At 38.5% G+C, this 57,671-nt stretch carries 57 protein-coding genes and 1 pseudogene (2 of these 58 cut by a window edge); 38 read left to right on the top strand and 20 right to left on the bottom strand.

Features of this window, described 5'->3' with window-relative positions; translation table 11 throughout:
- The 8 genes from ACGLYD_RS15510 to ACGLYD_RS15475 all read left to right on the top strand — a co-directional run.
- Positions 1 to 525: the 3' portion of a hypothetical protein gene (locus ACGLYD_RS15510; protein WP_399628998.1), read on the top strand. 360 nt of this gene lie to the left of the window's left edge; only the last 525 of its 885 coding nucleotides appear in the window; its start codon lies off the left edge, out of view; the stop codon is at positions 523 to 525.
- A 464-nt stretch (positions 526 to 989) separates the two neighbouring features.
- Positions 990 to 4,472, top strand: coding sequence for a right-handed parallel beta-helix repeat-containing protein (locus ACGLYD_RS15505; protein ID WP_399628996.1), 3,483 nt, complete (start codon positions 990 to 992; stop codon positions 4,470 to 4,472).
- Positions 4,473 to 4,631: 159 nt separating this feature from the next.
- A complete protein-coding gene (locus ACGLYD_RS15500; RefSeq protein ID WP_340740795.1) occupies positions 4,632 to 4,889 on the top strand; it encodes an HNH/ENDO VII family nuclease in 258 nt (85 codons plus the stop codon).
- The gene (locus tag ACGLYD_RS15495; protein WP_399628993.1) at positions 4,886 to 5,329 is read left to right on the top strand and encodes an SMI1/KNR4 family protein; all 444 of its coding nucleotides are present in this window, start codon (positions 4,886 to 4,888) and stop codon (positions 5,327 to 5,329) included. Before ACGLYD_RS15500 ends, ACGLYD_RS15495 begins: the two co-directional genes overlap by 4 nt.
- Positions 5,330 to 5,914: 585 nt before the next feature.
- The gene (locus tag ACGLYD_RS15490) at positions 5,915 to 6,394 is read left to right on the top strand and encodes a DUF2247 family protein (protein WP_399628990.1); all 480 of its coding nucleotides are present in this window, start codon (positions 5,915 to 5,917) and stop codon (positions 6,392 to 6,394) included.
- Positions 6,395 to 6,782: 388 nt separating this feature from the next.
- A complete protein-coding gene (locus tag ACGLYD_RS15485; RefSeq protein ID WP_399628987.1) occupies positions 6,783 to 7,613 on the top strand; it encodes an AHH domain-containing protein in 831 nt (276 codons plus the stop codon).
- Between the two features lie 113 nt (positions 7,614 to 7,726).
- Positions 7,727 to 8,182 (top strand): DUF4274 domain-containing protein, encoded by a 456-nt coding sequence (locus ACGLYD_RS15480; RefSeq protein ID WP_399628985.1) that lies wholly within the window; start codon positions 7,727 to 7,729, stop codon positions 8,180 to 8,182.
- Between the two features lie 213 nt (positions 8,183 to 8,395).
- Positions 8,396 to 8,650: a GlsB/YeaQ/YmgE family stress response membrane protein gene (locus ACGLYD_RS15475; protein ID WP_340740791.1), complete on the top strand. Its 255-nt coding sequence runs from the start codon at positions 8,396 to 8,398 to the stop codon at positions 8,648 to 8,650.
- A 186-nt stretch (positions 8,651 to 8,836) separates the two neighbouring features.
- Here ACGLYD_RS15475 and ACGLYD_RS15470 read toward each other — a convergent pair whose 3' ends face one another.
- Complete coding sequence (locus ACGLYD_RS15470) at positions 8,837 to 9,394, bottom strand: transposase (protein WP_399628983.1); 558 nt, start codon at positions 9,392 to 9,394, stop codon at positions 8,837 to 8,839.
- A 266-nt stretch (positions 9,395 to 9,660) separates the two neighbouring features.
- Here ACGLYD_RS15470 and ACGLYD_RS15465 point away from each other — a divergent pair, with 266 nt between their 5' ends.
- From ACGLYD_RS15465 to ACGLYD_RS15455, 3 genes are all read left to right on the top strand, one after another.
- Entirely contained in the window at positions 9,661 to 10,743 is a 1,083-nt protein-coding gene (locus ACGLYD_RS15465) for an NAD/NADP octopine/nopaline dehydrogenase family protein (RefSeq protein ID WP_338655226.1), read from the top strand.
- Between the two features lie 337 nt (positions 10,744 to 11,080).
- Positions 11,081 to 11,590 carry a MepB family protein gene (locus ACGLYD_RS15460; protein WP_399628981.1) on the top strand — a complete coding sequence of 170 codons (510 nt, stop codon included), beginning with the start codon at positions 11,081 to 11,083 and terminating at the stop codon, positions 11,588 to 11,590.
- A 66-nt stretch (positions 11,591 to 11,656) separates the two neighbouring features.
- Positions 11,657 to 12,313, top strand: coding sequence for a Type 1 glutamine amidotransferase-like domain-containing protein (locus ACGLYD_RS15455; RefSeq protein WP_399628979.1), 657 nt, complete (start codon positions 11,657 to 11,659; stop codon positions 12,311 to 12,313).
- Between the two features lie 387 nt (positions 12,314 to 12,700).
- On the opposite strand, the gene ACGLYD_RS15450 is transcribed toward ACGLYD_RS15455, so the two are convergent.
- Positions 12,701 to 13,183, bottom strand: coding sequence for a sigma-70 family RNA polymerase sigma factor (locus tag ACGLYD_RS15450; RefSeq protein WP_354312112.1), 483 nt, complete (start codon positions 13,181 to 13,183; stop codon positions 12,701 to 12,703).
- Between the two features lie 195 nt (positions 13,184 to 13,378).
- On the opposite strand from ACGLYD_RS15450, the gene ACGLYD_RS15445 reads away from it, so the two are divergent.
- The gene (locus ACGLYD_RS15445) at positions 13,379 to 13,936 is read left to right on the top strand and encodes a competence protein ComK (RefSeq protein ID WP_399628976.1); all 558 of its coding nucleotides are present in this window, start codon (positions 13,379 to 13,381) and stop codon (positions 13,934 to 13,936) included.
- Positions 13,937 to 14,576: 640 nt separating this feature from the next.
- Here the strand turns inward: ACGLYD_RS15445 and ACGLYD_RS15440 are convergent.
- From ACGLYD_RS15440 to ACGLYD_RS15415, 6 genes are all read right to left on the bottom strand, one after another.
- A complete protein-coding gene (locus tag ACGLYD_RS15440) occupies positions 14,577 to 15,365 on the bottom strand; it encodes a helix-turn-helix domain-containing protein (RefSeq protein WP_399628973.1) in 789 nt (262 codons plus the stop codon).
- A 572-nt stretch (positions 15,366 to 15,937) separates the two neighbouring features.
- A complete protein-coding gene (locus tag ACGLYD_RS15435) occupies positions 15,938 to 16,555 on the bottom strand; it encodes a peptidoglycan DD-metalloendopeptidase family protein (protein ID WP_399628970.1) in 618 nt (205 codons plus the stop codon).
- Positions 16,556 to 16,656: 101 nt separating this feature from the next.
- Positions 16,657 to 16,785 (bottom strand): YvrJ family protein, encoded by a 129-nt coding sequence (locus tag ACGLYD_RS15430; protein WP_082786727.1) that lies wholly within the window; start codon positions 16,783 to 16,785, stop codon positions 16,657 to 16,659.
- A gap of 76 nt (positions 16,786 to 16,861) precedes the next feature.
- Positions 16,862 to 17,080 carry a DUF2922 domain-containing protein gene (locus ACGLYD_RS15425; RefSeq protein ID WP_187045791.1) on the bottom strand — a complete coding sequence of 73 codons (219 nt, stop codon included), beginning with the start codon at positions 17,078 to 17,080 and terminating at the stop codon, positions 16,862 to 16,864.
- 33 nt (positions 17,081 to 17,113) lie between these two features.
- Positions 17,114 to 17,335 (bottom strand): DUF1659 domain-containing protein, encoded by a 222-nt coding sequence (locus tag ACGLYD_RS15420; RefSeq protein ID WP_067212838.1) that lies wholly within the window; start codon positions 17,333 to 17,335, stop codon positions 17,114 to 17,116.
- Between the two features lie 158 nt (positions 17,336 to 17,493).
- Positions 17,494 to 17,709, bottom strand: coding sequence for a hypothetical protein (locus ACGLYD_RS15415; RefSeq protein WP_399628966.1), 216 nt, complete (start codon positions 17,707 to 17,709; stop codon positions 17,494 to 17,496).
- Positions 17,710 to 18,394: 685 nt separating this feature from the next.
- Here ACGLYD_RS15415 and ACGLYD_RS15410 point away from each other — a divergent pair.
- Together ACGLYD_RS15410 and ACGLYD_RS15405 are read left to right on the top strand one after the other, a co-directional pair.
- Positions 18,395 to 18,577, top strand: a complete 183-nt coding sequence (locus ACGLYD_RS15410; RefSeq protein ID WP_338655243.1) for a hypothetical protein — start codon at positions 18,395 to 18,397, stop codon at positions 18,575 to 18,577.
- A complete protein-coding gene (locus ACGLYD_RS15405; protein WP_399628963.1) occupies positions 18,570 to 19,997 on the top strand; it encodes an amidase in 1,428 nt (475 codons plus the stop codon). The genes ACGLYD_RS15410 and ACGLYD_RS15405 overlap by 8 nt, the downstream gene beginning before the upstream one ends.
- 73 nt (positions 19,998 to 20,070) lie before the next feature.
- Here the strand turns inward: ACGLYD_RS15405 and ACGLYD_RS15400 are convergent, their stop codons facing one another.
- On the bottom strand, positions 20,071 to 20,187 hold the full coding sequence (locus tag ACGLYD_RS15400) for a YvrJ family protein (RefSeq protein ID WP_370570012.1): 117 nt from the start codon (positions 20,185 to 20,187) through the stop codon (positions 20,071 to 20,073).
- 228 nt (positions 20,188 to 20,415) lie between these two features.
- Between ACGLYD_RS15400 and ACGLYD_RS15395 the strand changes: the two genes are divergently transcribed.
- The 5 genes from ACGLYD_RS15395 (at position 20,416) to ACGLYD_RS15375 (ending at position 26,390) form a co-directional block, all read left to right on the top strand.
- A complete protein-coding gene (locus ACGLYD_RS15395) occupies positions 20,416 to 20,886 on the top strand; it encodes a peptide-methionine (S)-S-oxide reductase (protein WP_342539042.1) in 471 nt (156 codons plus the stop codon).
- Between the two features lie 666 nt (positions 20,887 to 21,552).
- Complete coding sequence (locus ACGLYD_RS15390) at positions 21,553 to 21,822, top strand: hypothetical protein (protein WP_187045784.1); 270 nt, start codon at positions 21,553 to 21,555, stop codon at positions 21,820 to 21,822.
- A gap of 495 nt (positions 21,823 to 22,317) precedes the next feature.
- A complete protein-coding gene (locus ACGLYD_RS15385; RefSeq protein WP_399628959.1) occupies positions 22,318 to 23,619 on the top strand; it encodes an ArsR family transcriptional regulator in 1,302 nt (433 codons plus the stop codon).
- 147 nt (positions 23,620 to 23,766) lie between these two features.
- Complete coding sequence (locus ACGLYD_RS15380; protein ID WP_399628957.1) at positions 23,767 to 24,945, top strand: M20 family metallopeptidase; 1,179 nt, start codon at positions 23,767 to 23,769, stop codon at positions 24,943 to 24,945.
- A 32-nt stretch (positions 24,946 to 24,977) separates the two neighbouring features.
- Positions 24,978 to 26,390 (top strand): YfcC family protein, encoded by a 1,413-nt coding sequence (locus ACGLYD_RS15375; protein WP_399628955.1) that lies wholly within the window; start codon positions 24,978 to 24,980, stop codon positions 26,388 to 26,390.
- Between the two features lie 232 nt (positions 26,391 to 26,622).
- Here the strand turns inward: ACGLYD_RS15375 and ACGLYD_RS15370 are convergent, their stop codons facing one another.
- On the bottom strand, positions 26,623 to 27,063 hold the full coding sequence (locus ACGLYD_RS15370) for a hypothetical protein (protein WP_187045782.1): 441 nt from the start codon (positions 27,061 to 27,063) through the stop codon (positions 26,623 to 26,625).
- Positions 27,064 to 27,693: 630 nt separating this feature from the next.
- On the opposite strand from ACGLYD_RS15370, the pseudogene ACGLYD_RS15365 reads away from it, so the two are divergent.
- Positions 27,694 to 28,418 (top strand): annotated as a pseudogene (locus ACGLYD_RS15365) (DUF421 domain-containing protein).
- Positions 28,419 to 28,786: 368 nt separating this feature from the next.
- Here ACGLYD_RS15365 and ACGLYD_RS15360 read toward each other — a convergent pair.
- Positions 28,787 to 29,716, bottom strand: a complete 930-nt coding sequence (locus ACGLYD_RS15360; RefSeq protein ID WP_399628952.1) for a DMT family transporter — start codon at positions 29,714 to 29,716, stop codon at positions 28,787 to 28,789.
- A 144-nt stretch (positions 29,717 to 29,860) separates the two neighbouring features.
- On the opposite strand from ACGLYD_RS15360, the gene ACGLYD_RS15355 reads away from it, so the two are divergent.
- Genes ACGLYD_RS15355 through ACGLYD_RS15345 form a run of 3 tightly spaced genes read left to right on the top strand, consistent with a single transcriptional unit; the run spans position 29,861 to position 31,565 of the window.
- Positions 29,861 to 30,739, top strand: a complete 879-nt coding sequence (locus ACGLYD_RS15355; RefSeq protein WP_399628949.1) for a LysR family transcriptional regulator — start codon at positions 29,861 to 29,863, stop codon at positions 30,737 to 30,739.
- Complete coding sequence (locus ACGLYD_RS15350; RefSeq protein WP_399628948.1) at positions 30,715 to 31,218, top strand: hypothetical protein; 504 nt, start codon at positions 30,715 to 30,717, stop codon at positions 31,216 to 31,218. The genes ACGLYD_RS15355 and ACGLYD_RS15350 overlap by 25 nt, the downstream gene beginning before the upstream one ends.
- A complete protein-coding gene (locus ACGLYD_RS15345) occupies positions 31,215 to 31,565 on the top strand; it encodes a transposase (protein WP_399628945.1) in 351 nt (116 codons plus the stop codon). Before ACGLYD_RS15350 ends, ACGLYD_RS15345 begins: the two co-directional genes overlap by 4 nt.
- Positions 31,566 to 31,851: 286 nt before the next feature.
- Here ACGLYD_RS15345 and ACGLYD_RS15340 read toward each other — a convergent pair whose 3' ends face one another.
- Genes ACGLYD_RS15340 through ACGLYD_RS15325 form a run of 4 tightly spaced genes read right to left on the bottom strand, consistent with a single transcriptional unit; the run spans position 31,852 to position 35,511 of the window.
- The gene (locus ACGLYD_RS15340) at positions 31,852 to 32,292 is read right to left on the bottom strand and encodes a hypothetical protein (RefSeq protein ID WP_231885721.1); all 441 of its coding nucleotides are present in this window, start codon (positions 32,290 to 32,292) and stop codon (positions 31,852 to 31,854) included.
- Positions 32,289 to 33,098 (bottom strand): DUF3100 domain-containing protein, encoded by an 810-nt coding sequence (locus ACGLYD_RS15335; protein ID WP_231885720.1) that lies wholly within the window; start codon positions 33,096 to 33,098, stop codon positions 32,289 to 32,291. Before ACGLYD_RS15335 ends, ACGLYD_RS15340 begins: the two co-directional genes overlap by 4 nt.
- Positions 33,099 to 33,115: 17 nt before the next feature.
- A complete protein-coding gene (locus ACGLYD_RS15330; RefSeq protein ID WP_399628942.1) occupies positions 33,116 to 34,003 on the bottom strand; it encodes an NAD(P)-dependent oxidoreductase in 888 nt (295 codons plus the stop codon).
- Between the two features lie 14 nt (positions 34,004 to 34,017).
- Positions 34,018 to 35,511 carry an aldehyde dehydrogenase family protein gene (locus ACGLYD_RS15325; protein WP_399628939.1) on the bottom strand — a complete coding sequence of 498 codons (1,494 nt, stop codon included), beginning with the start codon at positions 35,509 to 35,511 and terminating at the stop codon, positions 34,018 to 34,020.
- A 763-nt stretch (positions 35,512 to 36,274) separates the two neighbouring features.
- Between ACGLYD_RS15325 and ACGLYD_RS15320 the strand changes: the two genes are divergently transcribed.
- Positions 36,275 to 36,982 (top strand): DNA alkylation repair protein, encoded by a 708-nt coding sequence (locus tag ACGLYD_RS15320; protein ID WP_399633265.1) that lies wholly within the window; start codon positions 36,275 to 36,277, stop codon positions 36,980 to 36,982.
- Between the two features lie 213 nt (positions 36,983 to 37,195).
- On the opposite strand, the gene ACGLYD_RS15315 is transcribed toward ACGLYD_RS15320, so the two are convergent.
- Positions 37,196 to 37,975 carry an acetoin reductase gene (locus tag ACGLYD_RS15315; RefSeq protein WP_187045765.1) on the bottom strand — a complete coding sequence of 260 codons (780 nt, stop codon included), beginning with the start codon at positions 37,973 to 37,975 and terminating at the stop codon, positions 37,196 to 37,198.
- Positions 37,976 to 38,261: 286 nt separating this feature from the next.
- On the opposite strand from ACGLYD_RS15315, the gene ACGLYD_RS15310 reads away from it, so the two are divergent.
- The 7 genes from ACGLYD_RS15310 to ACGLYD_RS15280 all read left to right on the top strand — a co-directional run bounded on the left by ACGLYD_RS15310 (position 38,262) and on the right by ACGLYD_RS15280 (position 44,959).
- The gene (locus ACGLYD_RS15310; RefSeq protein WP_399628935.1) at positions 38,262 to 38,858 is read left to right on the top strand and encodes a class I SAM-dependent DNA methyltransferase; all 597 of its coding nucleotides are present in this window, start codon (positions 38,262 to 38,264) and stop codon (positions 38,856 to 38,858) included.
- A gap of 686 nt (positions 38,859 to 39,544) precedes the next feature.
- Complete coding sequence (locus ACGLYD_RS15305) at positions 39,545 to 40,594, top strand: FecCD family ABC transporter permease (protein WP_399633262.1); 1,050 nt, start codon at positions 39,545 to 39,547, stop codon at positions 40,592 to 40,594.
- Positions 40,595 to 40,597: 3 nt separating this feature from the next.
- The gene (locus ACGLYD_RS15300; RefSeq protein WP_067212740.1) at positions 40,598 to 41,359 is read left to right on the top strand and encodes an ABC transporter ATP-binding protein; all 762 of its coding nucleotides are present in this window, start codon (positions 40,598 to 40,600) and stop codon (positions 41,357 to 41,359) included.
- Between the two features lie 10 nt (positions 41,360 to 41,369).
- The gene (locus tag ACGLYD_RS15295) at positions 41,370 to 42,380 is read left to right on the top strand and encodes an ABC transporter substrate-binding protein (protein ID WP_399628931.1); all 1,011 of its coding nucleotides are present in this window, start codon (positions 41,370 to 41,372) and stop codon (positions 42,378 to 42,380) included.
- A gap of 332 nt (positions 42,381 to 42,712) precedes the next feature.
- Positions 42,713 to 43,909 (top strand): hypothetical protein, encoded by a 1,197-nt coding sequence (locus ACGLYD_RS15290; RefSeq protein WP_399628928.1) that lies wholly within the window; start codon positions 42,713 to 42,715, stop codon positions 43,907 to 43,909.
- A 36-nt stretch (positions 43,910 to 43,945) separates the two neighbouring features.
- Positions 43,946 to 44,266 (top strand): histidine kinase dimerization/phospho-acceptor domain-containing protein, encoded by a 321-nt coding sequence (locus tag ACGLYD_RS15285; RefSeq protein WP_342539017.1) that lies wholly within the window; start codon positions 43,946 to 43,948, stop codon positions 44,264 to 44,266.
- A 252-nt stretch (positions 44,267 to 44,518) separates the two neighbouring features.
- A complete protein-coding gene (locus ACGLYD_RS15280) occupies positions 44,519 to 44,959 on the top strand; it encodes a cell wall hydrolase (RefSeq protein WP_067212729.1) in 441 nt (146 codons plus the stop codon).
- 815 nt (positions 44,960 to 45,774) lie between these two features.
- Here ACGLYD_RS15280 and ACGLYD_RS15275 read toward each other — a convergent pair.
- The gene (locus tag ACGLYD_RS15275; RefSeq protein ID WP_354312142.1) at positions 45,775 to 46,632 is read right to left on the bottom strand and encodes a LysR family transcriptional regulator; all 858 of its coding nucleotides are present in this window, start codon (positions 46,630 to 46,632) and stop codon (positions 45,775 to 45,777) included.
- Positions 46,633 to 46,996: 364 nt separating this feature from the next.
- Here ACGLYD_RS15275 and ACGLYD_RS15270 point away from each other — a divergent pair, with 364 nt between their 5' ends.
- The 4 genes from ACGLYD_RS15270 to ACGLYD_RS15255 all read left to right on the top strand — a co-directional run bounded on the left by ACGLYD_RS15270 (position 46,997) and on the right by ACGLYD_RS15255 (position 51,708).
- Complete coding sequence (locus ACGLYD_RS15270) at positions 46,997 to 48,337, top strand: CitMHS family transporter (RefSeq protein WP_399628925.1); 1,341 nt, start codon at positions 46,997 to 46,999, stop codon at positions 48,335 to 48,337.
- Positions 48,338 to 48,395: 58 nt separating this feature from the next.
- Entirely contained in the window at positions 48,396 to 49,724 is a 1,329-nt protein-coding gene (locus ACGLYD_RS15265; protein ID WP_354312144.1) for an acyclic terpene utilization AtuA family protein, read from the top strand.
- 13 nt (positions 49,725 to 49,737) lie between these two features.
- The gene (locus ACGLYD_RS15260) at positions 49,738 to 50,046 is read left to right on the top strand and encodes a hypothetical protein (protein ID WP_354312145.1); all 309 of its coding nucleotides are present in this window, start codon (positions 49,738 to 49,740) and stop codon (positions 50,044 to 50,046) included.
- Between the two features lie 318 nt (positions 50,047 to 50,364).
- Complete coding sequence (locus ACGLYD_RS15255) at positions 50,365 to 51,708, top strand: cyclic 2,3-diphosphoglycerate synthase (RefSeq protein WP_187045757.1); 1,344 nt, start codon at positions 50,365 to 50,367, stop codon at positions 51,706 to 51,708.
- Between the two features lie 202 nt (positions 51,709 to 51,910).
- Here the strand turns inward: ACGLYD_RS15255 and ACGLYD_RS15250 are convergent, their stop codons facing one another.
- A complete protein-coding gene (locus tag ACGLYD_RS15250) occupies positions 51,911 to 52,972 on the bottom strand; it encodes a permease (RefSeq protein WP_399628920.1) in 1,062 nt (353 codons plus the stop codon).
- A 546-nt stretch (positions 52,973 to 53,518) separates the two neighbouring features.
- On the opposite strand from ACGLYD_RS15250, the gene ACGLYD_RS15245 reads away from it, so the two are divergent.
- The 3 genes from ACGLYD_RS15245 to ACGLYD_RS15235 all read left to right on the top strand — a co-directional run bounded on the left by ACGLYD_RS15245 (position 53,519) and on the right by ACGLYD_RS15235 (position 55,622).
- Positions 53,519 to 54,229: a GDSL-type esterase/lipase family protein gene (locus ACGLYD_RS15245; protein WP_399628919.1), complete on the top strand. Its 711-nt coding sequence runs from the start codon at positions 53,519 to 53,521 to the stop codon at positions 54,227 to 54,229.
- Between the two features lie 245 nt (positions 54,230 to 54,474).
- Positions 54,475 to 54,615: an aldehyde dehydrogenase family protein gene (locus ACGLYD_RS15240; protein WP_354312148.1), complete on the top strand. Its 141-nt coding sequence runs from the start codon at positions 54,475 to 54,477 to the stop codon at positions 54,613 to 54,615.
- Between the two features lie 14 nt (positions 54,616 to 54,629).
- On the top strand, positions 54,630 to 55,622 hold the full coding sequence (locus ACGLYD_RS15235) for a bile acid:sodium symporter family protein (protein WP_399628916.1): 993 nt from the start codon (positions 54,630 to 54,632) through the stop codon (positions 55,620 to 55,622).
- 736 nt (positions 55,623 to 56,358) lie between these two features.
- Here the strand turns inward: ACGLYD_RS15235 and ACGLYD_RS15230 are convergent.
- Together ACGLYD_RS15230 and ACGLYD_RS15225 are read right to left on the bottom strand one after the other, a co-directional pair.
- Positions 56,359 to 56,733 carry a carboxymuconolactone decarboxylase family protein gene (locus tag ACGLYD_RS15230; RefSeq protein ID WP_067212447.1) on the bottom strand — a complete coding sequence of 125 codons (375 nt, stop codon included), beginning with the start codon at positions 56,731 to 56,733 and terminating at the stop codon, positions 56,359 to 56,361.
- A gap of 1 nt (position 56,734) precedes the next feature.
- Positions 56,735 to 57,671: the 3' portion of a thiamine pyrophosphate-binding protein gene (locus ACGLYD_RS15225; protein WP_399628913.1), read on the bottom strand. It continues 698 nt past the right edge of the window; only the last 937 of its 1,635 coding nucleotides appear in the window; its start codon lies off the right edge, out of view; it ends in the stop codon at positions 56,735 to 56,737.

Genomic DNA, 57,671 nt, shown 5'->3' with positions numbered 1-57,671 from the left:
ATAGTTATTATACTTTTATGCTTAACTATATATATTTGCGTAGTCATATTACTAATTCTTGCTTGGACTTTTAATGGTTTAAAGTTCCTGTTTTCCAAAATGTTTAATAGAAATTTCGCGTTTCGACCGTTAACAATAAATATTATCATTAGCCCGATTAAAGCAAGATTCCCAAAATTAATAGAAACGATAATCATGTTCTTTCTGGCCATTATTGGATCCTTTAATATGCATTTATTGTCTGATTCGGCTTACATGTTAGAATCGGTAGCGCTAAACATTATATTCACTGTTTTCTTAATCATACTTCAGGCATTATTTTTAATATATATTCTATTTCCAAAAAGCACAAAAAAATTTATTTTATTAGAGGTCTCTCCTACTTTACCCGAATTTGAACTTATACTTGATTACTACATAGATGATAAAACTTCTGTATTAAATAACCCAGATGGATCGAGAAAAGTTATTAAGAAGTTGATTGGGGAAACTTATATTTATGAGATATATCGAGTATCTGTGTAAGGGGAACTGCTCACTTGATTTTATTGTTTATATCCAGCAATTGAAGATGCCACAGAGTCGCATGGTTCTTTATACAAAGGGAAGAAAAGCGGTTAGTTTGGCCGATTTGGTATTTATTCATTAAATATCAGGTACCACTGTGGTTTGAACCCTTTATTTCGGACACAATTCATTACAATTACATATTTATAAGTCTTCGATTAGGTATTTACTATAATATCTAATCTTTTTTTGCGTTTTTATTCAATTGCGTGAATTGTTTGTTGTTTCTTCTTGCATAGGTACCGATTTTAAAGGGTACCTTAAAATTTTGCTATCTACTCTTGTTCACAAGCAGTTCTTTACTCTGTTCCTAGGCTTACTAGTATACTTAACGGATGATAGAACTCCCGCGTATAATTGTGTGTAGAAAAATACAAAGTATAGAAATTAATTGAATTTACTAATAGAAAGTGGGAAGATACGTGGCAATTATTCAAGTGTCTCAGCGTGAAGGATCCAACTACAAAACCATTCAGGTTGCAGTAGAGACAGCTCTACCAGGAGATACAGTGGAAGTTGATGAAGGTGTTTATGATGAACATGTGACAATCGATAAGCTGCTCGTTCTTCGAAGTTCAGAAGGTGAAGCGAGCTCAGTTCGTCTAACAGGAAGTGTTCGTATCGCGACAACGGAAGAAGTGCGTATCGAATCGATCGGTATTGGAGGAGGCACTGGTCCAGTGGACTATGGTTTACATATCGAAACAGGAGATGTAACGCTTCACCACTGTCTTTTCTCTGAGATTCAAGGAGTTGCAATGCGAGTTGATGCAGCTGCAAAAGTATCCGCAGAGCATTCGATCTTTCAAAAAAACATACAAGGGATTGAGGTATTAGGGCGTTTGGCTTTGTTCGAATGCATAGTAGAAGACACGATCAAGTCTGCACAAATTAGTGTGCGCGCAGGAGGAGAAGTCGCGGTAACGAATTCCGGAATTTTAAGTGGGCAAGAAGAAGGCCTTTGCTTGTATGAAACGAGTCGAGCAACAATCACCAAAAGTTCATTCATCGGGAATCGCGGGGTTCAACTTCGTTTGGAACAAGACAGTTCTATGGACGTAGAAAGTACGAATTTTTATTTTGGACATGTCCAAGGAATCTATTGTGATCAATCTAAGGGTGTCCTGAAAAATTGTGTCTTTAAAAACCAGAGTTTGGAGCATGTAGCATTTACGAATGGATCCCATATCGAAGTCGAGGCAAGTACGTTTGAAAATGGTGAGGCTGAAGGAATGAACGTCAGTGGTTCATCAGTTGAGCTATCCGACTCACAGTTTAAAAACCAAAAAGGAGACCAAATTTCCTGTAACGAACAAAGCAAACTCGCGATTACAAAAACCCAGATCCTTTCGGGTGCGTCTAGAGGAATTGTTTCCGAAAATTCCACGTGTACACTCATCGAATCTGAAGTAAAGTACAATCAGATGACGCAACTCTCTGCGTTTACTCAAAGCGTGTTCACGATTCTGGGTTGTGAAATTGAGAGTGGAACCAATAAAGGAGTTTACGTGACAAGTAGTCAAGTGACTATTTCGGATTCTCTTATTAGCCATCATAGTGGTGTACAGATTTTTGCTTCTGAACAATCGGAAGTAATTCTGTCGAATACCGCAGTAAAGAGTGGGGATAGTGCAGGGATAGTTGTGAAAGAATCCGAGTTGACGGCAGCCAATTGCATCATCTTCGGTCATAAGGGATCCAACGTTTTACTCAGTGCTGCGGCTAAAGCAGAAATTACCGATTGCAAAATATCGAGTGGCGATAAGAACGGCATACTTGCAGGTCCTGAAGTAGTTATTTCAGTAGAACGGTCAATTTTGTTCAATCATAAAAGGCCACAAATAAGAGCAACGGAATCTGCAGAAGTCTTTATAACGGAGTGTGAAATCTATGACGGTAAATCGTCAGGAATCGTCTTGAGTAAGGTGGAGCGTACTGAAGTGACGGTAACTCGAGTACATGGTCATCGTGATGATCAAATCATCTTGCAAGATTGTTCGGATGCTGTATTCACTGGGGTGCAAGTGATGAATGGAAAGAAGGCTGGACTGAGACTCGAGCGTTCGGTTCCGGTTCTTAACGACTGTTCTTTTGAGAACAACCAAGCAGGAGATTTAGTCCGCTTTGATGACAGTGTTCCTGTGCTCACCGATACGGACTTGCAGGTTCCACCAATCACTAGTAAATTAGGCGGCAGTGCTGGACATTCCTCTACTGTAGATTCATCACCTACTGATCAGGTGGATGTTTTCATGAATGGTTTGAACGGGTTTATTGGACTGGAAGATGTGAAAGACAAAATCCAGGAGTTTAAAAACGTAAGCGACATTAACCAATTCAAATTAGAGCGTGGAATGAAAGCTAATCCGATGGTAGCGCCTCATATGGTCTTTCAAGGTAATCCGGGCACTGGTAAAACGACAGTCGCTCGGCTTATAGGAAAGATTTTTAAGGAACTAGGTTTATTAAAGACAGGCCACGTAACTGAAGTGAAGCGGGAAGATCTTGTTGGAACGCATGTTGGTGAATCAGAAGAACGAACGAAAGTAATTATTAAGGAAGCTATGGGTGGCGTCCTCTTTATAGACGAAGCGTATACGCTTGTAGCAGGGGGCAATTCTAGTAAGGATTACGGAAAAAAAGTAATTGAAACGTTGCTGCCTGCAATGGAAAATTCTCGCGGTGAATTCATTGTCATCGCGGCAGGCTATACCGAAGAAATGAGCCGTTTCCTAGCGTCTAATCCGGGATTGAAAGATCGTTTTACTGAAAAGATTCACTTTCAAGACTATACACCAGATGAGTTGCTTCAAATCTTCCTTAGCCAGTGTGAAGGAAGCCATGTGCTTACTCCTGCTGCCAAACAAGCAGTTTATGAGGAGTTCGTGGAACGTTATCGTATGCGCGATGAAACATTTAGTAACGCTCGAATGGCACGTATACTATACGATCAAATCGGGCTTGCTCAGTCGATGAGAATTGCGAAACTTCCGCGTGAAGAGTGGACGGAGAAGGTATTGACGACGTTTGAAGAACAAGACGTTGTACAAGCGGTACAAGAGCGTGGAGTGAAGACGTACGAAGTTCCAATCGATGAAGTACTACTCGCCCATAAACGTGCAGAACTCCATCAGTTTATCGGCCTTGGTTCTGTAAAGGCTGAAATAGATAAAATGATTGAATTAATGAGATACTACAAACGAGAAAATCATTCTACAGAGAAATTGATGAACCACACGCTGTTGATTGGTAAACCAGGGACAGGTAAAACCGAGGTCGGTCGTGTGCTCGCTGGTATTTATCAAGCGCTTGGATTATTAGAACGAGGCGATCTGATTGAAGTAGATCGCAGCGATTTAGTCGGTAGTCATATTGGTGAAACGGAGAAGCTGACAGCCGGGCTGATTGAACGAGCGATGGGTAGTGCGTTGTTTATTGATGAAGCGTACACACTTGCGAGTGGTGGAGAGAATGACTTCGGGAAAAAAGCAGTGGACGTGTTGCTGAAAAAAATGTCCGATCGACAAGGAGAGTTCCTATTAATTGCCGCTGGGTACGAAAAAGAAATGAATCGTTTCTTAGACAGCAACCCCGGACTCCGTCGACGTTTCGGACTAACGCTCCATTTTGAAGATTATACACCAAAGGAATTAATGGAGATTACCGACCTTTATCGTAAAGGGTACGGCATAACAGATGAAGCAAAGCGTGCATTAGTTCGTCACTATGAAGAGATTTATGCGCGTAGAGATAGTCATTTCGGAAATGCCGGTCTTGCTAAAAAAATAGCGAAAGAAATAACGCGTAAAGTCGATTATCGAATGGCTGTGGCGAGCAATAAACAAAATAGGCTTGCTCTCGAAAAAGAAATTACGAAGGATGATTTAGTTTTGTTGGAGAGTTGAATGATTTGTTGTTTAATTTCAGGTACCTGATACTATTCCGACGATAATTTCAGGTGCCTGTGCAAGAAAATATTTTGACAATTCACTACAATTACATATTTATGAAAAGGAGATTAGATAGGTACCTAACTATCTAATCTTTATTGGGTTTTTATACTATTGGTTGAATTGTTTGTTGTATTTTGTTGCACAGGTACACAAACAATTATACTTCATCATCATGAACAAAGAGTTGAAGGACCAATAATTGAGATGCCTAGTAGATACCATGATCTAGGAAACAAAAGACAGCATCCATTTGGAAATAAGGGTGGAGTTGGCGGTGGAGAAGCGAGGCAGGAATTCAATAAATGGCGTAAAGAATATTGGAAAGCAAGATATGCCAATGAAATGATTAAAAGGGGGATAATTGAATGAAAATAGAATTGTTAAATGCAATTGATGAAGAGTTTGAAATGTGCCCTGAAGCCTTTGGAGGGCCTGTTAATATTGAGGAAGTAATACAAGCTGAAGATGAACTCAAAGTAAAATTACCAGAGGATTATAAAAATTTTCTTTTGAGGTATGGTTCGGGAGCAGTTGGTGAAGCAATTGTTTTAGGATTGAGAGAGGCGGAATTTTTTGCTACACCTTCATTTGTAGAGAAATCTCTACAGTTTAGAAATATTCTTCCTGAAGGGCATGAGAATTTTATTGTTATTGGACTAGACGGTGCAGGAAATCCAGTAGGTTTTAATTCTTCTAATACAGAAATCATTACATTTGACTTTGATTTTGGTGGAAAAGAAATAATAGCAGGAAGTTTTGAAGAATATTTAGAAAAAGCGATTCGAGAAGAATTGAATATACATTTTTAATCAAGAGCTTATAAAAATGTTACTATTAGAAAGTATTATGAACAAAATCAACTGTGCGGATGAAAGCAATAAGCTTAGCGAGATGACAACTTTAACATACGAATTATTATTACTGGTAACAAGACAATAACTTACGAAATTAAATAGGCTTGTTGGTTTAAAAATAGAATTAGTAATGAATTACTTTATATAAACATTTGATTACCTTTTAGGCAATCAAATGTTTTTGTTTTTTGTGAGAAATTTAAACATGGGACGACATGGATGATGCTTTACTGAAATTCATAACTCATGAAGGTTGTACCATCAAAACATTCGTGCTGAGCCAATGGGATGTCCTTAAGTTTAGAAGTGACATTAGAACAGAACTGTTCCCAAATTAGTGTCAGGTACCAGTTCGTGACACTATTCCGTCAACTCGCTACAATTACATATTTATAAGGCGTGGACTAGGTATTAACTGCAATTTCTAATTTCATTGGATTCTTTATGCAATTTCGTGAATCGTTCGTTGTTGTTTGTTGCACAGGTGCAAATTTTATGGGTAAGCCAAATCAAATTCCAAAAAAGTAGGAGATGAATAATATGAACTTAAAAGATTTAAAAAATAGACATATAGAGTATGACTGGAAAACTATTTTTGTAGGTGTCCAAGAAAATTATTTTAGTAAAGACGTTATTTCTGACTATGCGGTAGAGTTGATGGAGATTGGTGATGAAAGTGGGTTTGTTAGTGAACTTGCATGGGGAGTATCTAGTGAAGATTTAGGTAAAGTGATGTTAGAAATAAAAACTAATTATTTCCCTCAATTAAATGAAGAAAGCACAATATTAGTAGAGGCGAATAGAAAACTCAGATTTGTTTGTTTGTCTGTAATGAGAGAAAGATGTAAAGAAGATAATGAATTATTAAATAAAATTGCAGAGTTTTATGGAAATCATCACTACCCAGAAGATATGGTGAGTTTTGTTAATTATATGCCTCAAGAAGTCCCAACTACGAAAGAAAATATGGTAAATAGGTTAGATGAATTTTTAAAATTAGAGAGTGTGAGATTTAGTTAGCTATTTTACTTGATTCTATGGGTAGAGAAAGAAGAACTTAAAAGAACAAGAGAACAAGAGAAAAAGTAAACTATGGGCATTTTTAGCTGAAACAGTGGTCAAGGACTAAACAAAGTGTTAGCTAATTTACCAGTTTAGTAATCGTGTCTAATGGTTGTTACTACGACTTAAGACGCCGTTAATTGAAAAATTGGGACTGAGTTGTGTGAGTGGCACCGAAACTAGTCAAAGAGCATTGGTTGGCTCTAGGTAATTTACTTTCTGACGTTGAAATTGAAAATGCGTAATAGCGAGGGAAAAGGGCGCCACAACAGTATATTGTTGTGACGCTTTTTTTGTTTGTGAAAAGCATAAATATACAGATAACATAGTCCATCAGAACATCACGATGCTTGATCGTCTAGGCAATGAAATGGAAACCATCCAAGAAGGAGTTCAAGGACTCGTTGTGATGGAAGATTCGTTGAAAGGCGAAGGGGAAACGCAATTCGTGCATTTTACGTGGACTGCCACTCGCCATTCCTTCAGTGTTTCAAGCTATTTTAGAACCGTTTCACAGACGCTGCCACCTTATGATGGAGAAATTACATTTGAGGGTATGAGGAAAGTAGTAGGTGGAAATGGACCAGGAACTCCGGATGGCCTTGCGCCTTATGCCGTGGGTGCGTTTGACTTCTTTACGGAAGATATCGGTACTATGTTAAGCGCTGATGCGACGGAAAACGAACGATTTGAAGCCGCTCTATTCACGTTCATTAAGCCAGCTAAGATGTATGATACTGCACATGATGCTTTGAAAACTGGTGAAAAGGCTAAGGATGCTGGGAAGGGTATAGTTAATCCTAATAGACTAATTCCTGGTAAACCTGGTGTCGTAACTGGAGGAGACTCTACTAAGTTAGGGAAAAATATGATGGAAGAGATGGGACTTAAACGTTCAACTAAATGGAGTGGTTATCAAGCACAGCATATTATTCCTTCTGAAATGGCAAAGAATCCTGTTATTAAAAAAATTGGAATGAATTTTGATGACGTCTCAAATGGGATTTTTCTAAGAATACCTAATAATGATATAAGCACAATGTCTAGGCATAGAGGATATCATTCTGTTTATAACCAAATGGTAGAAAAAGCATTAAATAGAATGGATATTGATCAAAGTGTTGATAGTCTACAAAAACAAGTGTATGATTTACAACAAAATTTAAAGAAATTATAGGAGAAAGGATTACCGCTTTATCCTAGTCAAGGCGCAACAATAGAACTCTGGGAAAGAAAGCTAAAGCATTTGGAAAATTAGATTTCTAAAAGCATAGTGGGAGGGAAAATATCATGGATAAGAAAGATATTAATTTTCTTGAAGAGTTGCTATATAATACGGATAAAAATAATTTAATCAGTCAGTTAAGCAAGGTAGATAACCCACTAATACTCCATTTTTTTGTAGCAAATTATAATTGGAATAGTGGATTTGATGTACTAACAGTTATTTTAGAAAATGAGGCTTGTGATTTAGGGACGGGTTTACTAATGTTTCATTATGCAGACGGCTACAGTTTGTTAGATAATTCAGATGAATTTTCAAGTTCTTCATTAGAGAAATGGAAAGATTTCTTGAATAAGATTTATAACAAACTTATAAAATTAGAATTTAAATCGCAGAATATTTTCTTTGACCCTGGTTTAACAAAAATTCAAAAGTATAAGTTGAAAAAAAATAACCCAAACCTTCCTGATATACTTATTAGTAAATCCCCAGGCGAAATGGTTGATATTCCTAAAATATAATGTGGTTGCTTAAAAACCTTGATTGGCAAAGTGTCTTTCAAGGTTTTTCTGTGTGCTAGTCATGGGGAAACGCTGGTCCACTACAGGCTTGGCAGTAGGAACTGTCAGCAGAAAGCAAGGTTGATTTTTTCCTCATTAATGTTTGAAGGGATGTAATAAAGGTTAAAGAAGACTATAGCGGAATATTAAACTACAAAATAGGAGATGGACAGTATGAGTTTCATTTGGTTTTTAATAATTGGCGGGATTATCGGTTGGCTTGCAGGTATGATTTTGGGGAAAGATATCCCAGGTGGAATTATTGGTAATATTATCGCAGGTATTATCGGTGCATGGATTGGTGGTATGCTTCTTGGAAGTTGGGGGCCTAAAATTTCTGATTTCTACATCATCCCTGCTTTCATTGGAGCAATTATACTTGTGTTCATTGTAAGCTTAATTATGAGATCAATGCGTAAAGTTTCGTAATGGTAAATAGACCTTTCAGTTTATTTCTATACGGTTAAGTGAATCATGTGTAAGCGACAATTAATGGTGACTGTGTATATAATAAAAAGCGGCCTTCCACGATCTAATCTGTGGAGGACCGCTTTTTACTCATTCTATAAAACCAAAAAAGGAAACACGTCCGTAGATGACGAATTGTTTTCTTTTTTATACATTAGAGTTTTTTCTTGAAAAATGCTCTTTAGTAATCGGGCTAACAATCGCGAAATCTTCTCCAAAACGGATTTCTATCGGTTTGGAATCAGGCAACCTTTGCCTTCCTTTGCTTTTCTTTAACCGACGTTTACAGGTAGTTAAAAGTTGGCTGATTGGATTGAACATATAGAGACGAAATACCCTTAAAAATTCCCATACTGATTTTTCAGGTTGATGAATGAGTCGCAAGATTTCAATAAGGGCAAAGGTAATCAACGTAATAAACAGCTGATTCCAAATGCCTGCGGGCGAATGGCTGAACAAATGGCTAACCTTTAAATGCTGCTTAATCCATTTGAAGAAGAGCTCGATGTACCAGCGGTTCTTGTATGTCTCTAAGATTTCTGCTTCAGTTAAATCGAGACGTTTCGTGAGTAGATGGAAAGACGTGCCTTCGGAATCAAAAAATTCAATGTAGCGTAACGGTTCTTCACGTGTTCGTATGAATTGTTCGTTGTTATTTGTTGAACGGGTACCAAATTTCAAATAGAAATTGCGAAAGGCGATCATTCATGAAGAATGATCGCCTTTTTCTGATAACCTTTGACAGCATCAGAGTGCATTTTATTGGAAGTTAAGTATAACACTATTCGGTTTGTTCTGTCAATGACGAATTAATTTTAGGTACCGATTTTTAACCTTCACACATCTTCTTATTTTTGGAATAAATGAAAAATAATAAAAACAGTGGTATATTAATAGTCAAGGAGGAAACTTCTGGGAAATAAACATTTGAAGAGTTGCATAGAATTGATCAAATTACTGGAGGGGTTTTTATGAGAATCACAGTTGTAGGAGCAGGACATGGTGGAACAACAATCGCTGCTGATTTAAAACGTAAGGGTCATCTAGTCACTTTGTTAAAGACTTCAAAGAGTTTGCATAACGAAAATTTTGATTACCTAACGAATAATAAAGGTCAAATCACCATTGTGGATGGCAAGGAAGAAAATACCGTATATCTAGATGTAGTGACGACGGATGTTGAGGCGGCAATCAAAAATGCTGAAATAATTATCATTTATGTACAAACGAATTACCATGAACAAGTTATTAAACGTATATTACCTTTCATGAATGAAGACCAAATCGTGTTGCTAGAGCCGGGCTATTTATCGACAGCTTATTTCTTGAAACATGAAAAGAAAAAGCGCTTTACAATTGTTGAAGCACAAAGCTCGCCAATTGACTGTAGAATTATTGAACCTGGTAAAGTGAAGATATTGTTTAAAAATGTTAGAAATCCGATTGCGATCTATACGGAAAAAGATAAAGCAGTTATTCAAGAAAAGTTAAATACGCTACACTATCATTTTGTTTACCTCGAATCAGTCATCGAAGCTGCTCTCCACAACCCCAATTTAATTGTCCATACGATCGGAGGAATTATGAGTATTCCTCGAATTGAATATACTGAAGGCGACTATTGGATGTACAAAGAAGTGTTCACACCCCACGTCTGGAATATGGTAGAAAGCCTCGATAAAGAAAAAATGGATGTGCTGGAGAAAGTAGGATTGGAACGATTGTCTTACGTGGAAGCCTGCAAATTCCGTAACTTTGAAAACCAAACAATTGATGCGAAAGAAGCATTTTTAACATATGCTAAAAACAGTTCACCAGAAGGTCCATTTGTAGCGGATTCAAGATTTATAACAGAAGACGTTCCCGAAGGTCTCGTATTGCTGGAATCATTGGGGCTGATGTTAGACGTCGAAACGCCTACATGCACAGGTTTAATTAACATCGCGTCTGCTGCTCTTGCTACGGATTTTAGAGAGAATGCGAGGACTGTCGAATTACTTGGTAAAGAAAACTTGGAGAAGATAATCGGTACTCTTGCTGTTTCAGTAGATTGAAAAGCGATACCTGTGCACCAAAGGAGTCCTCTGGCCGAAACATGGCTGGAGTTTTTTTATTTTCAATCCAAATTTCCCACCACCTGTTGTTGTGTTGGCGATGTAATCGAACTTTTTTTCTGGGTCCGGCGTTGCACTTCAAGTCCTAGCAGCACTACTACAAACTCCTGAAAAAGTAGTTTCAGTGCTCAATGATTACGGTCTCATATTTTCTAGATGATTAATGTGAAAAACATACATTATTGATATACTTGTTGTACTAATTTAACTGATTTTCAATAAGAACTGTATTCAACAAACGAACCGCCGTTTAGGTAAAGGTTTTGGGAGTGAAGAAATGAACAACTTTTATACAGCATTAACCTATGTAAGTAAAATCATTTATGGGCCCAATCACTTAACTGTAAAGTCGATACAAGAAGAAAAGCAAAATTTCAAGTATGGTGCGGGTACATTTGAATTATCTTCTAGAACAGTTCGATTCAGAGTTGCGAATAGTACGCCTGCCAAAGTAGGGCAGTTTGTTGCATTTTGGGAAAAAGATGAAAATAATAAAAATCAAGCCTATTCATATGCAAAAGCACCGGATTTGTTAGTGATTACTACCTTTAAAAATGAAAATGAATTCGGGCAATTTATTTTTCTGAAAGAAATTCTTTTCAAGCAGAACATTCTCAGGTCCAGTTCAACAACGGGGAAAATGGCAATAAGAATTTATCCTAGCTGGGATAGTCCAACAAGTAAACAAGCGATGAAAACTCAAGAATGGCAGTTACCCTATTTTGTTGATATGAGTAACTCGAATAACTTAGCTATAGAGAAAATACTAGAACTATATTCTTTGTAATTCTCTGCAATCAGAATGAGTAACGCAGTAAATTAATATTATTTATACTTTGCTACGGGGGTACTTATGAAAACTCACTATTATTTAGGTTGGTTTAGCAACTTTTTCCCAGAGAATCTGGGTAGGGTGTTACAGGGGGATATAACTGATAGAAAATCGCTTGCTATGATTAGCTCGAATCCATCTATTTATGGAGATGATGGTGCTACAGAACGCTCGTGGCTTGACCAGGCTGACATTATGTTTGATGAATATCATTTAATCAATTACCGCGTACAGAAGGAAGATGCCCAAACGTTAATTCAAAATGCTTCAGTTATTTTCTTGTTGGGTGGGAATATTCTTAATCAAAATCGTTTTTTGATAGACTATGAGTTATCGGATTCGATTAAAAAAAGCAACGCTGTTGTGATGGGAGCAAGCGCTGGAGCAATCAACATGTCCGCTAAATGGTTATGCTCGAAAAACTTTGGAGATGAAGTTGAAATGAACTCTGTTTACGACGGAATCGGTCTTGACAATTTTTCCGTCCTGTCTCATTTTGATCTTGAAAATAACATGGCGCTGGTTCAAAGCGAACTATCTCCCTTATCGGAAGAAATGAATATTTATGCGTCTAACAAGGATTGCGCTCTACGTATAAAGGGAGACAAAATCGACATTTTTGGCAATGTATACTTAATTTCTCACTCAGAGATTCAGAAATTGGATGAGACGTTCTAGTTGAAAAGCGATGTCTGTGCACCAAAGGAGTCCTCTGGCCGAAATATGGCTGGAGGTTTTTTTATTTTCAATCCAATTTCCCACCAGCTTTTGTTGTGTAGGCGATGTAATCGAACTTATTTCTGGGTTCGGTGTTGCACTTCAAGTCCTAGCAGCACTGTAACAATATTGAATCTTTACTGCAAAATGTATGGAGTCGAGTTATCTGTTCTAATTTCATATCCGGGATTGAAGCATTAACACTTCAATCCCGGATAAATTGGGAAGCCGTTTTCCAAATGAAACAGCAGCCCCTCGAGTCGCTTCAGTCTTGCCGAAAAGGCAAAGTCTGCCTTTCTCGTCAAGCCTTCCAGCGCTTTTCGGAACTAAACGGCGCCTTCCGCTTTTCTAGGTCAATACACGTCTCAATTTCGCCAGCGATCGGTATCTTCGTTTCCTAACCCCTTCAACCGTAATTCCAATTCGTTCAGCACATTCTGTAAGCGTATACCCTTCGATGAATAGCCATTGCACAAGTTCCCGCTCGGCGGGGGATAACACGTCTAGTGCATCCGCAAGTCTATTTAGCGCTTCATGCTGGTCAGCGATTTCCGGCACCATTATATACGCCAAGGACTCGTCTTCCATCAACGTGATATTCTTTTCAAATACGTTTTCCTTTTTTAATTCATCGAGCATGCCACCTCGTATGCTTCGATAAGCAAATGGCGTGAAACTCCCTTTCGCTTCGTCAAAGCGGCTCCATGCTTGCCATAATGCGACTCTTCCTGCCTGCCTGAAACTGTCATGGTTGCGGTGAATATTCAATTTGCGAATAGATGCAGAAATCATCGGTTCATACTGCTCCAAAACATCTTCAAAAGTCATCATTTGTGCGGCCTTCCAGACCGTGCACGGTGCTTTGTATTCCCGGGTGACTACATCGTAGTGCATTTGAAATAGGGAATCCAATGGGCGTTCATGACGTTTGGCGCATCATACGTGATGAATGGGTAGCGAAAAGTGATATTTGACACATAGAAATTACAATATTCATCATATTTGGATAAAAGGGATTGAATATTTATGGGTAAATGGTATCATACATTTATAACTGGTTTAAAGGAGGATGTTCATTTGCGAATGTGTGATTCTTTTTTAATTAATCGAACAGTATTGGCAGTTAAAGCATTTTTCATGGGGGAAAATAAAAGTGAAATTATTACAACACGTGGTATTTATTACTCGGTGTTAACACCGCTGGAACTACTTAATAAGGCGTGCATTAATTATTCTTCAACTTGGCAGGGACGTACAGATGTTGCTACGGATTTGTTGAATTATTCAAAGAAACCGCCGTTCATTATAGAACCTAACAAAATTGGTGTATTTCCGACAAAATCATCAAAAAGTCCGGATTGTGTCTTTATTTTTAATCATCACATCAGCGTTCACGAAGTGGCGAAAGGCCAATCAGTGATAACGTTTATGGCAGGGATTTCCGTAACCGTAAAAGTCTCAAAAAACACCATACTAAAGCAATATCAACGCCTCCACACGCTGATGAGCGTAAGCAACTTGAGGCATCAGGAAAAGGAGTTATATGATAGGGAAAATGGTTTCGATGATAGAATTGTATGGTGATTGGTGAGGATCCATTATTTAGGTAGTTGTGCGTCAATTCACTACAATTGCATACTTATGAACTAGAGAATAGGTATGTATCTATTCTCTTTTATTTTATTAACAATGGATTGAACGGTCATCACCCGTGGATCCAACAAAAACTGGGAGTTGTCCAATCAACTTGGCCAAGTATCAACGAAAGCCTCGAAGTGTCCAACCAATAGGGAGGTTTCCAACAAACTCTTCGAAGTGTCCAACAAAAGCTCGGGGCTGTCCAACTAACATGGCCAAGTGTCTAACGAAAGTCGTAAAGTGTCCAACCAACAGGGAGGTCTCCAACGAACTCTTCAAAGTGTCCAACAAAAGCCCGTAGATACCAACTATCCGCATCCTGCTCTAACCAATCTCCTCAGATTTTCGACGGGCTATGATTTTGTTAGTGAAATTGACAGCAACGTAGAGAAAACTCGTTTTCGACTAGTATTTTTCTTTAAGTACTTGTAAGATGTTGGAAGACAGTTAGTCGCCAGTTGCTCGCCTGCCAATGTGCTTGTTACCGTATCATCTAACCCTCGCCAACCGTCTCATTTGGCAAAGGGTATGGGACTATTTTATGCTGCTAATCGGTCTGTTGGGAACGTGAATCTAGTACTTTATTTCATCGGCAGAAAAACCCCTCAACTGGCACGTCATAATCCATAAAAGCCTCGCTGAATAAAGCCTTGCCGATGAGTTCGCGCAAAACACCTGAATAATAGCCGGGCAGATTCCGAACTTTTTTCTGTTTGGTTGTTTGAACCGCAATACGAAGGGCATGCATGGCTAATTGCTCGAACAGTTCTCCTTTGTCTTCGTGAATACTAAATTTCAGCATTTGCAGGGACTGTTTCCGGTAGACGCCGTAAAAATTACGTGCTAATTTACTTTCTCCGATTGTTGAAGAAAGAAGAGATTTCATTTTACCGAAAAGTGTAGTAGGCACAATTTCCGTAGGAGACGTTCTTTTAAGGTCTTTAGGTTTTATCGCTTTAGAAAGAGAAGCTTCGGTTTGTAGATTAGCGGGTTCAACCTTACCGCTAGAAGGCTTTTCGTCATTCTCTGGGGTGTTCAATTTCGACTGGTCATTAGTAGGTTTAATGACGTAAATGTTTGCGCCTAGACCGCTCATGACTGGGCGGATATAGTGAATACGTTCGATGATTTCTAGCTTTTCTAATTTGCGGATGGCGCGTCGAACAGTTGCATTGGATTTCTTGATGGCCTTTTCGATTGTTTCGTGTTTCAAGTGTGCAGCGCCATATTTAACAGAGTAGCGACGGATCATATCAAGAACAGCCCGCTCTGTTTGATTCATGTCGTTCCAGTGCGTGAGTACATGTTGCCTAGTCGCTGCGTCTAAATCGTGTTTGTTTGTGAAGTGTGCGTATTCCGTTAGGTAAGTTGTCATAAAGAATATCCCCTTTATTCTTTATATAGAAGGGAATTGAGATTTAGGGGACAATGTTGTGAAAAAAGTTTTTGTGATTTTTTTAGAAGATGGCAAGCGCATTAAATGAAAAAATCCAGTGAGAGGGAATGGAGCATACTACCGCGTTGGCGGATACTACGTAGTACAATTTCTAAGAAGTTCGTACAAATTTAAAGTTCTATATGAAAGGGCTTTGTTCTTTTCGAAAACGCGTATATTAGAGTAGGACCAAACGGGGTAGTAAAGATACTTGAATAGTTTTTTAGGTACGTTGTACGTGAAGGTATTCAGAACATACAAGGAAGTCTCCAACAAAGACCGGCAACTGTCCAACCAACTTCGCAAAGTCTCCAACCAACTCGGAAAAGTGTCCAACAAACAGGGAGGTTTCCAACAAACTCTTCGAAGTGTCCAACGAAAGCCTAGAGTTGTCTAACGAACTCGGCCAAGAGTCCAACGAAAACCTCAAAGAGTCCAACAAACTAGTCCTAGACTCACTCGAAAAAGCCTAATTGCTCATAAAAATGAGCAATTGGGCTTTTTCATACTTATTATACCTCGGCACCCTTGACCACAATATCTTTCGCCACTTTAGCAAGTGCAGCTGTCGTCAACTTCCCTGGAATTCCGTCTACAACAAGTCCAAAAGCCTTTTGAAACGACTGAACCGCGGACTTTGTAGCAGGCCCGTTTAGTCCATCCACAGCAATCTTGTAACCAATTTTGACGAGCAAGCTTTGTATTTCTTTTACTTCATGATCGACAACATAATATAACGGATCAACCGCATTCGTAAACTTGTTGTTCCAACGACCAATGTGGACCTCGAAATGAAGATGGATCCCTGTGCTTTTTCCAGTCGTACCTTTCACGCCGATACGTTCGCCCTGTTTGACAATCTGCCCGACTTTCACACCGATAGAATGTAGATGTGCGTACACGGTTTCAAACGTCTTTCCACCGATTGCGTGCACAATCATAACCGTGTTGCCATAACCATTTGTAGACTTAGAAAAAGTTACTTTTCCAGCAGCTGCTGCAACGATCGTATTGTTTGATGAAGTATTTCCGTAATCCACACCCCAATGCATCGTTCGCAAATGCGTAATCGGATGGATGCGGTAACCGAAAGGAGACGTGACACGACCCTCGCATGGTTTAATAAACATTAATTTCCTCCTTTCTTCAAATTAAGTTCAACTAGTACCCAGCAACGAAACGCGAGCGAGTAGTCCTACTGAAATCTCCATTGATGGGAGATGATTAAAATTCACTGCATTTTTAATGAAACCAACACATCATGAATCGCAACGAGTTTTGTTTCGAGCCGGTGCAAAAGATAGAATGATACGAATATCGGGAAACCGACTTCCTGTATGAGACTCATCCATTGTTCCATCTCGTTTCCTCCTCTCTAAATACATAAAAAAACCGGTCCCCAGTCCGAAAACTGGTGAACCGGTCGTTGCTGCTTGTTAGCCGTTTACAAGTTCTGTTACATTGCGCTCTATAACCCGAGCGCTAACAACTGTTGCGAGTGGAGCGCCGTTTACTTCGAATACATTCGCAGCGATGATCTCCTGCATCGCCGCTTCGATGCTTTGCGGCGTCAAATCTGCACGGGGTTCATCCACCGTCAAACTCACCCTTTTCCCGCTTGCTGTGTTGAAGTTCAATTGTAGTGTTTTAGCCATTTTTCATCCCTCCTTTCCCCATTTGTTAATTGGTTAGTCAATCAAACTCGATGTTTCCACGAGATCCGCTCCGATGAACAACAAAGTTGAGAGCCGACCAAGTTGCTCCAGCGCTTTGTACAAGTCCTCAGCTGGTGCATTTTCTTTGATATAGCGGTACGTCTTCGATTTACGGATAATCTTTCCGTCCTCTGTCAAACCACCGTCGAAGAGAACGCGGCCCGCCGCGTGTTGAAATTCTATTGTTGCAGCCATGTAATCACCTCCTTTCACCCTCTATATAGAGTGATAGGGAAGGAAAGGGGACATTGTTTGTAAGTATTTTTACAGCTATGCAACGCTAGTGGGTACCGATTTTTTAGGAATGGAAAAGAACTCTATACTTAGAGTCCCTTTTCTTTCACCGGTTTACCTCAACGTATATTCAATTCATCCACAATTTTTTGTGCCATTTCACCATTATGCAGCTTCCCGAACACAGTACGCACAGGTAAATTGTAACCGATTTTTTTAGCTTCTCCATTGGTGACAGGGGGAGTCTTTAACGCTCCATTCCACTTCAATATGGTATTCATCGGGAAGTTGTTGTCCCGTCTCGTCGTCGAAGAAAATGCCCACCCCAGGTTCAACCTTTACATCCATAACTTTACCGACTGCCATTAATCCTTGTTGATTCACATATGCCAACATGATATCTCCACAGAACTGCCTTGCAGGTTACGCGGCCCGTTTTCATAACCATAAATGGCTACTACATTTCTGTTGAACATTTTCTCGTAGGACCCCTGGATGATGCTTTTCGTTCGTGTTGAAAATCCAGTGTCTTTTCCATGTGCTCGAGGAGACAACAGAATCGGGAGTATCTTGGAGGCCCTTAATTTCCAACGGAGGATAATTTGAATGCAATTTATGATTTAACTTTTGATTTTATCTTTTTATAATATACTCAAACGTAGCGTCGAATAGAAAGGTAGCTTTAGCCAGAGTTAACCGAAGAAAAATACAATTATAGGATACAGAAAATGAGTCTCAGCCATATGAGTAGGTCAATGGCTGAGATTTTTTATGTTTTCATTTCTATCCGAGAATCATAGTGCTAATACAGTTAATAATTTGAATAATTTGATATCTGAATTGGTTTAATGTACACTATATTTGCTATGTGAAATTTTGATTATATGTTGGTGGTGATAGTTTTCTAGTTGATGATCTTTTTGTTCGTTGTTGAACTGTAGGTATTCGTTCTAATTTTTGCGTTTAATTTTGTACCGATTGTAATAGTTTTAATAAAATACTAATTGGAGTGATTTATTAATGACAGTGTCAATTCGGGAACTATTTGCTGCAAAAGGGTTGGAAATACCAGAAGGTGACTACAAAGTGGTGGAGTCACGGTGGGAAGCGATTGAAAAACTGAAAGAACAACTAACAGATCTGCCACTAGAAAGCTATGACATTTCATTACGCAATATTGCAGGAGGTGACCAAGTTGAGTAAAGATCTCATCTCTCTTTCAATAGAAGAATTGGCACCACTTATTGAGAAAAAGGAAGTTTCTCCGGTTGAACTGACAGACGCAGTATTGAATCAAGCTGATGCGCTAAATGACAAGAACAATGCATATATCACCATTACACACGAAAGTGCGAAAGAGTCTGCTAAAAAAGCAGAGAGCGAGATTGCTAACGGAAATTACCGCGGCAAGCTTCACGGGATTCCGATGGGTATTAAAGATAATATTTACTTCAAAGATGAAGTGACGACGATGGCATCGAAAATCCACAGTGATTTCGTTTCGGATTACGATGCGACTGTCATCGAAAACCTTAGAGAGTCCGGTGTCATTTTTACCGGTAAGCTTAATATGCACGAATATGCTTGGGGCATCACCAATAATAACCCCCACTTCGGTCCGGCGCGTAATCCATGGGATTTGGATAGGATTCCAGGGGGATCGAGCGGAGGCTCGGGAGTGGCAATCGCCTCCAATATGAGTATTGGGACGTTAGGGACAGATACTGCCGGTTCAATTCGAATTCCATCATCGGCCTGTGGTATTGTCGGACTGAAACCGACTCATGGATTGGTGAGTAAATATGGATGTTGGCCGCTTGCCTGGTCTTTGGATCATATTGGTCCGATGACGAAGACAGTGACGGATGCGGCGGCAATGCTCGAAGTGCTCGCGGGGTATGATAGCAAAGATCCGACTTCCGTAAATGTCCCGATGATGAAATACACAGAAAAGTTAACGGGGGATGTCAAGGATTTGGTTATCGGTGTCAATGAGGATTATTTCTTCAAGGATGTCGATTCGAATGTGGAGAAATTGGTGCGTGAAGGTATCCAGGCATTGGTCGATCAAGGGGCCAAAGTGGAGGTCGTATCCATCCCTTCATTGAAATATGCTGAGTATGCGGAATTGATCACTTCGTTATCTGAAGCAAGTACGATCCATCATAAGAACTTGCAAAAACGCCCGAATGACTTTGGAGAGGATATCAGGTATCTATTTGAACTTGGTGAAATCCCTTCGGCAGTTGACTATTTACAAGCCCAACAAATCAGAAGGATGATTAAGCTCGACTTCCAAAAAGCGTTTGAAAAAGTGGATGTGCTTATCTCACCGACATTGCCATTAATCGTACCGAATATTGGCGATGACACAGTTGCGATTAACGGTAATCATGTTGATCTTATTGAAAATATTATTAGATTCACAGGTCCCGGCAACTTGACGGGCCTTCCAGCACTAACAATTCCATGTGGATTGGTTGGAGGAATGCCAGCTGGGATGCAAATTATGGGACCAGCATTCAGGGAGGATCTCGTCTTGAATGTTGCCTATGCATTTGAGAAGACGAATCCATTAAAAGGTGCCCGTCCTCAAACGCTTGTAACGGCAACTAGTAAGTAATTTATGAAGATAAGACATGTGCGCATGTCTTATCTTTTTTGTTGCGCATATACCTGTGAATGTTTTTTAAAATTCATTTCATTTTCAATGTTAGTAAAACATTATGTATCGCAACAAGTTTAGTTTCAAGCTGGTGCAAAAGATAGATTGATACGAATATCGGAAAACTGAGTTCCTGTATGAGACTCATCCATTATTTCATCCAGTTATTTCCTCTTTTCACATATGAAAAAAGGTCCCCATTTCGAAAACTGGTGAACCGCCTTCATTGATTAAAATGCTGAACGGTAAACTTTCTGCAATTAGGTGGTCACTTGGTGATGAATGGGATATGTTAGATACATGAAATAGTTCCAGATAAGCTAAGCTTGAAGAAAATCAAAAAGTACATTTTGATTTTAAGGAGAGGAGAGTCAATATGGAAGTAGTATATTTTGCAGGTGGATGTTTATGGGGAGTACAAGCTTTTATAAAAACGTTACCTGGAGTTACATTTACAGAAGCAGGAAGAGCTAATGGAACAAGTCATACACTTGAGGGGAATTATGATGGGTACGCCGAATGTGTAAAAATAGGATTTGATCCGACAGTTGTAACGATCAGGGAATTAATGGGGTATTTATTTGAAATCATTGATCCATACAGTTTGAATAAACAAGGACAGGATGTTGGAGAGAAATACAGAACAGGCGTATATAGTGAAAAGCCTGAACACTTAAATGAGGCGAAGGCGTTTCTTAGTGAGAGAAATGATTATGACCTCATCGTTGTTGAAGTATTACCTCTTACAAACTATGTGAGAAGTGCAGAAGAACATCAAGATAGGTTAGCTAGATATCCAAATGATTATTGTCATATTCCAGAAGAATTATTAAGTAGGTATAAGTAAGGGAGCATATTAATTTCAGGTACTGTGGCGACATTCTGACTACTCGCTACAATTACATATTTATCAGGCCTGGATTAGGTATTGACTACAATATCTAATCTTTTTTTGCGTGTTTATACAATTTCGCGAATTGTTTTTTGGTACACAGGTAGCATTCGCTACAAAAAAAGAACTCTTTATGGATCCATGACGTCTCTTGCTTAGACGAACGATGCTTTCATACTCTATATAAACAAACCATTCGAAAATGATACAACGTGATGACATTTACTTTTTCTTCACGATGGTAATGATTATGACCATAAGAACGAACCACTTCTGCCATGTTTTTTTCCAGCGATTGCCGCTAGACTTACCAATCAGTTTACTAATGGGGGAACGATAAGAAAGTGGGAATTTATAACGTTAATGATTTTGAAAGATAAAAAAGCCAAACCCCTCTAATCTTTGTGCAATTATGTGAATTGTACACTATTGTTTATTGCAACCACACAATTAGTAGGCAAATATAAGCAATAACTATTTATTTATTCTGAATTTATGATACTATAGACTTATAAGAAGCGCGTGCATTAGTTTCTGAAATATGTCCGAGTAATTCAACATAAGGCTAACTTGCTGCACTTGAATATGGTGTTTATTAAAATGGGAAGTGGGGTTATATGGATGAAGAGAGCTTTTATTATATTGGGTAACAATAAAGACACACAGGAATTGATTGATAATCTGAGAAAGAGGGATAGTGGGACGATTACGATCGTTGATGAAGAACTTGGGAATGGGCTATCTAGAAGAGGTGATCTTACCTATGTGAATTGGACTTATATAGAAAGCGTCAAGGACATGAATCTCCCATTCGTCTATTACCACCACATACCACCAACGCATCGTAGGGATGGACGAAAATGGAGACGGAGTTTAAGTAGTGTAGGGTGAATTTCGGATACCTGCGCGAAACCATTCCGACTACTCACTACGATTACATATTTATGACCGGGTGATTAGATAGGTAGCTGATAATGTAATCTCTATATGTTTTTTATACAATTGGGGGAATTAGTTGTTTTTTGTTGCACAGACACTATACTTCAGTACCAAGGACCTTTATTGATGACAGGCATTTGGAAATTGATTTCTTTAAATACTCAACATATAATAGAGTAAGAGATGAATAATATAAAAAAGTGGCCAAAGGTTCGGTAAAATAATGGCTGATCCTCCGCTTTAAATAAGAAGTAACTGTCAAATCTTACCACAGGGACGGTTTGACAGTTACTTCTTTTTTGTTTGGAAAAAGGTGCCTAACTAGCTTCCTGAGTATGTAATTACTATGCAATTCATCGGTTACTATAAGATATATTCATACTTATTGTATGAACATAGTGAAAAAAGCAAGTTCTCCTCACTCATCTAGAAAGGTGGTTCAGAACTTTGAAGAAAATTCGAATAGGCTTGTTTGGTGCGGAGGATTCCCTTGAAATTATGGAATCTGTCATTTCACAGTACCCTGAATTCAGTTGTATCTCTATTACCTACTGGCATGATGAAGAAATTCCAGAAAAACTGACTGCGAATATGTGGGATGTCGATATGTGGCTTTTTTCTGGGCAAATTCCTTATGGCTATGCCAAGAAATGGTCTGGATCCTCACAGCCGATGTTTTATGTCCCTTCTTCTGGATCTAGCTTGTATAAAACTTTGTTGCATATCGCATATCAACAAAACATCGCATTCAACCAACTAAGCTTCGATACGTTCGAACCTTCTGTGCTAGAACGAGTTTTCTTAGAATCTGAGATAGATTTTCAACCCGTATATTTAAAACACTATGAAGAAGAGATTCCTACGGATGAAGTGGTGAAGTATCACTATGATTTATGGAAAGAAGGAAAGACACTGGCTGCTGTCACTTGTCTGAAAAATGCTCAACATGAACTGATAAAGCTTGGCGTGCCTGCATTTCGGGTCCTTCCGGCACAATCCGCAATCGTTTCTACGTTGGCACTTATTCGCCAGACATATGAAACTATGCACTTTAAGGATTCTCAAATCGCAGTACAAATGATTGAGTTTGACTCCTTTTCCAGCTTAACAAAGGATACTTTTTCAACAGATGAAATCCATAAAATCGAAATCAAAATGACAGAAAAGCTACTCGTATATACTAAAAAAATAAATGGTTCACTTAAATCTGCCGGGCCAGGTCGTTATATAATATTTACAACGCGCGGACCGTTAGATGAAATTACTAAAGATTTCACAGTAATTCCAGATCCGACAGTTCTTCAGCTAACCGGGGATGATGCTGTCACTTGTGGGATTGGAATTGGACAAACTGCCTATGAAGCAGAGATCAATGCTGGGATTGCTTTACTACATGCAAATGATCATGACAAGGGATCATGGATGGTCGTTTTTGACGGCAAAACGATTACTGGCCCATTAGGACAACCTGAACAGATTATCTATGGGATTGCCCCGGAAAAATTACAATTATTAAGCCAGCAAACCTCACTTAGCGTCGTCACTTTAAGTAAACTAGAATCTATCTTAAGGAAAATCGGGAAATCGGAAATTAGCGCCCATGATCTTGCCCAATATATGAATATTTTGCCGCGCAGCGCACGCAGAATTTTGACAGAGTTAGAGGCAAAAGGATTGGCCCAAATAGTCGCTGAAGAAACTCTACACCCAAGAGGAAGACCGAGAAAAATTTATAAAATCATGTTATGACAAGATGCCTTTTATCTTGTCTTTTTTTATTTTTATTGAAGTTAGAAAATTAACGCTAGACTGAACTACCAAACTTAATATATAATAATGGCTACAACCGTTAATGGTCCGATATTATAAATTAAATGGATAGTAGGAGGTTATTAATTGAAAAATACTAAATTCAGTCATCTGATTGATGAAGTTCAGGATGAAGTAATTAGTTGGAGGAGATATCTTCATGAATATCCTGAGTTGTCCTTTCAGGAGGAAAAAACATCCCAGTTTATTTATGAAACCGTGCAGTCCTTCGGTAATCTAGAAATTTCACGTCCTACAAAAACTAGTGTAATGGCACGTCTAATTGGGGCTCGGCGTGGTAAAGTTTTAGCAATTCGAGCGGATATCGATGCCTTGCCAATCCAAGAAGAAAATTCACTGCCGTTTTCGTCCAAAAATGCTGGTGTCATGCATGCTTGTGGTCATGATGGTCATACAGCTATCCTACTAGGAACAGCTAAAATTCTATCCTCTCTGCAGGATCAAGTTAAAGGAGAAGTCCGTTTCTTATTTCAGCATGGCGAAGAACTAGCTCCGGGTGGTGCTCAAGAAATGGTACGTGAGGGTGTGATGGATGGGGTCGACATGGTTATTGGAACTCATCTTTGGTCCCCCCTCGAGACAGGACAAATTGGGGTTGCGTCTGGCCCAGTGATGGCATCACCAGATACATTTTCAATCACGATTACCGGTCGGGGAGGCCACGCCGGTCTTCCACATCAAACCGTCGATGTGATTGCCATTGGGGCTCAAGTCGTTAGCAACTTGCAGCATATTGTCTCTCGAAATATGGATCCGTTGGACAGCGTAGTCCTTTCTATCACCAAGTTCGCAAGTGGTTCAGCCATGAATATCATTCCAGATTCTGTTGAAATGGGGGGAACAGTTCGTCTTTTCAGCACTGAACATCGCATAATTATCCGTGAATTGATGGAACGAATAATAAAAGGAATAACTGAAGCGCATGGTGCCACCTATTTTCTTACCTACAATGATGGGGTTGATCCCGTCATAAACGATGAGAAAGTATCCCGTGTAATCGAAGAGACTGTGCGTGAATTATGGGGAACCCAAGCGCTAACACAGATGAAACCGAATATGGGCGGTGAGGATTTCTCCGCTTTTCTGAAGAAGGCACCAGGCACATTCTTCTTTACAGGATCGGGTAATAGCGGTTTAGCCACTGATTATCCACATCATCATCCTCGTTTTAATATTGATGAAAGCGCTTTATCTGACGGGATGAATATGTTTGTTCACGCAACGTTTAAGTTACTTGATTACTAGTTAGTACAGCACTACACAAATGGAGGGATAATATGACGGACTCAAGAACTACTGACAATAAGAAAGTAAAAAGAAAGTGGGAAATGCCTGACACTTACGTTATTCTTTTTTTAGTGTTGTTGCTTGCTGTTATCGCAACTTACATTACACCAGCGGGATCATTTGATCGTGAAGAAGTGAATGGCATTGAGAGGGTAATTCCGAACACCTATAGCGAAGTAGAAAACAATTCTGCTGGATTAATGGATATTTTTCTAGCATTGCAATCTGGAATGGTTCAATCCGGCAGCCTTATTTTTCTTGTTCTGTTTGCGGGAGGAGCATTTGAGGTAATTGAACGTTCCGGAGCAATTAAGGGTGGTATATTAAGGGCGGTCAATAAAACACAAGGCAAAGAATTTTGGCTCATCGCTATTATTTCCCTTTTGTTTGCACTAGGAGGAGCAGTTGGGGCAGTTGCCAATTCGGTCATTCCATTTGTGGCAATCGGTATTATTATCGCGAGAGCGCTTCGGCTTGATGCAATTGTTGCAGTCGCCATTACTTTTGGGGCTACATTTGCAGGTTTCAATGTGGGGTTTTTAAATCCCTATACGGTTGGAATTGCCCAATCTATTGCTGGCCTTCCTTTATTTTCAGGAATGACGCTTCGTATCATCACATTTATCGTTATTGTTGGCATAACCATTTTTTATACATGGAGATATGCAAAGAAAATTTTGGACGATCCATCAAAAAGCCTGATTGGAATACTGGAATATTCCGATGATTATAAAGGTGATTTGATAGCTCCCTTTACTGTCCGCCACAAACTTATTTTAAGTTTTGTAGGCTTGGCATTGCTATTCTTCGTCTTCGCAACCATTCAATTTAAATGGAGCATAGATCATATGGCAGCATTCTTTATTATTATCGGACTTGTTTCGGGAATAATTAGTGGCATGAATTATAATAAAGTTGCGCATGTATTTTTGGAAGGTTGTCAAAAGCTAGTGTATGGTGCTTTGATTATTGGTGTAGCAAGGGCAATCCTCATTATAATGGAGAATGCACAGATTTTGGATACAGCTGTATATGCTCTTGCCATTCCATTGGAAACGCTACCACCTGTATTAGCTGCCCTTGGCATGTTCGTGGCCAATGCTGCCCTTAATTTTCTAGTTCCTTCAGGTAGTGGTCAAGCAATGATTGCGATGCCTATTTTATCGCCATTGGCAGATATGGTTGGTGTCACTCGACAGGTTGCCGTACAAGCATTCCAATTTGGAGATGGTTTTACAAACAGTATCTTCCCTACATCTGGACCATTAATGGCCAGCCTAGCTGTGGCGGGAGTGTCATGGATTAAATGGGCGAAGTGGATGTTTCCCCTCTTTTTAATTTGGTGTGCAATAGCAGTAGTTATGCTAGTTGTAGGCGTACTCATTGGCTGGGGACCATTCTAAATTTGATAAATTCAGATACATATTCATTGGTAAGTTCAGAATATATACTGCGGTTTTATAATAATACAAACAAAATCAGCTTTATGGATGTCTGGCTATCTTGTAAATTTATTTAGTTGAATAAATATGAGTCATTGTTTGATGCAGGTATAGCCCTTCACGAACAATGATCATAATAAAAGGTCCAATCCAGAATTCGTATCTGGATTGGACCTTTATAATGTATATTCTTTCACGCTAGCAAAATATGAATTTCCTTCATCGAATGGCTGCTATCATGTTCAGACAGTTCATGAATAATCCAATTCTTCGACAGCATTTGTTTCAGGACAGGATAAATGTCTTCATCAATATTTAGGTATGAAACGCCTTTATCTGTAAGTTGAAAGTCCCGTTCTTTGATTTTATCGAACTTCATTTCCAACAAGTTTTGCAGCCCATTCATCGTAATAAACTTCACGGTATAGCCATCAAATAGTATAGAGGCGAAGGCCTTTGGATCCTGTTCATATAGATTGAGAAGTCCTGTGAAATCAAAGTTGGGTTTCACTTTTTCCCATGGGCTGATATCTTGTAGCCCAATCTGATTAAGCAATTCATCATTAGATACCCCATTGCTACGAAGCGTTTCAATCAGATAAGCATCCATCAATGTGATTTTGTTGATTTCCATTCGGAGCCCTCCTAATTAGGTGCAGATAATGTATAGGAAATATGTGGATGACTGAGCCACTCCCTTAATTATAGATGAGTGCCTGGTTTATTATCAACAGCGAATGTAAAGAAGAAAGGTATCCACAGGAGTTAATATTAGTAGATTCTATTTAATGATGTTTTGGAAATACCTTTCGCTTCGCTGGTAAGATGCCTATAGCCCGTCCAACATCAGGTTATATATACTTAATCACCATTCAATGCATTTCACTAGTTTTGCAGTTCTCGCTTACACCACTAGGCGGGACGGAAGGGGGGCGTAGTTGACTATACTTTAGAATAAACTATTTATTGGACTTTAAGACTTTGCCTTGGGATCAATGATCATTGCAAAGCCCTTAGAAAGTGTCCAACCAATCTCGAAAAATATTCAACCAATCCTAAAAGTAACTCTGGAGTTAAATCAGAGTTACTTATTTAAATAGAATAGTTGATGAAATTTCAGGTACCTATTTTCAATTCTAATAGAGGTTAACTTTCGGTAAAAATTGGGGAATGAGGTTATATTCAATAGCTGAATTGGAAAGAGTGATAGTGATCGTAATTTTTGCTTATCTGAACTAGAGAAACCAGGGAAAGTGGTGTCAAGATGTTGGAATTTATGAAGGATATGCTCCTTATATTAGGAAGAATAGTAACTATTATACCGTTGTTATTGTTTACCACCCTATTCATGGGGAAACGTGCCATTGGTGAATTGCCGGTATTTGACTTTTTAATCGTCATTATATTAGGGGCACTTGTTGGAGCTGATATTGCTGAACCTGATATTAAACATTTACCGACTGCTTTTGCTATCATTGCGATCGGCGTTTTTCAAAGGATTGTTACGAGATGGAAAATATCTAATCGTAAAATAGGCAGATTACTAACATTTGAACCAACCGTTGTTCTTCAAAATGGGAAATTTGTATATGAAAACTTAAAGAAAATTCGTTATTCTATTGATAATAACCTTCAAATGCTTAGAGAAAAAGATGTATTTGATATTAACGAAGTAGAAACAGCAATTATTGAAGCAAACGGGGCATTAAGTGTATTAAAAAACCACAAAAAAATTCGGTGACGCTAGAAGATATGAATATCATAAAACCAACGTCTACGATTTCCTTTCCAGTTATCGTAGAAGGAACACTTTACACAGACGTGTTAAGAGATGTTAATTTAGATGAAGCATGGCTACAACAAGAATTAGACAATCAAGGAGTTAATGATCTAAAGGATGTTTTTTTTGCCTCTATCAATCGCAATCGTGAACTGCATATTTCTTTAAAAAATGAAAAGAACTTAGCCATTCCGACTATAAAACACTGAGTGTCAGGTACCTGCGCACGAAACTAATCAGTTTGAATTTCAGGTACCTATTTATAAGGCGGTGATTAGTTATTTACTTCAATATCTAATCTTCTTTGCGTTTTTATACAATTGTATGGATTGTTAGTCGTTGTTTGTTGCACAGCGATTTTATAGAAAGCCGGTAGTGTCCAAGCAACTAGGTCCAGTGTCCAACGAAAGCCTGAAGGTGTCCAACAAACGGAGAGGTTTCCAACAAACATTTCGAAGTGTCCAACCAAAACCTGAAGGTGTTCAACCAACTTGGTCAAGTCTCCAACCAAAGCATCCAAGTGTCCAACAAACAGTGAGGTTTCCATTGAATTCTAACTAGTCTAGATACCTGGCACTTATAATACGCTCTCCCTAGACCGACTCATTGTATATAAAAAGTTTCTTCTCCCCAGTAATTTCTTTAAATTGATCTCCGCGGCAAGTACCCCGAGTAACACCAGGACAGCCCCTACATATCCTTTATTTGTAAGGATTTCACCTACGAAAATAAAAGCAAAGAATGCTGCAAATACAGGCTCTAATGAAAAAATCAGACCAGTACGTGTAGGTGTTGTATGTTTTTGGGCTACAGCTTGGCCAATAAATCCAACTGCACTGCACAGAATGCTTAGTGCCAAAATCGCACTCCATGACTCGATGTTGCTTGGAAGTTGTGGTTTTTCAAATAAGAGTGAAAAGAGAAGTCCCCATGCACCTGCAACCCCAAGTTGTATGATCCCAATGGAGATGGCATCCACATTTTTTGTTGCTTTCCCTGTAACGATGATGTGAAGGGCATAAAATAAGGCACCTAAGATGCACAAGAAATCGCCAGCATGGATGAGGAATGCCTGGTTTAACGTTAAAAGACCGATTCCTGTAATCGAGATACACAAGCTAATCATCACTCTTTTTTTAGGTTTCTTTCGAGAGAAGAGTGCTACTAACAAAGGAACAAAGATAACCGCGAGACTAAATAAAAATCCAGCATTTGAAACTGAAGTCGTTTTTAAACCGATTACTACAGCGGAAGTGCACAAGAATAACAGCGATCCGAGTAAAAATCCATATGTGATCGTTTTACCATCAATTTTGAGAAGGCGTCGATAAAATACGAGTGCAGCTACAAGAAAAGCAATCCCAAAACGTAATGCAATTAGGTTATACTCTTGAATCGAATGGAGGCCCATCTTCATAAACAAATAGGATGCACCCCATAACATTGTCACCATGACCATCATCAAGTCCGCTTTTATTTGTGTCCCCCTACTTATTGGATTATCCATCTTACACCTCCAGTTCCATTCATTGTGCCAAAATTCAACGAAAGCTATTGATTGTTTTTTAGTATACATGTAAAGTTTAGATAATAAAAACGAATGTTTTTAAGTTGTTAGATGAATAAAATTCATGTAAAGGGAGTGAGGAAGTTGTCACTGGTCAAGTTTGAAATATTTAGCACTGTTGTAGAATCAGGGAGTCTCAAACAAGCAGCAGAGATCCATGGGTTAACGCAATCCGCCGTGAGTCATGCAATTGCCAGCCTTGAATCCGAATGGGGATTTACAATCTTGATTAGAGGACGTGCGGGGATCAAGTTGACTAGTAATGGAGAACGCGTATTAAGGCATATCCATGAAATATTAAAGTGGAATGAACAAATGATGCAAGAAATAGCGAATATCAAGGGTCTTGAAATTGGCACCGTCCGCATTGGAACTTTTTCGAGTGTTTCCGTTCAATGGCTACCAGAAATCCTGAAAAGTTTTAATGCAGATCTACCTGCTATCGAAATCAAGTTGTTAGAGGGGGATTACGATACGCTTGAGCACTGGATCGCAACGGGTGCGGTTGATTTTGGGTTTGTCTCATTACCGACTTCGAAGTCATTTGAAGTGATTTTCTTAAAAAAAGACCGTATGCTGTGCATTCTTCCTGACGAGCATCGCCTCGCAAACCAACAGGAGGTCAGTTTTGCAGACATTAAAGAAGAGATGCTGATTATGTCGAAGAAAGGGAGCGATAATGATTTAAAGCGGATTTTTCAAGAAAACAATGTAACTCCTCATATTAAATTTGAACTTGCGGATGATCAAGCAATCATTTCGATGGTTCAAAATGGGATGGGAATTAGTATTCTTCCTGAAATGGTTTTGTACCGTGTTCCGCATAATGTTCGCATTCTGAGCTTGGAAGGAGAACATTATCGCTCCATCGGTATCGCAGCCCCATCCTTCAACACTATTTCTCCAGCAGCGCAAAAATTTATTGACTATATGAAAGCATGGTTGAACAACTCCCAGCGTTAAAACTTGCATTTGTGGATTTTCTAAACCCGAATGCGATTGTCCAAAAAGGTTTCAAGCTCGATTTCATCTCCGGAACCAAGCAATCTAAATATCAAGGGAATCTTTCTGTAAAGAAGGTTACCACGATTGAAAAAAAGTCTAAGGTGACGGGGAAATATCAAGTTGGAGCCTATAAAGATAGTAAAGGTGTAGAAGGACTTGATGCTTATCATGCAGGGCAGAAGGCAGTTATGAAGAAATTTGTGAATAATTATGATTCAAATACTGCTCTTGCAACAAATGCTCTAAAGGTCGGTCATACAATAAAAGGCCCTAATGGTATCGTTTCAAGAAGTACCAAAGGAATAGAGAATCCTAGACAGCTATTGGCAATGGATACTATGGAACTAAGAAGAGTCTATGATGACATACCATATTCTACCTTGAAAGAACTTGTTGAATTAAACAAAAATGTATCCAGAAAGGAGGAGAAAAAATGAATGAGATTTTTGTTAAATCACTTTACGAGTCTATAGCTGAAGAGAACCTTCAACTATACAAAAACTTGTATGAAACAACGAATGTAACTCCTAAAATAGATGATTATTGGAAAAATGCTATTGGTTTTTACGATAGTTTAACTGATGAAAATAAAGATACATTAATGACGATAATTGAACAGACCATGATTGATACTATTTCAAACGTACTAGGAGTAATTGATGGAAGTTCAACTTTAAAAGATTGTTTGTTTGAACCTAAATTACTACTAGATTCTATTGACACAGAAGGAGAACTCCAAGATTCGTTTTTAGAATTCATAGAAACAAGAGATAACAACAGCTAATTAATTTCAAATATCTGCGCTTAAAACTATCCTAATAATTCAAGCCTTATATATGTATAAAGCTTGAATTAGGTATTCACTTCAATATCTAATTTTCTTTGGGTTTTTACAGTTATTTGAATTGTTCGTTGTTGCACAGGCACCGATTTTTGTTTTGGGTGTCTCGCTTAATTATACAATCGGCGTAGATAGTAAAAAACCGTCCACAATGTTGCTGACCTTGGTCGCATGGCATTGTGGATGGTTTTATCCATTTAAGCTTATACGTCTGGTTGAATTACCACTATTAGAACCTGCCTTGAATTTTGAAAACAATTTCTGCGAATAATGTAGCGAATAGGAAAGTCCCTGTGTAAACAACTAAGGAGACTATAATAATTCGCCATCCCAATCTTTTAAAGCTTTCAATGTCTTTACCTAATGATAAACCGGCATATGCTAAAATCGGAGTAGCAAGTGCCATGAAGTTGATCTTTGCTGTTTGTTCAACTATCATTTCATTTCCGGGAAAAATGGGGGTTGTTGCGATTAATGCTAAGAATGATATCCATATAACTGCTGGCATTTTAATCGGTAAGTGAGCGTTAAGCGTCAAACCAATTACGGTTACGAGGATAATAAGAAGTATCCCCGGCAAGGCTTCAATTGGATTTACACCGTATCCTACCCAGTTACCCATAATCGCGATTAACCCAATAAGAGTTAAGACCTTTGCTTTATGAATCATTTTTCTCCCTCCTGTTTAACTGACAATTTATTACGACCAATTTTGGGTTCTAACCAATCGTAAAGACGGGCTGTGACAGGAAGTGAGAAAAACACACAAATATACGTACCTAGAATGGTCGTAATAAGGTTCGCAGCAGCGGCGAACAACACGATATCATCTGCTGCTTCAGGGAATGTTACAGCAAGTGCCCCGGATGCAGCGGCCATCATACTTCCGGAACCAACACCCGCTCCCATAGCTAGAGAAATTGGATGGAAAATACCGAGACTTCCCAGGAATCCTGCTAGTAAGGCTAAATAAATGGCACCGAAAACCGTTCCACAAACATATACGCCAAGTGCTCCTCTTCCTTCAGGAGAATCCGCTCCATATTTCTCAGAAATAATGGCTAAATTCGGCTCACGGTCAATTGAAAAGGTTGCTCCAATTGCTTCACGTTTCATCCCGAGAAGTATAGCTATCGGTAGCCCAATGATAATTGTTCCAATGATATGTCCAACTTCTTGGAAGGCCAATGATAGACCTGCATCAAAAATCTTTGGAAGTGAGGGTCCTAACATAGTTCCAAGTTTAGCAACAAATAACATGAAAGAGATACCAAGTATTCCTGCAGCATTTTTCATCTGAGCTTCATTCATCAACTTCAAGCGAGGCCAACTTACAATACCGCCCCAAATTAATACGTATAACATGGGGAATAGCGCAACGGTGCCTAGCCCAAGATTGAACTGTTTAGTACCAATTGCTTCACCTAGTACGACAAATACTAGGACAATTACATGGAGCTTCCAATCTTTCCACACATAAATCCCCCCTCAAGTCAGTTAGTAATCTTATGATTCCCCAGTAACTCGACGACTTGACCCACTGCACTCGTATCCAAACTACCCTTACCTTGTAACTTAGCAATCTCGAAAAGCTGCTCTACAATGGAGCTTAAGAAAGCCGGTGTTTCGGAACTTTTAGATAGCTTTTGATATAGGCCCACGTCCTTCGCCATGTGACTTAGTAAAAAATTCACGTTATGATGTGTATCCTGGACTAAATTTGGTCCGAAAACGGAAAGGACTTTGTTTTGGGCTGAACCGATCGACATAACTTCTACAATCTTTTTCGCATCGACGCCTGCTTTTACACCAGTGAGTAAAGTTTCGCTCAGTAAGACCATAATTCCAGCCACCATCATATTGTTGCACAACTTTACAACTTGCCCAGAACCCGCGGAACCGATATAGCGGATTTCATTTCCAATCGCTTGTAACACCGGAAGAATAGCGCTGTAATGTTCTTCTTCTCCTCCAACCATGATCGTTAATGTCCCAGCATCTGCTCCTAACGGCCCGTTACTCACCGGACAATCAAAGTAGTGAACACCCACATCTTTCGCTTGCTGAGCTAATTTTTTTGTTGAATCGACATCCGTCGTACTCATGTCCAAAATGAAAGCACCTTTTTTCAAGTCGTGGAGAAGTCCGTTTTCCCCGACAAGTGTATCTTCTATTAAGTTAGAAAGTGGTAATGATAAAACAATCACATCTAACATAGGTGCAACAATATTTATCACAGGAACTGGGATTGCTCCGAGCTCCTTCATTTGTTGTTGTTTCATCGGATCAGGATCATAAGTCCAAACCTCGTAATCACTTTTTAAAAAGTTTTTCACCATTCCCGCTCCCATAGCTCCGCAACCGATCATTCCTAATTTCATTACGAATTCCTCCTTTACGGTCTCATATAAACTGTTTTAAGATCTGTCCAGAAATCCAATGCAGTACTGCCTTGCTCTCTAGGTCCAATACTGGATTCTTTCTTACCACCGAAAGGATAATGGTTTTCGAAATATGTGGAGGGAAGATTGACATGCGTAACGCCGGATTGAATATTGCGGACAAAATGAAATGCTTTCTCTAGATCATTTGTGTAAATCGTTGAAGATAAGCCAAACTCAGTATCATTAGCCAACGCAATTGCATCTTCGTAGTTTTCCACTTCAAACACACCAATCACAGGTCCAAAAATTTCTTCTTTGGCAATTGTCATATTTGAATGCACATTACTAAATACAGTTGGAGCAACAAAAAAACCGTTTTTCAAATCACCTTGTACTAAACGTTTTCCCCCGGTTTCCAGTGTTGCACCTTCATCTAGTGCTGTTTGTACATATTTCAAGTAAGTATTTAACTGATTTTCATCTATGATTGCGCCATTCGTTGCTTCCTCGCTCAGTCCATTTTGAACGATGAATGATTCGGCTTTTTCTACAAGTCTATCTACTACCTGGCGATAAATCGTTTTTGGCACAATCAGCCTACTTGTTCCTGTACAACGTTGCCCGTTATCGAAAAAACCGCTTGTTACAACACTATCAATGGCAAGGTCTAGATCAGCATCTTCAAGAATAATCGCCGGGTTTTTCCCGCCCATTTCCGCCTGCATTTTACCACCATGTTGTGCAACGGCTTTCCCAAGGGCTGCTCCAACATCTGTCGAACCAGTAAATGAAACTGCTTTTAGTTCCTTATTTTCTCCAAATTCTTTTCCAATGACTGCGCCTGATCCAGTGACCATATTAACGACGCCGGCAGGAACACCAGCTTTTTCAAGTAGTTCAATAATTTTTATACTAATAAGTGAAGTGGTACTAGCAGGTTTGAATACAACTGTATTGCCGGCAATAATAGCAGGAGCGATTTTCCAAATACCGATACCTAGGGGGAAATTATAGGGAGCAATGATTCCTACTACACCCAAAGGTTCCCGCACTGTATAGGCAAAAATATTGTCATTGTAAGAAGGTAAAGTTTCCCCAGCAAGACGGGTGGCCTCACCACTGAATTGTTTCATCGCTTGAATTGTTTTTGTTACTTCTCCTCTTGACTCCCGAATTGCTTTACCAACTTCTTTTGTAATAATAACCGCTAACATTTCTTTATTTTCTTCCAATAAATTTATCAATCTAAAGATGACATCCCCACGTTCTGGGGCGGACACTTTCGACCATTTTTGAAAAGCCTTCTTCGCAACTGCAATGGCCTCTCGAACGTCTTCAACAGAGGACTTTTGGAATCGCCCCAACACTTCAGCACTATTTGCTGGATTTACGCTGTCATATAACTCGTTTGTCTTGGAGGACACCCACTCTCCATTAATGTAGTTTTTATAGACGGGAACCTTCGACGTTTGATTGTTCGCCTTACTGTTGTATGCAGATACCATATAAACCACTCCTTTTTTGATAAGATATTGCTTTGAAAATCATCATTGATAGAGATGAATAAAGTGAATATGTTTAAAGGGTGGGCGTTATAATTCGGACCATCCATTAGAACACATATAACTAAATTGTATTCAGGTTGTCCATGGAATATTTCGTGATCCAATAATTTATTTGATTTTGCCGAACGCTATTTAGATAATAAACTTAAAATGAATAGAAGAAAGTATGTGGGAGAGGGCTGACTTTTATCGCGTTAGTATCTGATTTTATGTATTGTGATTTTTCGTGGAGTTCTGCAGTGCGCGGTTGGTGGAAACTGAGTAGTATCCTTAATATGAAATTATTACGAATTTAGATTCTTTAATCGATGGATCGGGCAATCCAATGATGACACACTGTTCTGTATCGTTTCTCACACTCGCCTCAACTCGTTGGACAATAGGTGATAAGACATAAACGTGTTTGAGACTATTACTGTTCTTTTAGTTCTTAACGTTCTCAATTTCAGGTACGATATGTGCGTCGCTACCCAGAGAATTCAATACAATTGTATAATGAAAAAATGCAGACCAAGCAAGTTTGCAAATGTCTGGTTTGATATCTTACCACCAATTCGAGAACAAAGTGCCAACATGCATTAAGTGGATTCCTGCATAACACTCATGCGCTTATCCGGTTGTTTTGCTGTCAAACTGCGGGTGGTTATAAGATAATGGTGATATATGTGATAGGTAAACTCCAGAGAGAAGGAAGTGTTAAATGATGAATGTAGAGTTGGTTATGCAGGAGCTCGAAGCCCTTGGCAAGGAACGAATGAAGAAAATGTACATGTCCAATGGTGCGCATGAGCCGCTTTTTGGCGCAGCTACAGGTGCTATGAAACCAATTGTAAAGAAAATTAAAATGAATCAACCTTTAGCTGAAGAGCTGTATGCCACAGGGAACTATGATGCAATGTACTTTGCAGGTATTATTGCCGAACCCAATGTCATGACGGAGGCGGATTATGATCGTTGGATCGATGCGGCGTATTTTTATATGCTGTCTGATTATGTAGTGGCTGTAACTTTATCAGAGTCAGATATTGCACAAGAAGTTGCCGATAAATGGATCGCAAGCGGTGAAGAGCTGAGAATGTCGGCGGGCTGGAGTTGTTACTGTTGGCTTATAGGGAACCGACTAGACGTTGAATTTTCAGAAGCCAAAATTTCCGATATGCTTGACATGGTAAAAAATACGATTCATGATTCACCAGAACGAACGAAATCCGCAATGAATAATTTTATATACACCGTGGGGATTTCCTATTTGCCGCTCCATGAAAAGGCAATCGAGACCGCAAAGGCGATTGGAATAGTAGAAATCAAGCGGGACAAGAAAAAAAACAGTTTCCTAAATGCTTACGAAAGCATTCAAAAAGAAGTCGATAGAGGAAAGCTTGGTTTTAAACGCAAGCATGTAAGATGTTGAAATTAATTTCAGGTACCTGTTCTGAAAGTTTCAGGTGCATGATAATCTAATTTCTATTGGTTTTTTGGTGCACAGGCATCCACACAAATATGGGGAAACCTTACACTATTTTGAGGATCAAAAAAACCTGATTTCTCGATGTTAAATGAGAAATTAGGCTTTTAAAAAATGGGGATATCTTCATTTTTATAGGATATCTCTTGAGATAGTGAATTAATTGAACACCATACCACCATCTGATAAGATGTTTTGCCCAGTGATGTAATCAGAGTTTGGTGAAGCCAAGAAGGATACAAGATGAGCTACATCTTCAGGAGTTTGTGAACGACCAAGTGCAATTCCTTCAGTGAATTTCGCAAACGCTTCTCCTTTTTTCGTCCCCATGTGTTCCATCATTTTTTCATCTAGTCTGTCCCACATACCTGTTCCAACAATCCCAGGGCAATAAGAATTGACGGTGATTTTATCTTTCGCAAGTTCTTTTGCGGCAACTTGGGTCAACCCTTTAACCGCAAATTTACTTGCCGAATAAACACCTAACATTTCGAATCCTTCTTGACCAGCAATCGAACAAGCGTTAATGATTTTACCGCCAGTCCCTTGTTTCTTCATCTGATTTGCTGCCGCTTTAATGCCATAAATCGTCCCTTTAACGTTAACGTCAAGCGTAAAATCAACCGCTTTCGGATCAACATGTGTAAGCGGTGCAACTTGTCCTTCTACACCTGCATTGTTAATAAATACATCAACACTGCCGAACGTATTAACCGCATGTTGAACAAGTGCTTCTTGATCGTCGGGATTGGCTACGTTACCAACGAACGATGTAACTTCAAATCCATTATTTTTAAATTCTTTTTCGGTTTCAGTTAGAATTTGTTCGTTAACATCGCTTAACACAATTGAAAATTCTTCATTCGCTAAACGTTCAGCTAACGCTTTCCCTATACCTTGACCTGAACCTGTAATGACTGCTACTTTTTTCTTGCCCATTATAAATTCCTCCCTATTTTTTTCACGAACCATCAAAACGCTACATTCAATTGCATTCCCCAAAAACTAAAACCTCAAACGATATGGAATATAGTGTTTTTCGCAATAGAGGATTCTTTAGTTAGTAGGAAGTGAATTTATGTACTCTAATAAATAAGGCATGGACTAGGTATTTACTTCAACATGATTCAGAGCAATGAAAGGGAGAATTGTCCCTTTAGATTTTGATGTTTGTTATAATGACGAATATGTAGCTTGAATTATGTACTAAATAGGGGAGCGGAATATGGAAAATAACGTTTTTAAACAGATGGCAAAAAGATACGACACAGAGGAAAGAATTGAATTAGCTAAAATACTAGTTAAGGAAGTAAGACCAGAATTACGAAATAGTAAATCGAAATCTTTAATAGACTATGGGAGTGGTACTGGTCTAGTTAGTTTAGAATTATCAGATTTAGTGGATTCTATTTTACTGGTAGATTCATCAAAACAAATGTTGGAGGTTGCGAAAGCTAAAATTTCTCACAAAGGAATCCTCAACTCAAAAGTTCTTTATTCAGATTTCACGCAAGAAACTACTGAACTTAAGGCAGACATCGTTTTAATGTCGCTAGTCCTTCTTCATATTCCGGATACTAAAAAAATTCTACAAGGATTGTTCAACATTTTAAATAATGATGGCAAGCTAATTATTATTGATTTTGACAAAAACGATGAAATATATCATCCGAAAGTTCATAACGGTTTTTCGCATGAAGAATTGAAAAATAGATTATCCGAAGTTGGATTTAAATCAATTGAAATTAAGACGTTTCATCATGGAAATCGTATTTTTATGAATCAAGATGCCTCAATGTTTATATCCAGTAGTATAAAGTGATTTCTTGTCTTCTCTTGATGTACTGGCACATAATATTCATAAAGTAAAAGAGGAATGTAACCATATCAACAAATGGTCGCATACCTCTTTTTTTTATTCGGAGCGTTGAGTTGACGGAATGCAGCCATGCTCAGTTACCCTTCTACTTGGCCATCAACAAATCATGGAAAGCGTCCAACGAACGGGGAAGTCTTCAACGAACCAATCGAAGTGTGCAACCAACCCAGGAAAGTGTCCAACGAACGAGAAAGCCTCCAACGAACTAATCGAAGCCTCCAACCAATCCCAACAAGTCTGCAACCAATCCCGGAAAGTGTCCAACGAACGGGAAAGCCTCCAACGAACCAATCGAAGTGTCCAACCAAGCCCAGAAAGTGTGCAACCAATTCAGGAAAGTGTCCAACGAACGAGGAAGCCTCAAACAAACCAATCGAAGTGTCCAACAAACGAGGAAGTCTCCAACCAACCCCGAAGAGCCTCCAACCAATCCAATAAAGCGTCCAACCAACAGGCGAGTCTCCAACGAAACAATCAGATTAACAAGTTATTCAATAAAATTGTTGTTGTTTTTCTTCAGAATATGTTCTACAATACAGAAGCAGTTGATAATGATAATCGTTATCAGTTAAGCGGGTGATTGTAACGGAGGTGAAATATTGAAGAAAAAGGATCTAAGCAAGATAGGGATGGGCAAAAGTTATTATGTATTTATTTTTCTTCTCGTAGGCATCATTTTGCTATCGGCTGTCTTTTCAGTATCAATTGGACAAGTTAATATTCCTTTCACGCAGGCTATGGACATATTATTGCATGCATTAACAAATGGAAGGCTTGGATCACTCAATCATGTACAAAGTGAATCCTATTTAAATATTATTTTACAGGTGAGGATGCCACGTGTTATTTTCGCACTGCTTATCGGCATAGGGCTTGCTTTATGTGGAACGGTTATGCAAGCAGTCGTGCAAAATCCACTTGCTGACCCATACATACTTGGTATTTCATCGGGCGCATCATTAGGTGCAACTTTTGCCATTCTCGTTGGATTTGGCAGTAGCGCATTTTTGTCGCAGTTTGGCGTGGCATTCGGAGCCTTTGTTGGTGCGATGATAACGTCAATGGCAGTACTTATTTTATCGAGCATCGGCGGTAAAGCAACATCTGTGAAACTCGTTTTATCAGGGGTTGTAATCGGTGCATTGTGTAGCTCCTTCGCTAGCTTAATTATCTATTTTGCCAATAATGCAGAAGGGATTAAGACCGTTACTTTTTGGTCAATGGGAAGTCTAGCTTCAGCAAGTTGGGATAAAACACCGATTTTAGCCATTGTTGTTCTGCTTGGATCAGCCCTATTTCTTTTCCAACATCGCGTGTTAAACACGATGCTTCTAGGTGACGAATCTGCTATTACACTAGGCATTAACTTAAGTGCATTCCGAAAACTTTATATGATCATCACTGCTCTTGTTACGGGAACAATGGTCGCCTATTCAGGAATGATTGGCTTTGTTGGTTTAATTATTCCGCATATCACTAGGGGGATTTTCGGAGCAGATCATAAGCGTTTAATGCTTGGAACGCTGCTTTTAGGAGGACTTTTCATGATTTGGGCCGATATTTTGTCACGAACGTTAATACATAATGTTGAATTGCCCATCGGAATCATTACCTCTGTTATTGGATCTCCATTATTTATCTACATGATTGTAAAAAGAGGCTACAACTTTGGAGGGTAGAAAATGGAATTGATTGCAAAGGGAATAGATATTACTATCGGGAAAAAAGAGATTGTGAAAAACATTTCAATCCTTGTGAAAAAACAACAATTTGTAGGGCTGATTGGACCAAATGGTTGTGGAAAATCAACGCTGTTAAAGGCTATCTATAAGAGTCTTGTTCCTCAAAAAGGAATGGTTTTTTTAGATGATGTTGATGTACTGAAAAGTTCAGAGAAAAAAATTTCACAGCGATTAGGTGTAGTGGGGCAATTTAATGAAATGAGTTTTGATTTGTCCGTTCAGCAAATGGTGATGTTAGGCAGAACACCACATAAAAGAATGTTGGAGTCAGACAAACAAGAAGACTATGTGATTGTGGAGGAAGCTTTGAAAACCACAAATTTACTCGATTACAAACAGCGTGGTTTCTTATCGTTGTCTGGTGGAGAAAAGCAAAGGGTTATTTTAGCGAGAACCATTGCGCAACAGCCAAAAATCATGGTTTTAGATGAACCGACAAACCACTTAGATATACGCTATCAGCTTGAAATTTTATCATGTGTTAAAAATTTGAACATTGGTGTATTAGCGGCTCTCCATGATTTAGAAATGGCAGCACATTACTGCGACTACCTGTATGCCATAAAAGATGGAGAAATCTATGCACATGGAACACCAGAAGAGGTTTTAACGCCAACTACAGTTGAAGCATTATATCAAATTAAATGTCAAACATATACCAATCCTGTTACAAATGGATTAGGTTTTGCATATGGCATATAGGAGGAGCACCATGAAAAGAAAATTATTGCTTGGTATCGGTTTAGCTGCACTTCTAACATTAACGGCTTGTGGAGATTCGAGTAAAAGTACTTCAAAGGAAGCCGAAGCGAAAGGGCATTACCCGTTAACGATTCAAAACTATACGAAAGCGGAAGGCGGAACAACTTGGGATAAGAAAGACCAAGTATTTGATGCTGCACCTGAAAGAATCATGGCTAATACACGTCCAGCAGCGGAATTATTATTGCATTTAGGCTTAGGCGATAAAATCGTTGGGGTAGGTGCAAACTTTGGAGCTCCTGACAAATCAGTAGAGGAAGAATACTCGAAATTAACTATTCTAAGTGATGAATATGTCGGCAAAGAGGTGACATTAGGAACCAATCCAGATTTAGTTTTTGGTCGAGGCGGCTTATTTGATAATGCGGATTGGGGTGTAGGTACAGTAGATACACTCAATGATATGGATATTAAAACGTACGTAATAGAGTCATCTGTTACAGGTGGAACATATGATTCTATTTATAAAGATATTGAAAACATCGGTAATATTTTTAGTGTCCAAGACAAAGCGGACAGTTTTATAAAAGAGCTTAAAGACAAACAAACATCGATAACATCAAAATTAGAAAGTATTCAAGACCATAAAACTTTTGCTTATTTGCATACAAATGACCCAAATGAGATTTATGTCTATCCAGCAGGCGATGAAACATTCTTCAACGATGCCTTTAATATGGTCAAGCTAGATAACATATTCAAGAAGGAGACTGCTGATGTAAGTATTGAAACGCTTATTGAGGCTGATCCAGATGTATTAATCTTACCGGAATGGGATGACGCAGACCTTGAAAAAGTGAAAGAAGGAATCTATGCGAATCCGAAGTTATCAAGTATGAAGGCCATCAAAAATAGGAAGATTTATGTAGTGGATTACAATTATATGTTTGGCTATGGTTATAACACGATCGATGGAATGGAACTATTAGCGAAAGAAATTTATCCAGACTTGTTTAAGTAAAAAATGAAAGGTGCCAGTTTTGAAAATACTTCAGACTTATTTTTAAAACGGGTGTCTTAATTCAGGTAAAAACTACTCTACTAATTTACTTCAATTGCATAGTAATAGAAGGAAGACCAGACAAGTTACGACTGTTTGGTTTTTTTGTATGTTTATCCAAGTGAATTTACATATATTTATTGCTACGCATCGCTAGTGGGCGCTGCGCAGTAATTTTCACTTCCATCATTAAGATAACCCACCTTCGTATTCAAATTGAATTAATACCTAGCACTAAAAATGGGTGAATGTTATAATACTTCTAATAATTAACAAGAATGGGGGTGAATCAATTGAGGAAGATATTCCTTTTATGTGTGACTTGCTTTAGTTTATTCCTAATCGTACCTACTATTGTTCATGGCGAAAATCTGAATGCTTCCATTAGTGAGGATGTTGGAAAATCACGAATCATTTTGTTTGGCAACGTAAAGAAGGTAGATAATGTATTGAAAGATAAAACGGAGTCTATTGATACAGTTCTTCAAGAAACAGTGAATGGTATGCAAAAAACAGAAATTAATTCTGTTACTTCTGGAATTAAGAATACAGGGGATTTACTAAATATGACAGTTACCGATACTGTTGGGAAAACAACCTCTGAAGTAACAAATGTGGTGAATGACACAGTGAATTCGGTCGTATATGGATTACCAACTGTTCCTGTCGTCACCCCGGTCGTTAAGGATATAAATGAAACAGTTGAGAAAACAACTTCTTCTGTTCAAACGATCGTAGAAACCACAGGGGAATTTGTTAATGAAACTCTGAAATCTACAATCGATGTTTCTGAAGATGAGGTTATTGAACCTGTTGAAACAGTGGATACCGTTCCTAAAGTTATAGAACTTCCTCTTGAAATCTTTGAGGAAGATAAAAAAATCAGTAGTGGGAATGTAAATATCTTCACTAAATTAAAAGAGTGTAGTCGTGATGTTAGGCCAGTGCCGAAACCGGAACCTATTACGCCTTTAGCGCCTGAAATTGAGACAGATGTATTGAGTAAACAAGTTGGTACTAGTGAACTAGAGAAACATAGTGACATCGGCTTGGATAATAAGAGTGAAAGTAGTATGAATGACGAGGTTTACCTAGAAGTAGATTCTATTTTAGTGGGAAATTATGTGAATGAGCAGTCGATTGGTAAGAAAGTAAAAGTGCATGAACAGGGGAATGGTTTGATTGAACCAATTATTAATTCTAAAACTGACGTGTTAGAAAAGAAAGATGTTGATAATCCTAATCATTCAACTAAATCAAGCCAAGAGGAGGGGAGTCTACCGCCACCTATCATTATAGGAGCACCTTCGCCTACAGCCTCCTTAACTTTAGAAATGGGCGGACAAAGTGATTTAAGTTTTTATGGAATCGTTGATGTATTCACGCTAAAATCTTCAGGCGGGGGAACGTGGATACATTTGAATGAGGTTGCAATGGTTAAATGGGCACATGCTCCTCCCGGGAAACCGCCACAACAATCTCCTTTTTAAAATGTGTGATAAACATTATAAAGGGGATGAAAACAAATGAATAACATCATGGAAATTAGGGATTTATCGGAGAGAACAAAGATTAAAGATATGATACAAAGTACAGACCAACATTATGTTGTTGGACAACTTGCGGCAAGTATTGCCCATGAAATACGAAATTCATTAACAACTATTAAAGGGTACACGCAATTAGGCAAACAGGAGGCACCAACTAAAAACTTTGATGTAGTTATGTTGGAGATCGAAAAGATCGAAGAAATAATAAATGATTTGTTACTTTTAGCTAAACCGCAAATTTCCACTTTTGAAGAATTGGATATACAAAAGGTTCTCGATAATTATTTGGAAATTTAGGCACCCATGTATAAAGTGAAAGGCAACCGCGACAACATTTGGTTGCCTTTTTTTTGAGTTTTTTTGACTATTGAATTGTCATAAATCAACCATGAACCTTTCGCTATTAACTTTAGGTATGCTGTGCATGATACTATTTCGGCAATTCACTGAAATTACATATTTATAATTTGGGTCAATTTAGCCATTCTTAATTTATAAACACTGACATCATTGTATGCTTTTATTCATACTATATTTTGGGGTGAAAAAATGCCAAGAGTGAAATACCGAGATTCAGACATCGACTTACTGGCAAGGATGATGAGAGCGGAAGCTGAAGGTGAAGGTAAACAAGGAATGCTATACGTTGGCAATGTAATTGTTAATCGTCTCGTGGCAGATTGCTTGGACTTTACAGATTTAAGATCAATTGATGATGTCATTTTTCATGTGCAAGGAGGAAATTATTCTTTTGAGGCTGTTCAAAAAGGTAATTTATTTTATGAAAGAGCAAGACCTGTTGAAAAGAGATTAGCAAGACAGACATTGGATTACTGGAGAGACCACCCAGGGAAATATGCCCTTTGGTATTTTAATCCGTCTGGTCCATGCCCTCCAACATGGTACGGTCAACCTTTTACTGGTCAGTTTAAAGAACATTGTTTTTATGAACCAGTAGCTGGAACATGTGAAAGTGTTTATATCGGTTAGGTTGACTAATGAAGATTATTAATTTCGGAGTTTAATTGTAGTTTTGCTTTCTGGGAATACAAATACAACACGTTTAGCCGCAGATGCTTAATTTTAGGCACCTGCATGAAAGAGTTCAGAGTACACAATTAAAATCAAGTTTATAGGTATCTATCTGACTATCTTGATTTTTATTTTACTATGTATGTTGACATAAAGAATCCACTCAACTACGTTCGGCGCTAGGGGATGCCTCCCTATGAGGCGCCTTCGCTAGGGATTATATAGAATCATTAGTTCAACATATAAATGTGAATTGTTTGTCTTTGTTTGATGCACAGGCACTAAATTGAGCATTCATCCCTTGTGTTGTATCGACAGAGATTCCATTTTCAATTCCTCAGCTCGTCATGCTGTGGGTTGTGCGGGTCATTTTAACACTTATTATAGTGACGCCGATTGCTTATTTGATACTTTAGTAGAGTTGAAATAGAAAGTGTGCTGTATGGAAAAGTCGCGGGTATTCAGACTTTTCCTTGCAGCCATTTTTTTGTGTTGAGCGCAGGTACCCTTCTAAGATACTTGTGAGCAATAATTTTAGGGGGAAATGCATTGCCACTATATATCACTCTCTTGTACTACTAGTAAATCCTCACTAAATAGGAATCACTCTTGGCAATTGTATTTCATCAGTTGAGATTGTTTTAATGTAAGGTACCATTGCATGGGGATTTTTAGAATATACACTATGGTTTTAAACTAATACAATCTAAATCAGATTTATGGGGGTCAGTCTGACTATCTATTTAACATTACAGATACCTCTCGTTTTAAAATTACTTTGTTTTATTTAACAAAAATTCGATAAATCGATCCACTGCCTCTAAGTTTCTTGAAGATTCCCTGTAATTTAACCACGTATTCGCATACAAAGGATTTCCTTGTTTATTCACTAGTTCTTTCGTCCACATTTTTCTTTCATCGTCTAAGCAATCATTTGGTACAATCGCATATCCAAGACCTTCGAGAACCATTCTTTTACATATTTCTATAAAATCAGTTTTTATCAAAATGTTTGGTTGTACTGAAAAATGACTTTGCCACCATTCATTGCTAAGCTTTTGTACTTCAATATTCGATTTGTAAGTAATCATTGGGTGACTAGGGAGTTCATTTACTTTTATTGGTTCTTTTGAAATTAGAACAAGAGGGTCTTCTCTTAAAAGAATTTTTTCCCCCTCCCAGCGATGACCTCCGCTTTCAATTCCAATATGAATTTCATCATTATTTAAATACTGCATAATGTCCATGCCTAAACCCGTTTTGAGTTTTATCTTCACATTTGGATTTTGCAATCTGAAATCTTTTAATAATAATGGTAAATTATAAGTCGAAAAGTTATTAGTTGCACCAAGTCGAATAGTTCCTCCTCCATCTTCATATTCCTCAATCAGTTCAATCGTTTTTCTGATTTCTTCAGCTATCTTCTTTGCTCGGACAACGAGGAATTCTCCACGTGGTGTGAATTGAATCCCTTTATTACCCCTAACAATAATCGGTATCCCAAACTTTTCTTCCAATTTTTGAATTCGATATGATATAGCGGGTTGAGTTAAAAATAGTCGATCAGCTGTCTTTTTGATGTTTTTTTCTATGAATAATGTTTCTAATATAATGCAGTCTTTATAATCCAAGCCCAGTCCCACTTTCTTTGATATAAAAAATTTCTTTAAGAAAGAAATAAATCTTTAAATCCATTTATAGCTAATATTACTATACACTGAGTTTACCGGGTTGTGGGTATATTCGAATTAGTCTATTAATGTACTTCGTTATAAAAGCCATGAAATTATATTGCGCTAACGAAAAAAAAGAGATTAATAGTGAGTTATTCCGCAAAAATATAATTTACGACTGAAGATGGAGGATATATGTTGTTTATTAAAAACCTGATTGATTCAATACCATTCTAATGACATTTATTAATTATAGGAATTTAGATTAATCTTGGTGCTCAGTGACCTACTATATTTAATTAGAAAATGGGAGTGAAATTATATGCTAAGTATTATTGGTTTTATAATGGTTTTATTAATAATTTTACTTTTGTTAAGGGGGAAAAGTTTACCTGTAGTTGTTATGTTTGTCGTTCCAATTATTGCAGCATTATTTGCGGGCTTTCATTTGTCAGAAGTAGGTACGTTCGTAATGGATGGAATCAACAAAGTAACTGGTATCATCGCAATGTTTATCTTTGCCATTCTTTACTTTGGTGTAATGACGAAAGCGGGCTTGTTTGAACCTTTGATTAGAAAATTAGTGAAATCAGCGGGCAATAATATAGTTGCTGTAGCAATGGTTACCGCAATCATTGCAATGCTTGCCCATATTGAAGGGGTAGGAGCAGCAACATTTCTTATAACTATTCCCGCATTGCTTCCAATTTATCGCAGATTAAATATGCGACCTACAACATTACTACTTCTCGTTGGTCTGTCTGCAGGGACGATGAACATGATTCCGTGGGGCGGTCCGACTTTAAGAGCAGCAACTACACTGGATATGGATGTGGTCGAACTTTGGAAACCACTTATACCTATACAAATTATTGGCCTTTTAACAATCTTGATAATGACTTATATCATAGCTAAGATAGAAATCAAAAGAGGAGCCGGAATACATAATTCAGCAGACGCATTATTAAGCTCAGGGACAAGTCTTGCTCAATCAGACCCTACTGAACAATTGGATAATATGGATGAAAAGTTTGGGGACCTGTTACGCCCTAAACTTTGGTGGTTCAACGTTTCCCTAACTATAGCTGCAATCGGTGTGCTTGTATGGGGAGTTGTACCGCCAGCAGTGGTTTTCATGGCGGCTTTGACAATTGCACTGCCAATTAATTATCGTGGAGTTGAAGTTCAAAGTCATCTAATCAAAATATTTTCTCCAGAGGCAATATTAATGGCGACTGTACTAATGGCTGCAGGGTCATTCCTCGGTATCCTTTCAGGAACTGGAATGGTTGATGTAATGGCAAGTGATATCGTACGGATAATCCCCGATGCTTTCGGACCGTACTTGCACATTATTATTGGTTTCTTAGGAGTTCCGCTTGGAATGATTTTCGGACCAGATCCATATTATTTCGGAATTCTTCCTATAGTAGTAGAGGTGCTGAATGCGCATGGTGTTCCTCCAGAAATGGTTGCAAGAGCTATGCTTATTGGTGAAAACGTTGGATTCCCAATAAGCCCAATGGTCCCCTCAGTCTATCTTGCTGTAGGGCTAGCGGGAGTCTCAATTGGTGAACATATTAAACGGTCCTTCTTTTGGTTTTGGGGATTGGGTATAGTCTTGATGATTGCAGCTCTTATTTTGGGAGTAATATCGGCATAAAAAACTAAGTAGTTTTGGTTCGTTTTATAGGGGGAAACTGGAATTGGAGGTATGAATAATGAAGAAAATTAGAATTGGTTCAGGCGCGGGCTATTCAGAAGATAGACTTGAACCAGCAATAGATGTGATGAAGAACGGTAATATTGATTACGTTATTTTTGAATGTTTAGCCGAGAGAACGATTGCTTTGGCGCAACAGGCGAAACTGGAGGATCCACTTAAAGGCTATAATAATTGGCTTGAATATAGAATGGATAGCATTTTACCACTTTGTGCGGAAAAAGGATTCAAAGTGATTACAAATATGGGTGCGGCCAATCCTTTGGAAGCAGCAGAACTAGTAAAGAAGATGGCGATTGAGAAAGGTCTTTCACATCTCCGTATTATTGCGGTAATTGGTGACGATATTTTTCCGAGTATTGATAAGTACGTAAATTATGAAGTATTAGAAACGGGCGAACTTCTATCGTCCTATACATCGACCTTAATATCGGCCAATGCCTATATAGGTGCTGAAGGAATTTTAAAAGCATTACAAAATGAAGCGGATATTGTAATTACCGGAAGAGTGGCTGATCCATCTTTAGCATTAGGTGCATTAATGTACGAATTTGATTGGTCATTCGACGATTATGAGTATTTAGGAAGAGGAACGTTGATTGGCCACTTATTGGAGTGTGGTGCTCAAGTAACAGGTGGATACTTCGCAGATCCAGGCTATAAAGATGTGCCCGAGCTGTGGAATGTAGGCTTTCCAATCGTAGAAGTGGATAAAGAAGGAGAATTTTTCATTACAAAGTTAAAGAAGTCCGGTGGAATAGTATCTGAAGCCACGGTGAAAGAACAAATATTATATGAAATACACGATCCAGCAAATTATTTTACTCCAGATGTAATTGCAGACTTTTCAAAAGTTGAAGTGAAGGAGTTTGAGGGAAATAGTGTAAGCGTGACTGGTGCGACTGGAAAGCCGCCTACGGGTTTGTTTAAAACAAGTATTGGTTACAAAGATTCCTTTATCATTGAAGGTGAAATGAGTTATGGGGGCCTAGGTTCTTACAAAAGGGCAAAGCTTGCCGGTGAAATTGTAAATAAGCGAATAACTTTATTGGGAATGCCACATTTGGAAATCCGAACTGATTATATTGGTGTGGAGTCTTTATACAAAGACGTTACTGGAGATACCCCCACCGTTAATGAAGTAAGACTACGGATAGCCGCTAGAACGGAAGAATATGAAGATGCATTAAGGATAGGTAAAGAAATAGAATCTTTGTACACAAATGGCCCTGCAGGTGGTGGGGGATATCGAATGAATATAAAAGACGTTATTGGCATAAATTCTATTTTCGTACCCTCGAAAGATATTACAATCCAGATTAAGTAAAGGTGGTGTACATATGAAACTTAGGGAAATTGCACATTCGCGAACCGGTGATAAAGGTGATATATCCAATATTTCCGTTATCGCTTATGACATAGAACATTACGAAATGATAAAACAGCAAGTGACGGCCAACCGGGTGAAAGAATGGTTTGGAGAAATAGTTCAGGGGGAAGTTGTACGTTATGAAATTCCATCCTTAGGTGCTATGAATTTTGTTTTATATAAAGCATTAAGTGGAGGGGTAACTAAATCGCTTGCAATTGATACACACGGAAAAAGCTTGAGTTCCAAACTATTAGGAATGGATATTAGTGTAGATTAGCAATTTCATGTAACTGTGCGGAAGAGGAATCAGAATATACACTACGGTTATATAATAATTCAATCAAAATAAGGTTTATGAGTGTATGACTATCTTGTGTTTTTGTTTAATGTACAGGCAGTAAATTTTAAACTGGAAGCGCCAAAGCATTATTCGAATGGGTATTAAGTGAATTCGTTTAGCTATAGGAGGAATAATTGAATTCTATAAGTACAACCCACAAAACTTAATTTACTATTTTCGAAAGTTACAATTGTATAAAGATACATAAAGGTATATAATTATAGATAAATCATTGTAACTATAGGAGTGAATGCTATGAACAGAAAAAATATAATTATTATAGGCGCTGCAGGAAGGGATTTCCACAATTTCAATACGTTTTATCGTAATAACGAAGAATATCGTGTTGTTGCTTTTACGGCAACACAAATTCCTGATATCGATGGACGTAAATATCCTAGTGAATTAGCTGGTGAACTATATCCAGAAGGTATTTCTATTTATTCAGAAGACCAATTGCCATCGTTAATTGAAGAGTTGGAAGTTGACGAATGCGTGTTTGCATATAGTGACGTAAGTTATGAATATGTAATGGGCATAGGTGCGATTGTGAATGCAGCGGGTGCTAACTTCACACTGCTAGGACCAAAAGGCACGCAGTTAAAAAGTAATAAACCTGTCATTTCTGTTTGCGCTGTACGAACTGGAACCGGGAAAAGTCAAACGTCACGAAAAATTATTGAAACGTTACTTGAGCATGATTTAAAAGTAATTGCAGTTAGACATCCTATGCCTTATGGCGATTTAAATGCACAGCGTGTTCAGCGCTTTGCAACAGTGGAGGACTTAAAGAAACATAATTGTACGATCGAAGAAATGGAAGAGTATGAACCACATGTGGAACGTGGAAATATTGTTTATGCTGGCGTAGATTATGCAGATATTTTAGCAGCAGCTGAAAATGATCCAGCTGGTTGTGACGTTATTTTATGGGACGGGGGAAATAATGATTTCTCGTTCTTTAAGCCTGATTTAGCCGTTACTGTCTTGGATCCACATCGCCCAGGTCATGAGTTGAAATACTATCCTGGCGAAGTTAGTTTAAGAACAGCCGATGTTGCCATTATTAATAAAATTGATAGCGCAACAGCAGAATCCATTCAAATCGTGGAAAATAATATTAAACTTGTAAGTCCTAAAAGTAGCATTATTAAAGCTGAATCAAAGATTACGGTCGATCAGCCGGAGATTATTGTTGGTAAACGTGTATTAGTCGTTGAAGATGGCCCGACGTTGACACACGGAGAGATGAAAATTGGTGCGGGAACAGTTGCAGCCGAACGTTTAGGTGCGAAGGAAATCATTGACGCACGTCCATTTGCAGTTGGCACAATAGCAGAAACGTTCAACAAATATCAACATATCCAAAACGTCCTTCCAGCGATGGGCTATGGCGAACAACAATTGAAAGATCTTGAAGAAACCATCAATAATGCTGACTGTGATGCCGTGATCATTGGAACACCGATGGATTTAACTCGAATTATTTCGATTAATAAACCTTGCACGCGTGTACACTACGATTTAGATGAAGTGGGTAGTCCGAATTTAAGCGATATTTTAAAAGGTTTTATCCAAGAACATAAACTTGTGAAGTAAACAAATTACAGGTACCTATTTTGAAAATACACTCCAATTTTATAATACAATGAAAATCAGACAAATTGGCGACTGTCTGATTTTTTTGTACGTTAATTTGTATATATGAATTGTTTACCAGTGTGTCTTGTATTCAGATGAAAAAATACCTGAGCAAGAGACATATTTCATCTCCTGCTCAGGTATATTCAGTAACTATCTCTTATAAAATATACATACCAATCAAACCGCATAGTATACCTAGCAATACGACGGATCCTGCTACAAAAAACAAGACTCTTGTAGGGAACGATTTTGCAACTAACAACAGAGATGGCAGACTGATAGAGGGTAATGTGATTAGGAGTGCTGCAGCCGGACCACCACCGAGCCCAAAGGACATGAACGTTTGGATGATAGGAATTTCCGCAGCTGTCGGAATCACAAATAACATACCTGCGATTGCAAAAATGATAATTGTGAAAATGGTATTAGCAGACGCTTCGCTCACATGCGGGAATAACCAAACGCGAATTGCCCCCATCAATAGAACGGATAGGATATAGGCTGGAAGAATATACAAAGTCATTCTTCCTAAGCTTTTCATCCATCTGGAAATGAAGGATCCTGTCTCCTCGACATCCGCTTCTTTCATGATTTTATCGATATCGACTTGTTTTACTTCCGGCACGAAACGATTGGCCAGATAGCTGACGCCGAAAGTTAAAATCACACCGAACACCAGTCGGAGTAAAGTAAATTCCCAAGACAAAACAAATGTCATGAAAATCAGCGTGGCAGGGTTCAAGGTCGGGTTGCCAAGCCAAAAAGCAAGGCTAGCCCCTACGGAGACATTTTTCTTGCGCAGTCCGACAGCAACTGGTGCAGCACAACAGGTACACATCATGCCTGGAAGTGAAGATAGGCCCCCAATTGCCGTGCTACCAAAAGAAGTTTTTCCAAGCACTCTGAGTAACCAGTTTGCAGGCAATAATACCTGTACCAAAGATCCCAATAGAATACCCAGAACAGCTGCTTTCCAAACGGAATTGAAATAGATCAAAGCATAGGACCAAGCGCCTTCCCAAGAGAAAGATCCTGACTTAGCCGGATCCCCCAAAATGGAATCCCCGATTGAATGAGAATTAATGGCCAAGATGCTTTTGCTATAATACGGAATCCATTTCAAATAGGCCAATCCCACAATGGCAATCAACAAAAATATCAAAATATAAACAATCGTCCTTTTGGAACGGGACGATTGAGAAGGTAATGAATGATTCATCTGTACATCTCCCATGAAAATAAAATAACTAGCTAATTATAGCACTATATTAAACAAGAAATTAACTATTTTTTCCTTTGTGTTTTTTTGTGCAAATGTAGTGTGCAACAAAGCCCGGAATGTGTGCAACCAATCTCGGGAAGTCTACAACAAATCCGGTGAAGCGACCAACAAACGGGGAGGTGTCCAACGAAACTCTCGAAGTGTGCAACCAAGCCCAGAAAGCGTCCAACCAATCCCAAGAAGTCTGCAACCAATTCGGGAAAGCGTCCAACCGACAGGGAAGTGTTCAACGAACCAATCGAAGTGTCCAACAAAGCCCGGAAAGTGTCAAACCTAAATTCAAGTACCTATGCGTGAAAAAATCAAGAATAACACTGTGATTTTATGATAATACAATCAAAATTAGGTTTATGGATGACTGCCTGACTACATAAGGAATTGAACCTGAAATATGAGATGAAATAAAACATTATTTGTTGGAAATCTGGGTATAGATATATTGTAGTAAGCACCATACATAAGGAATAGATTTAAGAATAGGGAGTGTCAAATTTGAAAAAGATTAAGTCTTTATTAGTTATATCATTACTTTTAAATTTCATTTTGATTGGAGTGGGAAGTGTTGGAGTGTCTAAAATAGGCGGCATTGAATTCATTAAAAAACAAATGCAACCGGCACCTTCCGGAAAAGGAACTTCAGATTATTACTTCACGAAAAAAAGTATCTTCTATCAGTCCGATGCTAAAAATGTAAGTAAAATATTCATTGGGGACAGCATTACAGATTACGGAGAGTTTCAGGAATACTTCCCTAACGAGGTTGTACTAAATAGGGGAATCAGAAACGACGTGTCAAAAGGAGTATTGAATCGAATACAGGAAGTGGTTAATCGGAACCCTAAAGAGGCATACCTTATGATTGGCGTTAACGATATTCGATACTCCAAAGGTAGTAAGAATTTTGAAAAACACATAACTGCGATTGTGAAGTCTTTCGAAGGTGAAAACAGTAAACTCATTATACAATCCATACTTCCAGTAAATAACGAGCTGTTTGGTAATGAAGTATCTAATAAAAAAGTAATACAATTTAATGAAGTATTACAAAGAATTGCTGAAGAAACCGGAATCGAATACATTGATTTACATTCTAGTTTCGTGGACAAGAATGGGCAATTGGATGAGAAATTCACAATTGATGGGATCCACTTAAATGGGGAAGGGTACAAGATTTGGGTGGATGCTCTAAGTTGAAAATGATAATTTCAAACCTGTGAGATACTATTTTAGATATACACTACAATTTTATAATAATACAATGAAAAACAGACAAATTGGTGAATGTCTGTTTTTTTATATTTGTTTTCGCATAAGTGATATTTTTGTCTTTTTGTCAAGCACGGTATCTTTCACTCGTTCGGGGAAGTATCTAACCATAGTAAGTCAATTGTACAGGAAAAAATATTTGGACCTGTGCATAGTGTGGTACATTTGGTAATGTGGAAGAAGCAATTGAATTAGCAAATGCCACTGATTATGGACTGGTTGCTGGTGTTTGGACTAAAGATATTGATATAGTACATTATGTAGCGACAGGCGGTGTTCAAATACCGTTTGGAGAATATAAGAATAGGCTCTAAAAAGGAGGTTTGAAATGAAAGCACTTAACAAAATTAGTAGTTTAGCTGGTAAACATTTTGCCCTTATAGTAATAGTGTTTTCTGTCCTAGCTTTTATGGTTCCAAGTTTGTTCTCTTCATTTGGTGCGTATATCACTATCTTACTTGGGGTCGTAATGTTCGGCATGGGACTTACGTTGAAAGCATCCGACTTTAAATTAGTTTTTACGAATCCAATCCCTGTTCTAATAGGAGTGGTTGCACAATTTTCTATTATGCCAACTATTGCATTTATTATCGCTTATTCATTAAAATTACCGGCTGAACTTGCCGCTGGTTTGGTTTTACTTGGAAGTGTTCCTGGGGGTACTTCTTCTAACGTAATGGTATATTTAGCCAAAGGAAATGTTCCTCTATCCATCACAATGACAACCGTCTCTACATTACTTGCTCCAATTATGACACCATTTCTATTGTTAATTTTTGCTGGGCAATGGTTGCCAGTCGATCCAATGTCTATGTTTATATCTATTGTACAGGTGATCATTATTCCAATTATATTGGGTTTATTAGTTAATAAATTCCTACCTACTGTTACCAGTAAAAGTGAATCTGTTTTACCTCTAATCTCTATTGTTGCGATTACGATTATTGTCTCTGCAATTGTTGCAAACAATAAAGAAAATATTGCAACTGCAGGAATACTAGTGTTCGTTGCAGTCTTACTGCATAATGGATTTGGACTTTTATTAGGATACTATGCAGCGAAAGCTTTAAGACTATCTCGTCAAGACCAACGTGCAATATCGATTGAAGTAGGAATGCAGAACTCCGGTCTTGGTGTAGCTTTAGCTGCTGCATATTTCACGCCACTAGCTGCATTACCAAGTGCATTTGCTTCCGCATGGCAAGTAATAACCGGAACTATTCTCGCTTCCTACTGGGCAAAACATGAAGTACCAAATGATACTAAAGAAGTGCAACCACTTCACGATCCTTTCTCAGATGCTGAAGACCTATCAAAATAACATGAAAAAGAGCGCTTGATGAAGTATCAAGCGCTCTAAAACTATTGTTTATCTGTATGAAAAAATAAAGGATATTTCTAGATATAATCGAATAAATTCATCGAAAAGGAACTATGTAAAATCACGATGCCGCTAAAAAGTATTAAATTGAGTACATTGCACATAATTTAACCAATCACCAATGGGCTAAATTCCATAAAATAAAGGCAGTGATAAAGTTGCATCTACGTCTTTTTTTCACGGAAAAAGAAACTTCCTATCCCGAAAAAGTGGTACTCAACCAATGAATGGTTTTCCAAGGAAATGAGGGAAGCCTCCAACAAAACTATTGAAGTCTACAACCAAGCGCAGAAAGTGTCCAACGAACCCCAAGAAGACTACAACCAATTCATGAAAGTGTCCAACCAACAGGGAAGCCTCCAACAAACCTATGGAAGTGTGCAACCAAGCGCAGAAAGTGTCCAACGAACCCCAAGAAGTCTACAACCAATTCATGAAAGTGTCCAACCAACAGGGAAGCCTCCAACAAAACTATTGAAGTCTACAACCAAGCGTAGAAAGTCTCCAACTAAACTATGGAACTGTCCAACAAACCACATAAACTCTCCAACCAACCCCACAAAAATAGAAAAGACCAAACATATTTACAAATGTCTGGTCTTTTCCATGTTTATTTAAATGTGTGAACTATATGCCTCCATATCAAGCCTATCAATCCTTCAGGCGCCAATAATCCCTACTCATTCTTAGCGAAAATCTCTCCAGCGATTCCCATTGCTTGAACGGCTTTAGGGAAACCGACATATCCGGCACACTGGATGATGATTTCGATAATTTCATCTTTTGTGAGGCCGACGTTTAGGGCTGCCTGCAGGTGAACTTTAAACTGCTCAAAAGCTCCCTGTGTGATGAGCGAAGTGAGTGTTATGAATTCCCGTTCTTTAAGGGAAAGACCTTCTCTAGTGTAAAGATCACCAAAGCCGAAGGACACAATCATCTCCCAAAAGTCAGGTGAGATTTTCTTTATGCCTTCCATGCCCGTCCGTACTTCTTGCGAGAATAATTCCTCCATTGCATTTAAACCGTACTCATACCGCTTGTTATTTTCCATATTATTGCCTCCCCATTGTTGGTGGAATTTCATTTTCAAGAACTAATGCTTCAATTACAATCGGTTTGTTGGTTTCTTTAATCATATGTAACGCTTCTTTTATAGCATCGGTTAAATCATAAGGGGTATGACATGTAGTTGCTGTTAATCCCATTGATTCGGCAAATTTAGCTACGTCGAGTGGAGTTTCATAAATACCACCGATGGACGTGCCAATCATTTTTTGCATTCCTTTTTCCACCATGTCTAATCGTCCATTATTCAAAACGATGAACAGGACAGGGGAGTTATAATTGTACGCTGTCGAAAGTTCCGTACCGTGCATGAACATACATCCATCACCAACTAAACAAATAATTGTTTTTTCGGGGGCTGCTAGTTTTGCACCTATGGAATAGCCGATTCCGTTACCCATCGCACCGAATATATCATCAAAGAAGAAAGTTCCTGGTTTGTAAATATCAAAGTATTTAATGCCGTAGAATGAATGGCTCCCATCATCTCCAAAAATAATCGCGTCATCTGGAAGCGTATTTCGCATCGCCCGTAATACTTGGACTGCAGACATTCGCTCACCGGGCTGATTATCCTGAAGTGGGCTCAACTTAATTGGTAATAAAAAGGCTTCGCTGTTTGTTTCTGGTATATCCTTTAAAATCGCTGTTAGATTAGATTTAATGTCGCCAAGCACGGGAGTAGTTGGTACTTGAATTGATTTCCCGATAAAGGTTGGGTCATAATCAAAGTGGATGATATGCTCTGGATACATCGCTTCGGATAATCCAGCGATCGACATGTCACTTAATCTTGATCCGATGATAATAAGTAGGTCAACCTGCTCATTAAAGTATTCTGCTGCTTCCACGGTACCGCCCAATCCGAATGCTCCTAAAGAGAGCTTATGATTGGATGGAAATGTACCTTTTCCACCTGGTGTG

It is taken from the genome of Sporosarcina sp. SG10008 (assembly GCF_044569405.1).
Lineage (GTDB): Bacteria > Bacillota > Bacilli > Bacillales_A > Planococcaceae > Sporosarcina > Sporosarcina psychrophila.
This window is presented reverse-complemented; position numbering and strand designations above follow the sequence as displayed.

What these genes read in the sequence shown, in the direction of transcription:
- ACGLYD_RS15330 (WP_399628942.1), bottom strand. Translation starts at nt 34,003, where the DNA reads ATGAAATTAGGAATGATCGGTTGCGGAGCTATGGGAGCGGGAATGGTG.
- ACGLYD_RS15425 (WP_187045791.1), bottom strand. Translation starts at nt 17,080, where the DNA reads ATGGCTAAAACACTACAATTGAACTTCAACACAGCAAGCGGGAAAAGG.
- ACGLYD_RS15305 (WP_399633262.1), top strand. Translation starts at nt 39,545, where the DNA reads ATGGGCAAAAGTTATTATGTATTTATTTTTCTTCTCGTAGGCATCATT.
- ACGLYD_RS15255 (WP_187045757.1), top strand. Translation starts at nt 50,365, where the DNA reads ATGAACAGAAAAAATATAATTATTATAGGCGCTGCAGGAAGGGATTTC.
- ACGLYD_RS15345 (WP_399628945.1), top strand. Translation starts at nt 31,215, where the DNA reads ATGAATGAGATTTTTGTTAAATCACTTTACGAGTCTATAGCTGAAGAG.
- ACGLYD_RS15320 (WP_399633265.1), top strand. Translation starts at nt 36,275, where the DNA reads ATGAATGTAGAGTTGGTTATGCAGGAGCTCGAAGCCCTTGGCAAGGAA.
- ACGLYD_RS15450 (WP_354312112.1), bottom strand. Translation starts at nt 13,183, where the DNA reads ATGATGACTTTTGAAGATGTTTTGGAGCAGTATGAACCGATGATTTCT.
- ACGLYD_RS15270 (WP_399628925.1), top strand. Translation starts at nt 46,997, where the DNA reads ATGCTAAGTATTATTGGTTTTATAATGGTTTTATTAATAATTTTACTT.
- ACGLYD_RS15465 (WP_338655226.1), top strand. Translation starts at nt 9,661, where the DNA reads ATGAGAATCACAGTTGTAGGAGCAGGACATGGTGGAACAACAATCGCT.
- ACGLYD_RS15375 (WP_399628955.1), top strand. Translation starts at nt 24,978, where the DNA reads ATGACGGACTCAAGAACTACTGACAATAAGAAAGTAAAAAGAAAGTGG.
- ACGLYD_RS15315 (WP_187045765.1), bottom strand. Translation starts at nt 37,975, where the DNA reads ATGGGCAAGAAAAAAGTAGCAGTCATTACAGGTTCAGGTCAAGGTATA.
- ACGLYD_RS15440 (WP_399628973.1), bottom strand. Translation starts at nt 15,365, where the DNA reads ATGACAACTTACCTAACGGAATACGCACACTTCACAAACAAACACGAT.
- ACGLYD_RS15480 (WP_399628985.1), top strand. Translation starts at nt 7,727, where the DNA reads ATGGATAAGAAAGATATTAATTTTCTTGAAGAGTTGCTATATAATACG.
- ACGLYD_RS15280 (WP_067212729.1), top strand. Translation starts at nt 44,519, where the DNA reads ATGCCAAGAGTGAAATACCGAGATTCAGACATCGACTTACTGGCAAGG.
- ACGLYD_RS15410 (WP_338655243.1), top strand. Translation starts at nt 18,395, where the DNA reads ATGACAGTGTCAATTCGGGAACTATTTGCTGCAAAAGGGTTGGAAATA.
- ACGLYD_RS15430 (WP_082786727.1), bottom strand. Translation starts at nt 16,785, where the DNA reads ATGGAACAATGGATGAGTCTCATACAGGAAGTCGGTTTCCCGATATTC.
- ACGLYD_RS15485 (WP_399628987.1), top strand. Translation starts at nt 6,783, where the DNA reads ATGCTTGATCGTCTAGGCAATGAAATGGAAACCATCCAAGAAGGAGTT.
- ACGLYD_RS15470 (WP_399628983.1), bottom strand. Translation starts at nt 9,394, where the DNA reads ATGATCGCCTTTCGCAATTTCTATTTGAAATTTGGTACCCGTTCAACA.
- ACGLYD_RS15300 (WP_067212740.1), top strand. Translation starts at nt 40,598, where the DNA reads ATGGAATTGATTGCAAAGGGAATAGATATTACTATCGGGAAAAAAGAG.
- ACGLYD_RS15445 (WP_399628976.1), top strand. Translation starts at nt 13,379, where the DNA reads ATGGGTAAATGGTATCATACATTTATAACTGGTTTAAAGGAGGATGTT.
- ACGLYD_RS15260 (WP_354312145.1), top strand. Translation starts at nt 49,738, where the DNA reads ATGAAACTTAGGGAAATTGCACATTCGCGAACCGGTGATAAAGGTGAT.
- ACGLYD_RS15285 (WP_342539017.1), top strand. Translation starts at nt 43,946, where the DNA reads ATGAATAACATCATGGAAATTAGGGATTTATCGGAGAGAACAAAGATT.
- ACGLYD_RS15455 (WP_399628979.1), top strand. Translation starts at nt 11,657, where the DNA reads ATGAAAACTCACTATTATTTAGGTTGGTTTAGCAACTTTTTCCCAGAG.
- ACGLYD_RS15420 (WP_067212838.1), bottom strand. Translation starts at nt 17,335, where the DNA reads ATGGCTGCAACAATAGAATTTCAACACGCGGCGGGCCGCGTTCTCTTC.
- ACGLYD_RS15310 (WP_399628935.1), top strand. Translation starts at nt 38,262, where the DNA reads ATGGAAAATAACGTTTTTAAACAGATGGCAAAAAGATACGACACAGAG.
- ACGLYD_RS15325 (WP_399628939.1), bottom strand. Translation starts at nt 35,511, where the DNA reads ATGGTATCTGCATACAACAGTAAGGCGAACAATCAAACGTCGAAGGTT.
- ACGLYD_RS15360 (WP_399628952.1), bottom strand. Translation starts at nt 29,716, where the DNA reads ATGGATAATCCAATAAGTAGGGGGACACAAATAAAAGCGGACTTGATG.
- ACGLYD_RS15460 (WP_399628981.1), top strand. Translation starts at nt 11,081, where the DNA reads ATGAACAACTTTTATACAGCATTAACCTATGTAAGTAAAATCATTTAT.
- ACGLYD_RS15350 (WP_399628948.1), top strand. Translation starts at nt 30,715, where the DNA reads ATGGTTGAACAACTCCCAGCGTTAAAACTTGCATTTGTGGATTTTCTA.
- ACGLYD_RS15400 (WP_370570012.1), bottom strand. Translation starts at nt 20,187, where the DNA reads ATGAGTCTCATACAGGAACTCAGTTTTCCGATATTCGTATCAATCTAT.
- ACGLYD_RS15490 (WP_399628990.1), top strand. Translation starts at nt 5,915, where the DNA reads ATGAACTTAAAAGATTTAAAAAATAGACATATAGAGTATGACTGGAAA.
- ACGLYD_RS15395 (WP_342539042.1), top strand. Translation starts at nt 20,416, where the DNA reads ATGGAAGTAGTATATTTTGCAGGTGGATGTTTATGGGGAGTACAAGCT.
- ACGLYD_RS15390 (WP_187045784.1), top strand. Translation starts at nt 21,553, where the DNA reads ATGAAGAGAGCTTTTATTATATTGGGTAACAATAAAGACACACAGGAA.
- ACGLYD_RS15295 (WP_399628931.1), top strand. Translation starts at nt 41,370, where the DNA reads ATGAAAAGAAAATTATTGCTTGGTATCGGTTTAGCTGCACTTCTAACA.
- ACGLYD_RS15495 (WP_399628993.1), top strand. Translation starts at nt 4,886, where the DNA reads ATGAAAATAGAATTGTTAAATGCAATTGATGAAGAGTTTGAAATGTGC.
- ACGLYD_RS15235 (WP_399628916.1), top strand. Translation starts at nt 54,630, where the DNA reads ATGAAAGCACTTAACAAAATTAGTAGTTTAGCTGGTAAACATTTTGCC.
- ACGLYD_RS15435 (WP_399628970.1), bottom strand. Translation starts at nt 16,555, where the DNA reads ATGTTTATTAAACCATGCGAGGGTCGTGTCACGTCTCCTTTCGGTTAC.
- ACGLYD_RS15370 (WP_187045782.1), bottom strand. Translation starts at nt 27,063, where the DNA reads ATGGAAATCAACAAAATCACATTGATGGATGCTTATCTGATTGAAACG.
- ACGLYD_RS15230 (WP_067212447.1), bottom strand. Translation starts at nt 56,733, where the DNA reads ATGGAAAATAACAAGCGGTATGAGTACGGTTTAAATGCAATGGAGGAA.
- ACGLYD_RS15265 (WP_354312144.1), top strand. Translation starts at nt 48,396, where the DNA reads ATGAAGAAAATTAGAATTGGTTCAGGCGCGGGCTATTCAGAAGATAGA.
- ACGLYD_RS15340 (WP_231885721.1), bottom strand. Translation starts at nt 32,292, where the DNA reads ATGATTCATAAAGCAAAGGTCTTAACTCTTATTGGGTTAATCGCGATT.
- ACGLYD_RS15250 (WP_399628920.1), bottom strand. Translation starts at nt 52,972, where the DNA reads ATGAATCATTCATTACCTTCTCAATCGTCCCGTTCCAAAAGGACGATT.
- ACGLYD_RS15475 (WP_340740791.1), top strand. Translation starts at nt 8,396, where the DNA reads ATGAGTTTCATTTGGTTTTTAATAATTGGCGGGATTATCGGTTGGCTT.